At 71.7% G+C, this 55,984-nt stretch carries 49 protein-coding genes and 2 tRNA genes (2 of these 51 only partly in view); 29 read left to right on the forward strand and 22 right to left on the reverse strand.

All coding sequences use genetic code 11. The annotated features are described in order from the left end of the window. Positions 1 to 2,313, reverse strand: the 5' portion of a protein-coding gene (locus ACLBXP_RS13845) for an efflux RND transporter permease subunit (protein WP_447668305.1). 837 nt of this gene lie to the left of the window's left edge; only the first 2,313 of its 3,150 coding nucleotides appear in the window; it begins with the start codon at positions 2,311 to 2,313; the stop codon falls past the left edge of the window. Positions 2,314 to 2,344: 31 nt separating this feature from the next. Then, entirely contained in the window at positions 2,345 to 3,694 is a 1,350-nt protein-coding gene (locus ACLBXP_RS13850; protein WP_447668306.1) for an efflux RND transporter periplasmic adaptor subunit, read from the reverse strand. 431 nt (positions 3,695 to 4,125) lie between these two features. Here ACLBXP_RS13850 and ACLBXP_RS13855 point away from each other — a divergent pair, with 431 nt between their 5' ends. The 3 genes from ACLBXP_RS13855 (at position 4,126) to ACLBXP_RS13865 (ending at position 9,422) form a co-directional block, all read left to right on the forward strand. Then, positions 4,126 to 5,109 (forward strand): CobW family GTP-binding protein, encoded by a 984-nt coding sequence (locus ACLBXP_RS13855; protein ID WP_447668307.1) that lies wholly within the window; start codon positions 4,126 to 4,128, stop codon positions 5,107 to 5,109. Between the two features lie 105 nt (positions 5,110 to 5,214). After that, on the forward strand, positions 5,215 to 6,567 hold the full coding sequence (locus ACLBXP_RS13860) for an O-antigen ligase family protein (RefSeq protein WP_447668308.1): 1,353 nt from the start codon (positions 5,215 to 5,217) through the stop codon (positions 6,565 to 6,567). A gap of 35 nt (positions 6,568 to 6,602) precedes the next feature. Beyond that, complete coding sequence (locus ACLBXP_RS13865) at positions 6,603 to 9,422, forward strand: ATP-binding protein (protein WP_447668376.1); 2,820 nt, start codon at positions 6,603 to 6,605, stop codon at positions 9,420 to 9,422. A gap of 19 nt (positions 9,423 to 9,441) precedes the next feature. Here ACLBXP_RS13865 and ACLBXP_RS13870 read toward each other — a convergent pair whose 3' ends face one another. The 3 genes from ACLBXP_RS13870 to ACLBXP_RS13880 all read right to left on the reverse strand — a co-directional run bounded on the left by ACLBXP_RS13870 (position 9,442) and on the right by ACLBXP_RS13880 (position 11,585). Further along, on the reverse strand, positions 9,442 to 9,762 hold the full coding sequence (locus ACLBXP_RS13870; RefSeq protein ID WP_447668309.1) for a hypothetical protein: 321 nt from the start codon (positions 9,760 to 9,762) through the stop codon (positions 9,442 to 9,444). Positions 9,763 to 9,808: 46 nt separating this feature from the next. Then, positions 9,809 to 10,120, reverse strand: a complete 312-nt coding sequence (locus ACLBXP_RS13875) for an EthD family reductase (protein WP_447668310.1) — start codon at positions 10,118 to 10,120, stop codon at positions 9,809 to 9,811. A gap of 133 nt (positions 10,121 to 10,253) precedes the next feature. Continuing rightward, positions 10,254 to 11,585, reverse strand: a complete 1,332-nt coding sequence (locus ACLBXP_RS13880; protein WP_447668311.1) for an NAD(P)/FAD-dependent oxidoreductase — start codon at positions 11,583 to 11,585, stop codon at positions 10,254 to 10,256. Positions 11,586 to 11,839: 254 nt separating this feature from the next. Between ACLBXP_RS13880 and ACLBXP_RS13885 the strand changes: the two genes are divergently transcribed. Both ACLBXP_RS13885 and ACLBXP_RS13890 read left to right on the forward strand, forming a co-directional pair. Next, positions 11,840 to 11,983, forward strand: coding sequence for a hypothetical protein (locus ACLBXP_RS13885; RefSeq protein ID WP_447668312.1), 144 nt, complete (start codon positions 11,840 to 11,842; stop codon positions 11,981 to 11,983). Then, a complete protein-coding gene (locus ACLBXP_RS13890; protein ID WP_447668377.1) occupies positions 11,980 to 12,411 on the forward strand; it encodes a PIN domain-containing protein in 432 nt (143 codons plus the stop codon). The genes ACLBXP_RS13885 and ACLBXP_RS13890 overlap by 4 nt, the downstream gene beginning before the upstream one ends. 52 nt (positions 12,412 to 12,463) lie before the next feature. Here the strand turns inward: ACLBXP_RS13890 and ACLBXP_RS13895 are convergent, their stop codons facing one another. The 3 genes from ACLBXP_RS13895 to ACLBXP_RS13905 form a co-directional block, all read right to left on the reverse strand. Further along, entirely contained in the window at positions 12,464 to 12,592 is a 129-nt protein-coding gene (locus ACLBXP_RS13895) for a hypothetical protein (RefSeq protein WP_447668313.1), read from the reverse strand. Between the two features lie 5 nt (positions 12,593 to 12,597). Then, positions 12,598 to 13,644, reverse strand: coding sequence for a cytochrome d ubiquinol oxidase subunit II (cydB, locus tag ACLBXP_RS13900; RefSeq protein ID WP_447668314.1), 1,047 nt, complete (start codon positions 13,642 to 13,644; stop codon positions 12,598 to 12,600). Between the two features lie 86 nt (positions 13,645 to 13,730). Next, positions 13,731 to 14,078 (reverse strand): hypothetical protein, encoded by a 348-nt coding sequence (locus tag ACLBXP_RS13905; RefSeq protein WP_447668315.1) that lies wholly within the window; start codon positions 14,076 to 14,078, stop codon positions 13,731 to 13,733. 287 nt (positions 14,079 to 14,365) lie between these two features. Between ACLBXP_RS13905 and ACLBXP_RS13910 the strand changes: the two genes are divergently transcribed. Both ACLBXP_RS13910 and ACLBXP_RS13915 read left to right on the forward strand, forming a co-directional pair. Beyond that, positions 14,366 to 16,324, forward strand: coding sequence for a sensor histidine kinase (locus ACLBXP_RS13910; protein ID WP_447668316.1), 1,959 nt, complete (start codon positions 14,366 to 14,368; stop codon positions 16,322 to 16,324). Between the two features lie 20 nt (positions 16,325 to 16,344). Continuing rightward, on the forward strand, positions 16,345 to 17,025 hold the full coding sequence (locus ACLBXP_RS13915; RefSeq protein WP_447668317.1) for a peptidoglycan-binding protein: 681 nt from the start codon (positions 16,345 to 16,347) through the stop codon (positions 17,023 to 17,025). Positions 17,026 to 17,099: 74 nt separating this feature from the next. Here ACLBXP_RS13915 and ACLBXP_RS13920 read toward each other — a convergent pair whose 3' ends face one another. Then, on the reverse strand, positions 17,100 to 17,954 hold the full coding sequence (locus tag ACLBXP_RS13920) for a LysR substrate-binding domain-containing protein (protein ID WP_447668318.1): 855 nt from the start codon (positions 17,952 to 17,954) through the stop codon (positions 17,100 to 17,102). A gap of 96 nt (positions 17,955 to 18,050) precedes the next feature. On the opposite strand from ACLBXP_RS13920, the gene ACLBXP_RS13925 reads away from it, so the two are divergent. Both ACLBXP_RS13925 and ACLBXP_RS13930 read left to right on the forward strand, forming a co-directional pair. Further along, positions 18,051 to 18,431, forward strand: coding sequence for a tautomerase family protein (locus ACLBXP_RS13925; protein ID WP_447668319.1), 381 nt, complete (start codon positions 18,051 to 18,053; stop codon positions 18,429 to 18,431). A gap of 98 nt (positions 18,432 to 18,529) precedes the next feature. Next, positions 18,530 to 18,871, forward strand: a complete 342-nt coding sequence (locus ACLBXP_RS13930) for a DUF1491 family protein (protein ID WP_447668320.1) — start codon at positions 18,530 to 18,532, stop codon at positions 18,869 to 18,871. Positions 18,872 to 18,890: 19 nt separating this feature from the next. Here ACLBXP_RS13930 and dgcA read toward each other — a convergent pair whose 3' ends face one another. The 4 genes from dgcA to ACLBXP_RS13950 form a co-directional block, all read right to left on the reverse strand. Beyond that, complete coding sequence (gene dgcA, locus ACLBXP_RS13935; RefSeq protein WP_447668321.1) at positions 18,891 to 19,883, reverse strand: N-acetyl-D-Glu racemase DgcA; 993 nt, start codon at positions 19,881 to 19,883, stop codon at positions 18,891 to 18,893. Further along, positions 19,880 to 20,923 carry an N-acetyltransferase DgcN gene (dgcN, locus tag ACLBXP_RS13940; protein ID WP_447668322.1) on the reverse strand — a complete coding sequence of 348 codons (1,044 nt, stop codon included), beginning with the start codon at positions 20,921 to 20,923 and terminating at the stop codon, positions 19,880 to 19,882. Before dgcN ends, dgcA begins: the two co-directional genes overlap by 4 nt. A gap of 170 nt (positions 20,924 to 21,093) precedes the next feature. Beyond that, positions 21,094 to 21,492 carry a TonB family protein gene (locus ACLBXP_RS13945; RefSeq protein ID WP_447668323.1) on the reverse strand — a complete coding sequence of 133 codons (399 nt, stop codon included), beginning with the start codon at positions 21,490 to 21,492 and terminating at the stop codon, positions 21,094 to 21,096. Between the two features lie 61 nt (positions 21,493 to 21,553). After that, the gene (locus tag ACLBXP_RS13950; RefSeq protein ID WP_447668324.1) at positions 21,554 to 21,865 is read right to left on the reverse strand and encodes a hypothetical protein; all 312 of its coding nucleotides are present in this window, start codon (positions 21,863 to 21,865) and stop codon (positions 21,554 to 21,556) included. Between the two features lie 732 nt (positions 21,866 to 22,597). Here ACLBXP_RS13950 and xoxF1 point away from each other — a divergent pair. Both xoxF1 and maiA read left to right on the forward strand, forming a co-directional pair. Beyond that, positions 22,598 to 24,400, forward strand: a complete 1,803-nt coding sequence (xoxF1, locus tag ACLBXP_RS13955) for a lanthanide-dependent methanol dehydrogenase XoxF1 (protein ID WP_447668325.1) — start codon at positions 22,598 to 22,600, stop codon at positions 24,398 to 24,400. A 176-nt stretch (positions 24,401 to 24,576) separates the two neighbouring features. Then, positions 24,577 to 25,221 (forward strand): maleylacetoacetate isomerase, encoded by a 645-nt coding sequence (gene maiA, locus ACLBXP_RS13960; RefSeq protein WP_447668326.1) that lies wholly within the window; start codon positions 24,577 to 24,579, stop codon positions 25,219 to 25,221. A gap of 92 nt (positions 25,222 to 25,313) precedes the next feature. On the opposite strand, the gene ACLBXP_RS13965 is transcribed toward maiA, so the two are convergent. Then, entirely contained in the window at positions 25,314 to 26,798 is a 1,485-nt protein-coding gene (locus ACLBXP_RS13965) for a multicopper oxidase family protein (RefSeq protein WP_447668327.1), read from the reverse strand. 200 nt (positions 26,799 to 26,998) lie between these two features. Between ACLBXP_RS13965 and ACLBXP_RS13970 the strand changes: the two genes are divergently transcribed. The 6 genes from ACLBXP_RS13970 to ACLBXP_RS13995 all read left to right on the forward strand — a co-directional run bounded on the left by ACLBXP_RS13970 (position 26,999) and on the right by ACLBXP_RS13995 (position 33,864). Then, positions 26,999 to 27,083: transfer RNA gene (locus ACLBXP_RS13970), tRNA-Leu, on the forward strand. 168 nt (positions 27,084 to 27,251) lie between these two features. Next, complete coding sequence (gene tig / locus ACLBXP_RS13975) at positions 27,252 to 28,640, forward strand: trigger factor (RefSeq protein WP_447668328.1); 1,389 nt, start codon at positions 27,252 to 27,254, stop codon at positions 28,638 to 28,640. Between the two features lie 130 nt (positions 28,641 to 28,770). Then, entirely contained in the window at positions 28,771 to 29,397 is a 627-nt protein-coding gene (locus tag ACLBXP_RS13980) for an ATP-dependent Clp protease proteolytic subunit (RefSeq protein WP_447668329.1), read from the forward strand. Between the two features lie 221 nt (positions 29,398 to 29,618). Further along, positions 29,619 to 30,890 carry an ATP-dependent Clp protease ATP-binding subunit ClpX gene (gene clpX / locus ACLBXP_RS13985; RefSeq protein ID WP_447668330.1) on the forward strand — a complete coding sequence of 424 codons (1,272 nt, stop codon included), beginning with the start codon at positions 29,619 to 29,621 and terminating at the stop codon, positions 30,888 to 30,890. A gap of 324 nt (positions 30,891 to 31,214) precedes the next feature. Then, positions 31,215 to 33,638, forward strand: a complete 2,424-nt coding sequence (lon, locus tag ACLBXP_RS13990) for an endopeptidase La (RefSeq protein ID WP_447668331.1) — start codon at positions 31,215 to 31,217, stop codon at positions 33,636 to 33,638. Positions 33,639 to 33,788: 150 nt separating this feature from the next. After that, positions 33,789 to 33,864 (forward strand) — tRNA-Val (locus tag ACLBXP_RS13995). 304 nt (positions 33,865 to 34,168) lie between these two features. Here ACLBXP_RS13995 and ACLBXP_RS14000 read toward each other — a convergent pair. Next, entirely contained in the window at positions 34,169 to 34,381 is a 213-nt protein-coding gene (locus ACLBXP_RS14000; protein ID WP_447668332.1) for a hypothetical protein, read from the reverse strand. Positions 34,382 to 34,601: 220 nt separating this feature from the next. Beyond that, entirely contained in the window at positions 34,602 to 35,498 is an 897-nt protein-coding gene (locus tag ACLBXP_RS14005; protein ID WP_447668333.1) for a LysR family transcriptional regulator, read from the reverse strand. Between the two features lie 108 nt (positions 35,499 to 35,606). On the opposite strand from ACLBXP_RS14005, the gene ACLBXP_RS14010 reads away from it, so the two are divergent. From ACLBXP_RS14010 to ACLBXP_RS14030, 5 genes are read left to right on the forward strand one after another with little or no spacing between them, the layout of a single operon-like run. Then, positions 35,607 to 36,371 carry an amino acid ABC transporter ATP-binding protein gene (locus tag ACLBXP_RS14010; RefSeq protein ID WP_447668334.1) on the forward strand — a complete coding sequence of 255 codons (765 nt, stop codon included), beginning with the start codon at positions 35,607 to 35,609 and terminating at the stop codon, positions 36,369 to 36,371. A 32-nt stretch (positions 36,372 to 36,403) separates the two neighbouring features. After that, positions 36,404 to 37,213 carry an ABC transporter substrate-binding protein gene (locus ACLBXP_RS14015; protein WP_447668335.1) on the forward strand — a complete coding sequence of 270 codons (810 nt, stop codon included), beginning with the start codon at positions 36,404 to 36,406 and terminating at the stop codon, positions 37,211 to 37,213. A 10-nt stretch (positions 37,214 to 37,223) separates the two neighbouring features. Continuing rightward, positions 37,224 to 37,889 (forward strand): amino acid ABC transporter permease, encoded by a 666-nt coding sequence (locus ACLBXP_RS14020; protein WP_447668336.1) that lies wholly within the window; start codon positions 37,224 to 37,226, stop codon positions 37,887 to 37,889. After that, the gene (locus ACLBXP_RS14025) at positions 37,876 to 39,138 is read left to right on the forward strand and encodes a M20/M25/M40 family metallo-hydrolase (RefSeq protein ID WP_447668337.1); all 1,263 of its coding nucleotides are present in this window, start codon (positions 37,876 to 37,878) and stop codon (positions 39,136 to 39,138) included. The genes ACLBXP_RS14020 and ACLBXP_RS14025 overlap by 14 nt, the downstream gene beginning before the upstream one ends. After that, positions 39,135 to 40,073 (forward strand): arginase family protein, encoded by a 939-nt coding sequence (locus ACLBXP_RS14030; RefSeq protein WP_447668338.1) that lies wholly within the window; start codon positions 39,135 to 39,137, stop codon positions 40,071 to 40,073. The genes ACLBXP_RS14025 and ACLBXP_RS14030 overlap by 4 nt, the downstream gene beginning before the upstream one ends. Positions 40,074 to 40,441: 368 nt before the next feature. On the opposite strand, the gene ACLBXP_RS14035 is transcribed toward ACLBXP_RS14030, so the two are convergent. From ACLBXP_RS14035 to ACLBXP_RS14045, 3 genes are all read right to left on the reverse strand, one after another. Next, positions 40,442 to 41,203: a helix-turn-helix domain-containing protein gene (locus ACLBXP_RS14035; RefSeq protein ID WP_447668339.1), complete on the reverse strand. Its 762-nt coding sequence runs from the start codon at positions 41,201 to 41,203 to the stop codon at positions 40,442 to 40,444. Positions 41,204 to 41,296: 93 nt separating this feature from the next. Then, positions 41,297 to 41,875: a class GN sortase gene (locus tag ACLBXP_RS14040; RefSeq protein WP_447668340.1), complete on the reverse strand. Its 579-nt coding sequence runs from the start codon at positions 41,873 to 41,875 to the stop codon at positions 41,297 to 41,299. Then, positions 41,872 to 44,034, reverse strand: a complete 2,163-nt coding sequence (locus ACLBXP_RS14045) for a marine proteobacterial sortase target protein (RefSeq protein ID WP_447668341.1) — start codon at positions 44,032 to 44,034, stop codon at positions 41,872 to 41,874. The genes ACLBXP_RS14040 and ACLBXP_RS14045 overlap by 4 nt, the downstream gene beginning before the upstream one ends. Before the next feature lie 251 nt (positions 44,035 to 44,285). Here ACLBXP_RS14045 and ACLBXP_RS14050 point away from each other — a divergent pair, with 251 nt between their 5' ends. From ACLBXP_RS14050 to ACLBXP_RS14060, 3 genes are read left to right on the forward strand one after another with little or no spacing between them, the layout of a single operon-like run. Further along, entirely contained in the window at positions 44,286 to 45,017 is a 732-nt protein-coding gene (locus ACLBXP_RS14050) for an NUDIX hydrolase (RefSeq protein ID WP_447668342.1), read from the forward strand. A 12-nt stretch (positions 45,018 to 45,029) separates the two neighbouring features. After that, on the forward strand, positions 45,030 to 46,016 hold the full coding sequence (locus ACLBXP_RS14055) for an SPFH domain-containing protein (protein WP_447668343.1): 987 nt from the start codon (positions 45,030 to 45,032) through the stop codon (positions 46,014 to 46,016). An 11-nt stretch (positions 46,017 to 46,027) separates the two neighbouring features. Then, a complete protein-coding gene (locus tag ACLBXP_RS14060) occupies positions 46,028 to 46,921 on the forward strand; it encodes a hypothetical protein (protein ID WP_447668344.1) in 894 nt (297 codons plus the stop codon). Between the two features lie 139 nt (positions 46,922 to 47,060). Here ACLBXP_RS14060 and ACLBXP_RS14065 read toward each other — a convergent pair whose 3' ends face one another. From ACLBXP_RS14065 to ACLBXP_RS14075, 3 genes are read right to left on the reverse strand one after another with little or no spacing between them, the layout of a single operon-like run. Next, complete coding sequence (locus ACLBXP_RS14065) at positions 47,061 to 48,227, reverse strand: glutathionylspermidine synthase family protein (protein WP_447668345.1); 1,167 nt, start codon at positions 48,225 to 48,227, stop codon at positions 47,061 to 47,063. After that, complete coding sequence (locus ACLBXP_RS14070; RefSeq protein WP_447668346.1) at positions 48,227 to 48,886, reverse strand: DUF1190 domain-containing protein; 660 nt, start codon at positions 48,884 to 48,886, stop codon at positions 48,227 to 48,229. Before ACLBXP_RS14070 ends, ACLBXP_RS14065 begins: the two co-directional genes overlap by 1 nt. 11 nt (positions 48,887 to 48,897) lie before the next feature. Then, the gene (locus ACLBXP_RS14075; protein ID WP_447668347.1) at positions 48,898 to 49,296 is read right to left on the reverse strand and encodes a DUF350 domain-containing protein; all 399 of its coding nucleotides are present in this window, start codon (positions 49,294 to 49,296) and stop codon (positions 48,898 to 48,900) included. 336 nt (positions 49,297 to 49,632) lie between these two features. Between ACLBXP_RS14075 and ACLBXP_RS14080 the strand changes: the two genes are divergently transcribed. The 4 genes in view from ACLBXP_RS14080 to ACLBXP_RS14095 are tightly spaced (at most 10 nt apart) and all read left to right on the forward strand, a layout consistent with a single transcriptional unit that may run on beyond the window. Then, complete coding sequence (locus ACLBXP_RS14080; protein ID WP_447668348.1) at positions 49,633 to 50,994, forward strand: SWIM zinc finger family protein; 1,362 nt, start codon at positions 49,633 to 49,635, stop codon at positions 50,992 to 50,994. Beyond that, entirely contained in the window at positions 50,994 to 52,553 is a 1,560-nt protein-coding gene (locus ACLBXP_RS14085) for a DUF5691 domain-containing protein (protein ID WP_447668349.1), read from the forward strand. The genes ACLBXP_RS14080 and ACLBXP_RS14085 overlap by 1 nt, the downstream gene beginning before the upstream one ends. Further along, on the forward strand, positions 52,550 to 53,647 hold the full coding sequence (locus ACLBXP_RS14090; RefSeq protein ID WP_447668350.1) for an ATP-binding protein: 1,098 nt from the start codon (positions 52,550 to 52,552) through the stop codon (positions 53,645 to 53,647). Before ACLBXP_RS14085 ends, ACLBXP_RS14090 begins: the two co-directional genes overlap by 4 nt. Positions 53,648 to 53,657: 10 nt before the next feature. Continuing rightward, on the forward strand, positions 53,658 to 55,984 hold the 5' portion of the coding sequence (locus tag ACLBXP_RS14095) for a DUF5682 family protein (protein WP_447668351.1). It continues 4 nt past the right edge of the window; the window shows 2,327 of its 2,331 coding nt (coding positions 1–2,327); it begins with the start codon at positions 53,658 to 53,660; its stop codon lies off the right edge, out of view.

Genomic DNA, 55,984 nt, shown 5'->3' on the forward strand with positions numbered 1-55,984 from the left:
GAGGCGCACGCGCATCGGGAAGTGCCGGTCCGAGCCGTACTCGTAGAGGTCCCCCGCGATCTGGCCGCCGATCGCCGCCTGCAGCGTGGTGTTCACGTCGCCGATGGACAGGCCGAAGCGGGCGGCCTTGCGCCGGTCCACGTCGATGCGCACCGTCGGCTGGCCCAGCGAGGCGAAGACCGAGAGGTCGGTGACGCCCGGCACGGTCGCGAGCACGGCCTTCACGCGCTCGGCGGCCGTGGTGATGGCGCCGAGGTCCGACCCGTAGATCTTGACCGAGTTCTCGCCCTTCACGCCCGAGGCCGCCTCCTGGACGTTGTCCTCGATATATTGCGAGAAGTTGAACTCGATGCCCGGGAAATCCGCCTCCAGGCGCTTCGAGAGGTCCCGGATCAGGGTCTCCTTGTCGAGGCCCTTGCGCCACTGGTCGATGGGCTTCAGGGGCGCCAGGATCTCGACGTTGAAGAAGCCCGTGGCATCGGTGCCGTCCGAGGGGCGGCCCTGGTGCGAGATCACGGTGACGACCTCGGGCACCTCCGTGAAGATCTTGCGCAGGCGCTGCACGTAGGCGTTGCCGGCCTCCAGCGAGATCGAGGCCGGCATGGTCCCGCGCACGTAGAGGTTGCCCTCTTCGAGCTTCGGCAGGAATTCCAGGCCGAGGCCGCGGGCGGCGAGGCCGGCGACCAGCAGGATCGCCAGCGTCACCGCGAGGGAGAGGACGCGGTTGCGCAGGCCGAACCGCAGGATGATCTCGTGGCCGAAGCGCAGGATCTTCACGATGAGGGTGTCGCGCTCCTCCACGTGCTTGGGCAGGATCAGCGCCGAGAGGGCGGGCGAGACCGTGAAGGTGGCGAGCAGGCCGCCCACGAGCGCGTAGGCGTAGGTCTTGGCCATCGGCCCGAAGATGTGCCCCTCGACGCCCGTCATCGTGAAGAGCGGCAGGAACCCGACGATGATGATGGTGGCCGAGAAGAAGATCGCCCGGTTCACCTCGGCGCCCGCGATCGCGATGGTGCCGAGGCGCCCCTCCAACCCGCCCGGCGCCTTCTGGCCCGCCGTGTGCTCTGGCTCGGCGAGGTGCCGGAAGACGTTCTCGACCATGATCACGGTGGCGTCGACGATCAGGCCGAAATCGATGGCGCCGAGCGAGAGGAGGTTCGCGGAATCGCCCCGCACCACGAGGATGATGATCGCGAAGCCGAGGGCGAAGGGGATCGTCGCGGCGACGATGATCGCGCTGCGCAGGGACCCCAGGAACAGCCACTGCACCACGAAGACCAGCACCACGCCGAAGACGAGGTTGTGCATCACGGTGTGAGTGGTGGTGTGGATCAGCCCCGAGCGGTCGTAGATGCGTTCGATCCGGACGCCCGGCGGCAGGATGGTCGAGGCGTTGATGCGCTCGATCTCGGCCTCGACGCGCCGGAGCGTCGGCAGGCTCTGGCCGCCGCGGCTCATCAGCACGATGCCCTCGACGATGTCGCTCTCGCCGTCGTGCCCGACGATGCCGAGGCGCGGCGCGCTGGAGACGCGCACGTCCGCCACGTCGCGCACCACGACGGGGACGCCGTTCACCTGCGTCAGCATCGTGTCCTTGATGTCGTCCATGTCGCGGATCAGGCCGACGCCGCGCACCACGGCCGACTGCTCGCCGACGTTCAGCGTCTGGCCGCCGACGTTGATGCTGGAATTGTTGAGCGCCGTGACGAGCTGGACCAGGGTGAGCCCCTGCGCCTGCAGGCGGTTCAGGTCCACCGCGATCTCGTACTCCTTGGCCTTGCCCCCGAAGGCGGTGACATCGACGACCCCCGGGATCGCCTTGAAGCGGCGCTGCAGCACCCAGTCCTGCAGGGTCTTCATGTCGGTGGAGGAGAAGCCCGGCGGCCCGACGAGCTTGTAGCGCATGATCTCGCCCACCGGGCTCGTCGGCGAGATCTGGGGCGTCGCGCCGTTGGGCAGGGGCGGCAGCTGCGAGAGCCGGTTGAGGACGCGCTGGAGCGCCTCCTGGTACGTGTACTCGTAGTTGAACTGCACCTTCACGTCGGAGAGGCCGAACAGCGAGATGGTGCGCACCACCGTGGCGTTCGGGATGCCGGCGAGCGCCACCTCCAGCGGGATCGTGATGTAGCGCTCGATCTCGTCGGCGGACTGGCCCGGGTTCTGGGTGATCACGTCCACGAGGGGCGGCACCGGATCCGGATAGGCCTCGATGTTGAGCTGCGTGTAGCTGGCGTAGCCGATCGCCAGGGTGACGACGAACATCAGGAACACCAGCACGCGCTGGCGCAGGGCGAAGACGATGAGGGCGTTCATCGCGCGGCCCTCGGGGTCGGGATCGCGAGCATCACGAGGCCTTGTCGCCGCTGGCCGCGCGGTCGATGAACAGGGCGCCGCGGGTGACGATCTCCTCGCCGGCCCCGAGCCCCTCCGTGACCTGGGCGTTGTTGCCGTTGATGAGGCCGATCTTGATCGCTCGGGCCACCACGGCCCCATCCGGCCGCGCCACCCAGACGTGGGCGTCGCGCCCCTCGTAGACGACCGCGTCGAGGGGCACGCTCGGGCTCGGCTCGGCCCGGCCGGTGATGATCGTGTAGGTGGCGAACATCTCCGGCCGCAGCACCCGGTCCGGGTTCTCGACCTCGCTGCGCACCGCGAGGCGGCGCGTGGCCGGGTCGAGGCTCGCGGCGATGTAGCTGACCTTGGCCTTGAACAGGCGGCTCCCGAAGCCCGCGACCCGCGCCTCGACGTCCTGGCCGATGCGGATCTTCGGCACCTCGCTCTCGCGCACGTTGGCGACGAGCCAGACGGTCGAGAGATCGCCGATCACGAAGGGCGGGTCGCCCGAGGCGGAGAGGTACTGCCCGATGCCGACCTTGCGCTGCACGACCGTGCCGGCGATCGGGGCCCGGATCGCCGTCTCGGGGCTCATCATGCCGCTCTTCTCGAAGGCGGCGATCTCGGCGTCGGTCTTGCCGAGGAGCTTCAGGCGGTTGCGCACCGCCTGCAGCGTCGCCTCGGCGGTCTTCAGGTCGCTCTGGGCGGCGATCACGTCGTTCTGGGCGGACTGGTAGTCCTTCAGTGCCACGGCCTTGGCGGCGAACAGCTCCTGCTGGCGGGCCGCGATGGTCTGGTCGAGCTTCAGCAGGGCGGTGGCCTTGCTGATGGTGTTGAGCGCGCTCTGGTAGTCGTTCTGGGCCTGCACCATGTCGCTGGCCTCCATCACGAGGAGGACGTCGCCGGCCTTCACGTCGTCGCCCGCGCGGGCGAGGACCTTCGTCACGCGGCCCGAATAGGGGGAGACCACGGGCACGTTGTCGTCCTCGTTGAGGGCGATGCGCCCCTCCGCCGAGCCCTCGGGCCGGAAGGTCATGGTGGCGACGGGGCGGATGCCGAAACCCGCCCGCTGCTCCTTGGTGGGGCGGAACAGGCGCTCGCCGCCGGCCGCCCGCTCGGCCGCCGCCGGCGCGTCCTCGCCCGAGGGCTCGCCGCCCGAGAACCCGGGCAGCAGCGCCAGGATCCGCTCGGCCGCGTCGCGCACCGGCTGCGGGTAGATCGCGGCCGCGGCCACCAGCGCGATCACCAGCGACAGCACGACCACGATGGGCAGCAGCCCGGAGCGGCGGCGCTCGCGGCGCACGCCCCGCCCGGTGCCGGCTTGGGCCTCGTCGTGCTCCAGGGGATTGCGGGCGTCCATGATCGTCTTCTGGGACTCGGCTCAAGGGTTGGCGGCCGCCGCGAATCGCCGAGGCCGCGGCAGCGCCCTCGGATCACGGACCGGGCGTGTGTCGCTTTTTGATGGCGGCCGGTGCGGTCTCCGCGGAACGTGATCCGCGCTCGCGCGGCCTTTCCATGGTCCCGTCGCGGAACCACCGTCAAGCTTGCCCGCGCGCCCGTCCGGGCACGATTGCGTGCGTGTCGGCATGGCGCAGGTCCCCCCGTTCCCGCTCAGGCCTCGTCGCGCCCCGGCCGGGTGCCCGGGCGAACCGGCCTCCACTATCCGCCCCGTGTGCCGGTTTCGTGAAGGCATGCGCCGGTGCCTGCCGCGCCTTCAATCCGGCGGTGGATGACACAATATCACACCAACGCCTATACGGCTCGCTCCCGCCCTCGAAGTCCGGAACGCTCATGTCCGATACCGCGACGCCCGCCGCCGACAAGATCCCCGTGACCGTGCTGACGGGCTATCTCGGGGCCGGCAAGACCACGCTCCTCAACCGCATCCTCACCGAGAATCACGGACGCCGCTACGCGGTGATCGTCAACGAGTTCGGCGAGATCGGCATCGACAACGACCTCGTCGTGGGCGCCGACGAGGAAGTGTTCGAGATGAACAACGGCTGCGTCTGCTGCACCGTGCGGGGCGACCTCATCCGCATCATGGACGGGCTGGTGAAGCGGCGCGGCAAGTTCGACGCGATCATCGTGGAGACGACGGGCCTCGCCGACCCGGCGCCCGTGGCCCAGACCTTCTTCGTCGACCAGGACGTCGGCGAGGCCGCCCGCCTCGACGCCGTGGTGACGGTGGCCGACGCCAAGTGGCTCTCCGACCGCCTGAGGGATGCCCCCGAGGCCAAGAACCAGATCGCCTTCGCGGACGTGATCCTGCTCAACAAGGCCGACCTCGTGGAGGCCGCAGACCTCGACCGCGTGGAGGGGGAGATCCGCGCCATCAACCCCTACGCCAAGCTCCACCGCACGCAGAACTGCGCGGTTCCCCTCGAGGCGGTGCTGGAGCGCAACGCGTTCGACCTCGGCCGCATCCTCGACGTGGAGCCCGAGTTCCTGGAGGAGGGGCACCATCACCACCACGATCCCGACCTGCAGTCGGTCTCCGTGAAGTGCGAGGGGCCGGTGAACCCCGAGACCTTCATGCCCTGGATCTCGAACCTGACGCAGGTCCAGGGGCCGGACATCCTGCGCTGCAAGGGCATCATCGCCTTCCCGGACGAGCCGAAGCGCTTCGTCTTCCAGGGCGTCCACATGATCCTCGACGGCGACCTGCAGGGGGACTGGCGGGCGGACGAGCCGCGCGTCTCCCGCGTCGTCTTCATCGGCCGCAACCTCGACGCGGAGAAGATCCGCGCGGAGTTCCTGGCCTGCCGGGCCTGAGCCGGAGACGGGCCGACGCCGGTCCGTCAGCCGAATCTCAACCTTTCGGCGCGATGACTGCGCGATAGCGGGCCGGCGTACCGGGCCCGCGGAGTTCGCGTTCCCATGGGCTCGACCATCGCCATCGGGTCGGCGTTCGGCGCCGGTCCCGCCCCGAACCGGTCGGCGTCCGGCCTCGCGCCGGGGCCCGTCGCCATCGATCCCCGGACCCGGGCGCGGGCCCGCCGCCTCGCCGAGGGCGTCGCCCGGGCGATGCTCGCGGCCTTCATCTTCTTTGCCTGCTTCGCCTTCTCGGACACCTCGCCCTACGACCTCGTGGCGATCCCCACGATCCTGGTCTGGCTGTGTCTCGGGATCCGCCTCCACCGGGGCGCGGTGCCCCTCGTCGCGCTGCTCCTCCTCTACCTCACGGGCATCGTCGTCGGGCTGATCCCGTTCCTCGACGAGGAGTTCCCGCGCACCTGGACGATCCAGCTGTTCTACCTCGCGCTGACCGGCATCTTCTTCGCGATGCTGTTCGCGGACGACACCCGGTCGCGGATGGAGCTGGCGCTCAAGGCCTACACGGCGAGCTGCGTGTTCTCGGCCACCCTCGGCATCGTCGGCTACCTCGACCTGATCGGCATCGAGGACCTGTTCTACAAGTACGGCCGGGCCTCGGGCACCTTCCAGGATCCGAACGTGTTCGGCTCCTTCCTGACGCTCGGCGCCCTCTACCTGATGCACGGCCTCCTCACCGGCACGGCCCGCCGCCCCCTCGTGGCGCTGACGGCGCTGATCGTCGTGCTCGCCGGCATCTTCCTGTCCTTCTCCCGCGGCTCCTGGGCCGGCAGCGTCGTCGCGACCGCCGTCATGGTGGTCTCGGTCTACGCCGCGAGCGGGTCCGCGCGGCTGCGCCGGCGCATCGTCGGCCTCACCCTGCTGACGGTGGTCCTCGGGATTATCGCGGTGATCGGGCTCCTCTCCGTCGACCACGTCGCGAAGATGTTCGAGACCCGGGCGGCGGTGACGCAGGACTACGACGAGGGCGAGACCGGCCGGTTCGGCAACCAGATCCGCGGCATCGCCATGCTGCTGGAGCATCCCCTCGGCCTCGGCCCGATGCACTGGCGCCTCACCTTCGGGCTGGAGCCGCACAACTCCTACCTCGGCAGCTTCGCCAACGGCGGCTGGCTCGGGGGCGTCGTGTTCCTCGGGCTCGCGGTCGCCACCGCCTTCGTCGGGTTCCGGCTGCTCGTGCAGGATTCGCCGGTGCGGGCCCACGCCCAGGTGGTGTGGTCGGCGCTGCTGATGTTCTTCCTGCAGGCCCTGCAGATCGACATCGAGAAGTGGCGCCACGTCTACATGATGCTCGGCATGGTCTGGGCGCTCGAGGCCGCGCGGCTGCGCTGGCTCGCCGAGGGCCGGCAGGGTATGGCGAAGCTTCAGCAACGCGCCGACGGGGATGGGTCGCCGTGAGCACGACACCGGAGGAGGCCGAGCGCCTCGAAGCCCTGCGCGACGTCGCCATCCTGGACACGCCGCCGGACGACCAGTTCGACGCCGTCTGCCGCACGGCGCGCCGCCTGTTCGGCGTCGCGAGCGCCTACGTGGCCTTCGTGGACGCGGATCGGCAGTGGCTGAAGACGCCCTGCGACGCGATTCCCTCGGAGATGCCGCGCTCCGAGACCTTCTGCGACCACACCATCCGCAGCGACGCGATTCTGGTCGTGCCCGACGCCGCGCAGGACGAGCGCTTCCGCCGGCTCGACCTCGTGCGCCGCGGGCGGATCGGCTTCTACGCCGGCGTGCCCCTGCTCCTGCGGCCGGGTATCCGCGTCGGCACCCTCTGCCTGACCGATCCGGTGCCGCGGGACTTCTCGGCCGCCGATGCCGAGGCCCTGCGCGACCTCGCCACCGTGGTGACGGCGCAGCTCAAGCTGCACCAGACCAACGTGCTGCGGGCCCGCGAGGTCGAGGCCCGCATCGCCCACGAGGCGCTGATCGAGGTTCAGGCCGAGGAGATCCGCCGCAGCGGCGCCCGCTACCGCGGCCTCGCCGACACCCTGCCGCTCCTCGTCTGGACCATGCGGCCCGCGGACGGGGAGGCGACCTACCGCAACCCCTGCTTCCGCAGCTACTACGGCGCGATCGGCGCCTCGCGGGCCGAGCGCATCGCCTGCAACCACCCGGAGGATGCGCACGCCATGGCCGCGGCCTGGGCGGGGGCGCTCACGAGCGGCCGGGGCTACACCGCGCAGTGCCGCCTGCGCCGCCACGACGGCGCCTATCGCTGGCACAAGCTGTCGATGACGCCGGTCCACCACCCCAACGATCCCGAGACGGTGATCGAGTGGCTCGGCACCGCCCTCGACATCGACGAGATCGTCACCGCCCGCATCGCCGTCGAGGAGGCGCAGGACCTCCTCCGCATTGCCCTCGAGGCGGCCGATGCCGGCACCTGGGACTGGGACATGCGCACCGGCCTCACGGTGCAGTCGCCCGAGAGCGTGCGCATCTTCGGGCTGCCGGAGACCGGCGCCGCCCAGACCCTCACCACCGCTGCCTGGACGGCGCTGCTGCACCCGGACGACGCGCCGGGGGTGTGGGAGGCGGTGCGGCTCGCGATCGACAGCCGCAGCACCTACGCGGCCGAGTTCCGGGTCGGCGAGCGCTGGGTCTACGCCCGCGGCCGCACGCTCTACGGCAGCGACGGGCGACCCGTCCGCATGGCCGGGCTCCACCTCGACGTGACGGAGCGCAAGGCGGCCGAGGCGGCGCTGCGGGCGCTCACCGCGGAGGCCCAGGCCGCCCGCGCCGAGGCCGAGCGAGCGAGCGAGGCCAAGAGCGAGTTCCTGGCCACCATGAGCCACGAGATCCGCACGCCCCTCAACAGCATCCTGGGCTACGCCGACCTTCTCCTCGACGAGCCCCGGCTCACCGGGGAGGACCGGCGGCGCCTGGAGCTGATCCAGGGCTCCGGCACCGCGCTCCTCACCGTCGTCAACGACATCCTCGACTTCTCGAAGATCGAGGCCGGCCAGCTCGACCTCGACCCCACCCACTTCCCGCTGCTCGCTATCATCGACAACACGGTCTCGATCGTGCGCGGGGGCGCCCTCAAGAGCGGGCTCGCCATCGAGGCGCGCCTCGATCCCGACCTGCCCGCCCACGTGGTCGGCGACGCCGCCCGCCTGCGGCAGGTGCTCTTGAACCTCCTCAACAACGCCGTGAAGTTCACGCCCGCCGGCTCCGTCACCCTGCACGTCCGCCGGGTCGGGACGGGCCCCGAGGGCGAGGCGATGCGCTTCGAGGTGACGGATACCGGCATCGGCATCGCGCCCGCCGAGCAGGCGCGGCTGTTCAAGCGCTTCAGCCAGGTCGACAGCTCGATCAGCCGGCGCTTCGGCGGCACCGGCCTCGGCCTCGTGATCTCCCGCCACCTCGTCACCCTGATGGGCGGCGAGATCGGCGTCGAGAGCCGCGAGGGGGCGGGCTCGACCTTCTGGTTCACCCTGACGCTACCCCGCAGCGCGGGCCCGGCCGTGCCGGACGAGGCGGTCCCCGCGCGCACCTCCGCCGGAGATCCGCGGGCGGACGGGCGCCCGCTGCGGCTCCTCCTCGTGGAGGACGTGCCCCTCAACCAGGAACTCGCCTGCGCGGTGCTGGAGGCCCACGGCTTCGCGGTGGCGGTGGCGGGCGACGGCGCGGAGGCGGTGGCCGCCGTCAGCCGCGCGGCCGCCGAGGGCGCGCCCTACGACCTCGTGCTGATGGACGTGCAGATGCCCCGCATGGACGGGCTGGCCGCCACGCGGCTGATCCGTGCCCTGCCGGCCCCGGCCTCGCAGGTGCCCATCGTGGCGATGACCGCGAACGTCCTGCCGAGCCAGGTCGCGGACCTGCGCGCCGCCGGCATGGACGACCACGTCGGCAAGCCGTTCCGGCGGGCCGACCTCCTCGCCACCATCGGCCGCTGGACGAGCACGCAGCGGGCGGCCCGCGCGGAGCCCGCCGCGCAGATCCTCGACCGGTCGGCTCTCGCTGCCGTGGAGCAGACCCTCGGGGCCGAGCGCGTGCGGGCCCTCCTCGGCCTCCTCGTCAGCGAGCTGCAGGAGCGCCTGCGCCCCGACGAGCCCGACCGGAAGCAGTTCGCCCACGATGCCCACGCCATGGTCTCGGCCGCCGGCATGCTGGGCTTCGTCGGCCTGTCCGACCTCTGCCGCGAGATCGAGGCGGCGGCGGCGAGCGGCGCCGACCTCGTTCCCCTGGTCCGCCGCCTGGAGGACCTGCGCACCGGCACCCTCGGGGCGATCCGGGCCCTGCAGGCGGCCTGACGCGGGTGACCCGCCCGCGTCAGGCCGGCTCCGCGGCCTCGGGCGCTTCCTCCGGCTCCGGGTCGGCCGTCCAGGCGGTCGCGAAGGCGGCGAGCTGCCGGGCGTCCCGGAAGGCCAGGACCGTGACGGAGCGCTCCGCCGGCACCCCGCCCGGGTAGGGGGCGAGCAGCACCGTCTCCCGCGAGAGCCTGGCCTCCGGCGCCTTCTCGGCGAGCCAGGCCTGCGCCTCCGGCGTCAGCGTCTCGGGGTCGGCGAGGGCCCGCGAATCCGACCGCAGCGCGATGATGCAGGTGCCGAGCGCCGGGTTGCGCTCCTGGATGCTCTTGATGAGGTCGATCACGGGGGCCTGCCGGGTTGTGCGGGGCGGGATGCGGGCGGGCGCCCGCTCAGCGCGCCTCGGGCAGCTCGTTGATCTGCACGCTCGCCTGGGCGTCCGTGAACTTCGGGATGTCGGAGAAGATCTCCTCGCCGTGGGCCTGGGCGGCCGCCCGGAACGCCTCGGCCGAGTCCCAGGTCAGCAGCGCCATCACCTGGACGGGGGCGGTGCCGCCGTCCGGTGTCCCTGCGCCGCGCAGGACCTTGGCCTCGTGCAGGCCCATCGGTGTCCAGCGCTCGCGCACCAGCGGCATGTGGTGTCCGAGGTAGTAGTCCATGTCGAACTTCTGTCCGGCCGGGTACATCACGCTGACGAGGATCATGGGGCGCTTCCTTCCGTCCGGTCCGCTCGGCGCGGGCCCGGGATGCGGGGGGAACTAGGCAGGCATCGGCGCGCCGGCCACCGCCGCCCCGACAAAAACCGTCCCGGCCCGCCCGCGGGGCCGGGCGGGCTACTCAGTGCAGCTTGACCCGGGAGACCGTGCGGCGGGTGAGCGCCCGGGCGACCGCGTCGAGGGCCGTCTTGAAGGTGCCGTGCAGCGCCATCTCGTGCATCTTGTAGAGGGAGCGGTACATCATCTGGGCGAACAGCCCGGCGATGAACATGTTCTTCCCCTGGATGAAGCCCATCAGGTTGCCGACGGTCGTGTACTCGCCGAGGGAGACCAGGGAGCCGAAGTCGCGGTAGCGGAACGGCTTCAGGGGCTTGCCGGCCATCTTGGCGGGGATCGCCTTGATCAGGTAGCTCGCCTGCTGGTGCGCCGCCTGGGCGCGGGGCGGGATCGGCGTGTCGGAGCCGGGCTCCACGAGGTAGGCGCAGTCGCCGAGCGCGAACACGTCCGGGTCCCGGGTGGTCTGGAGGGTCGGCGTCACCACGAGCTGGTTGGTGCGCGTCGTCTCGAGGCCGCCGATGTCCTTGAGGAAGGGCGGCGCCTTCACGCCGGCCGCCCAGACCACGAGCTCCGAGGGGATGAAGCCGCCGTCCGCGAGCGCCACCCCGTCCGGCCGGACCTCGGTCACGCGGGCCTGCACGCGCACGTCGACGCCGATGCGGGCGAGCAGCACCATCACCTCGGCGGAGAGGCGCTGGGGCACCGCCGGCAGGATGCGGTCGGCGGCCTCGACCAGGGTGATGCGCAGGTCCTTCGCGGGGTCGATCCGGTCCATGCCGGTGGAGACTACCTCGCGGATGGTCCGGTGCAGCTCGGCGGCGAGCTCCGTGCCGGTGGCGCCCGCCCCGATCACCGTGACGTGGAGCTGCCCCGGCCGCACGGGCCCGGGCTGGGTGTGGGCGCGCAGCACCGCGTTGACGAGGCGCTGGTGGAACCGCACCGCCTGGTCCTGCGTGTCGAGGGCGATGGCGTTCTCCTTCACACCGGGCGTGCCGAAATCGTTCGTGGTGGAGCCCACCGCCATCACCAGCGTGTCGTAGGGGACGCTGCGCAGCGGCGTGACCTCGCGCCCCTCGGCATCGTGGCTCGCGGCGAGCTGGATGGTGCGCGCCTGCCGGTCGAGGCCGGTCATCTCCCCGATCCGGTAGCGGAAATTGTGCGCGTGGGCGTGGTGCAGGTAGTCGACCGCGTGGTGGCCGACATCGAGGCTGCCGGCCGCCACCTCGTGCAGCAGCGGCTTCCAGATGTGGGTGCGCGCCCGGTCGACCAGGGTGACGTGGGCCGTCTTCGACCGCCCGAGCTTGTTGCCGAGCTTCGTCGCCAGCTGCAGCCCGGCCGCGCCGCCCCCGACCACCACGATGCGATGCAGGCCCTGCTCGTTCTCGCCCGGTACCATTCCGCCTCAGCCTCCCTCGCGACCCGACCGGCCGCCCGCCTCACATATCGCGCGGCATGCCTTCCGCCCATCCGGGCTGCGTCCCCGGGACGATATGGCAACGCTGCGCACGCACAAGAGCGGGTGTGTTGCCAGTCCCGGTTCCGCGTCCAGGGCCGCGCACCCGCGTGCGGCAGCACTTGCTCGGCACAGCGCACGATGGCGTTGAGGCCGAGCGCTCTCCCGTAATGTTACTGGGCATGCCGAGGGCCGCCATGACCGACCCCCAGCGCCGCGCCATTCGTAATGATCGCGCCCGTCTCGGAGCCCGCGGGCTCGCAGGCTTCGAGGTGCTCGGGCGAGAGACCGACCGCGACCTGACACGGCCGCACAACGAGGGCCGTCCGGTCGACCTCTGATTCGCTTCCTGCTCGACACCAACATCATCAGCAACGTCGCCAGGGCGATGCCCTCCGACGTGCTGCTTGCCTGGATGGCCGAACGGAACGACGAGGACCGCTACGTCGCCTCGCTCACGGTCGCCGAGATCCGGCGGGGCGTTCTGGAAAATCCGGCCGGGCGGCGGCGCGACGCGCTCGAGGCGTGGTTCTCCGGCCCCGAGGGCCCCCAGACCCTCTTCGCCGGCCGCATCCTGCCGTTCGACGAGCGGGCCGGCCTCGCCTCGGCCAGGCTGATGGCGGACGGGACGGCGCGGGGCCGCCCCCGCGGCGCCCTGGACACGATCATCGCCGCCGTCGCGGTAGCCAACGATTGCGTGGTGGTCACCGACAACGAGGGGCACTTCGAGGGCGTCCGCCTCGTCAACCCTCTGCGGGCCGCTCCCTGATCGGCCGAGGCCGCCGCGTCCGCGTCGCCCGGGTGTTCCCGGCGGCCGCGCCCTACCCGCCGCGCGCGATCACGCGGATCGCGTAGACGAGGCCCGTGAAGACGAGCAGGCTGAGCCCGTAGAACAGCACGAACCACAGGAGCCTGCCGCCGCGGCCGCCCGGCGGCTCCCGCCCCGGCATCCCGCTCAATGGCCGTAGCCCCCGGCCTCGATGTCCTCGGCCACCTTCCCGCGGAAGACCCAGTAGGCGTAGGCCGTGTAGGCGAGCGTCAGCGGCATCACCACCGAGTAGCCGATCAGCGCGAACTGCAGGGCGCTCACGGCGTTGGCGGCCTGCCAGATCGTCAGCTTCGGGGGCACCACGTAGGGGAACAGGCTGATCGCGAGGCCGAGGAAGCCGAGCAGGAACAGCCCGATGGTGAGCAGGAAGGGCGCCACCGTCCGGCCCTCGTCGAGGGTGCGCAGGATGCGCCAGCAGACGAAGCCGGTCACCAGCGGCACCGGCGCCACGTAGAGCGCGTTCGGCCACGCGAACCAGCGCCACTGGATGTCGCGCCCGAGGAAGGGCACCCACAGGCTGACGATCGCCATCGACAGGAGGGTGCCGAACAGGAACTGCCGGCTCTTGCGCCGCGCCCAGACCTCGAGCTCGCCCGAGGTCTTCATCACGCACCAGGTCGCGCCGAGGAGGCCGTAGCCGCAGATCAGGCCGATGCCGGTCATGACGCTGAACGGGGTGAGCCAGTCGAGCGTGCCACCCGTGTAGCCCCGCCCCTCGATCTCGAAGCCCTGCACGAAGGCGCCGAGCACCACGCCCTGCGCGAAGGTCGCGACGAGGGAGCCGTAGTGGAAGGCGTAGTCCCACACCGCCCGGCTGCGGTCGGCCTTGAAGCGGAACTCGAAGGCGACGCCCCGGAAGATCAGCGCGATCAGCATCAGCATGATCGGCAGGTAGAGGGCCGGCAGCAGGATCGCGTAGGCGACGCTGAACACCGCGAACAGGCCGCCGCCGCCGAGGATCAGCCAGGTCTCGTTGCCGTCCCAGATCGGTGCGACCGAGGTCATCATGCGGTCGCGCCAGTTGCCCCGCTCGGCCGCCGTGAACAGGATGCCGACCCCGAGGTCGAACCCGTCGATCACCACGTACATCGCGACCGCGAGGGCGAGCAGCCCCGACCAGACCAGCGGCAGCCAGAAGGCCGCGCCCTCGTACTCCATGCCGAACCCGAACATGCCGGACGCCCCTCCCTCACCCGGGGGCACCCTAGCCGTGGCGCAACCGCCAAGCCAATATCCTGGGATGGGATCCGGTGCGGGTCTCAGCGTGCCTCGACGCCGCGCCAGGCGGGGCGGCGATCGGCCTCCCACAGGGTGTCGCGCGAGGGGGGCGGATCGGCGACGGAGGGCGGCTCGGAGGCGACGCGGCGGGTGAGGGCCGCGAGGCCCTCGCGGGCGAGGCGGCCGCGGGTCTCCGGCGGCAGGACTTCGAGGGCTGGGAGCGCCTCCAGGGCCGGCAGCGCCGCCTGGGCGGCGGGCACGACCGCGCCGAGGGACGGCAGGCGGGCGGCGAGATCGGTCGCCTCCGGCGTCGCGCCGGGGCCGCCGCGCAGGAGCGCCAGGTAGGAGAGCGCCCCGATCACCAGCGCGGCGCGAAGCAGGAAGGTCATGACGTGCGGATCCCGGCCCGGTCGATGCCCGGATCCTGGGCGGCCCCCGTGAACCGGCCGTCAACGGCGCCTACGCACGCGGCGTGAAGTTGCCCGCATGGTGAACGGGCCGGGTAGGGGCCCTCGCGGATCGCGGTTACCTTGCGGAAAGCATGGCGGGCGAGGCCGGGCGCCCCGCAACATTCGCTTAAGCCGCCTCTGCGACCGTCGAGCTCAAGTCTTGGTCAGCCCCCGAGGGGTGCGCGACGGCGGAGGTCCCGGTATCCGGGGCCGCGGTCGCGCTGCGGATGCCCGTCTTGCGTAACTTCGCCGCCCTGTCCGCCCTGATCGATGCCCGCCTGGCGGGCCTCGTCCACGAGTCGGTCGTCGACGAGCCCGGAATCCGGTTCCGGCACGAGCGCTTCCTGGTGTCCCGCCTCGCCGCCGGCGCCGTGATGATGGCCGCGCTGCCGCCCTACCTGCTCTGGCGCGGCGTGCCCTCGGGCATCGAGACGGTGGCGATCGCCAGCCTGTTCCTCCCCGTGGTCGCCGCGGTGCTCCTCTCTCGCACCGGCTCGCTCTGGGTCGCCCACGCACTCTCCTCCGCGGGCCTCACCGGCCTCGTCGTCTGCCTCTCGGGCATGACCGGCGGCACCCATTCGGCGGCCGGCTTCTGGCTCGTGGCGGTGCCCCTCGAGGCGGTGGTCTCCGGCTCCCGGCGGGCGACGCTCGTGGCGGCCCTCATCGCCATGGCGGGGGCCGTCGCGGTCGCCTGCGGGGGCTCCTGGCTCGCCGCGCCGGCGGCGGTGGCGCTCTCGGCCGAGATCGCGATGCCGGTCTTCGCCGTCACGGCGATCGGCCACGTTGCCGCCCAGGCGTTGGAGCACCTGCGCAACGAGGGCCGCTGGCGTGCCCAGATGCGCGACACCGAGGCGCGCGACCGCATGCTGCTCTCGGCAATCGACGACCTCGTGACCTGGCACGACGGTAACGGACGGGTGCTGGAGGCGAGCGCCTCGGCCGCCAAGTTCGTGGGCGCCGAGGCGGCCCGCCTGCGCGGCCACGGCCTGCTCGACCGGGTGCACGTCGCCGACCGTCCCGCCTTCCTGAAGGCGATCAGCGACGTGGCCGCGAGTGGGCGCCCCGCCACCGTGCCGTTCCGCCTGCACATCGACGCCCGGCAGGCCGGGGGCGCCCGGGTGATCCATGCCGAGATGCGCGCCCACCGCATCGCCGACCCGGTCGGAGGTGCTGCCGCCTCCACGGTCGTCGCCGTGACCCGCGACGTCACCGAGCATCGCCGCCACGCGGAGGAGCTGGAGCGCGCCCGCGCCGAGGCCGAGCGCGCCGACGAGGTGAAGAGCCGCTTCCTCGCCAACGTCAGCCACGAGCTGCGCACGCCGCTGAACGCCATCATCGGCTTCTCGGAGCTGCTGGCCGGCGAGGGCGCGGTGACGCTCGGGCCGGAGCGCTCGCGGGAATATGCCGGCATCATCGGCGCCTCGGGCCACCACCTGCTCGGCGTCGTCAACACGCTCCTCGACATGAGCCGCATCCAGAGCGGCAACTTCGACTACGCCCCCGAGACGATCGACGCGGCGGCCCTGGTGCGCACCTGCTGCGACCTGATGCAGCTCAAGGCCGACGAGGCCGGGATCGCCCTCGTCCGCAGCGTCGGCGACGGGCCCGTGGAGATCACGGCCGATCCGCGCGCCTGCCGGCAGGTGCTGATCAACCTGATCTCGAACGCCGTGAAGTTCACCCCGCGCGGCGGCCGGGTCGAGGTCTCCCTGCGCCACTCGGCGCGCGGCCTCGACGTCACCGTGACGGATTCGGGCGTCGGCATCCGGCCCGAGGACCTGCCGCGCCTCGGCACGCCGTTCTTCCAGGCCGGCACCGGCGGCTACAAGCGCGCCCACGAGGGCACAGGGCTCGGGCTCTCGGTGGTGCAGGGTCTGGTCGGCCTGCACGGCGGCACCATCGCCATCGAGAGCGCGGTGGAGGCCGGCACCACCATAACGGTGACGCTGCCCCTCGATTGCCGCCGCGGCAGCGCGCAGGCCGCGCCCGCGCCGATCACCACCGCCATCCGCGGCGCCGGTCGCGGACCGGGCACGATGCCGGCGGCGCTTCAGGCGGCCGGACAGGCGTCGGCGCCGGTGGTGCGCCTGCCCCTCGGCCTGTTCGAGCCGGAGCCCGCCTCCGTCGAGGGCGTGCGCGAAGGGGTGCGCGGCGTCGAGGCCGTCCCGATGCGGCGCGCCGGATGAGGGTCGAGCGAGGGGACAGCATGCGGGACCATCGCGAGATCATCGTGGCCGGCGAGGCGCGCAGCGCCCGGCCGAGCCAGTCCGCTGGCCAGCCCCCGCGTCGGCGGGCGCCGAGCGCCCGGCAGGAGGCCGGCGAGCTTCGGGCGGCGCTGGGGTACCTCGCCCGCGGCGCGGCCCGGCACTGCCGGGCGAACCCCCTCGGGGTCCTCGGCGCGACCGCGGCGACGGGGGCTGCGGCCCTCGTCTGCCTCAATGCCCTGGGCTTCCAGGTGGGCCGCCACCCGGCCCCCATCCTGCCCAAGATCGCGACCCGCCAGGAGGCGCCCCGCACGCCGGCCCGTACCGTGACCGCCGACAAGCCGTCCCCGGAGAAGGCCAACGAGGCGCCGCGGGAGGCCGAGGTTCCCCGGGGCGCCCGGGCCGCCGAGGCTCCGCCGCGGCGCGACGCCATCGGCGACCTGATCCGCGCCGACGAGACCACCGCCTCGGTGACGCCGAAGCCGGCGCCCGCCGTCCTCCAGGCCCAGCGCGCCCTGGTCAAGCTCGGCTACGGTCCGCTCAAGCCCGACGGCCTGATGGGCACGGGCACCCGGGCGGCCATCGAGAAGTTCGAGCGCGACCGCAAGCTCCCCGTGAAGGGCGAGCCCAGCGGCCGGACCCTGCGCGAGCTCGCCGCCCGCGCCGGCCTGCCGCCGGGCTGAAGCGAGAGCGCCCTCCGCACGGCGCGTCCCCCGACGGTTCGTCCGGGGGCCGGACAGCCCCGATTTCGCTCGCCTCAGCCCCGAACGGCGCTGCGGTAGGCTGCCGAGAGGGCGGTCAGCGCGTCGCGCGGACGGCCACCCCCGATCCGCGAGTGCAGGAGGACGGGGAGACGCGGCAGGTCGGGTAGGCCGAGCGCCGGCCCGACATCGACGGCGCCGAGCGGCAACATGCGCGGCGGCAGGGCCGCGACGCCGAGACCCGCGGTCACGGCCGCCGCGACGGCCGCGACCCCGCCGCCGACGAAGACCTCCCGCCAGGGAACGCCGGCCGCGTCGAGGTGCTGCCCGGCCATCGCGCGCACGCCGCAGGGCTCAGCCAGCGTAGCGAGGGGCAGGGGCTCGCCGGCCCGGTGCCGCCAGGCTGGCGCCGCGAACCACCCGAACCGCTCCTCCGCGACGACCTCGCCGTCGCCGCGCCCGTCGTGCTGGCGGACGATCACCGTGTCGAGTTCCCGCCGGTCGAAGCTCTGGAGCAGGTCCCGGGAGGACCCGATCCGGATCTCGATCAGCAGGTGCGGATCCCGCGCGTTCATCCGCGCGATCAGCGCGGGCAGTTCGGGCCCCGCGACATGGTCGCTGATGCCGATGGTCAGGCGCTCCCGGGCCTCGCCGAACACCGCGAGCGCCCGGTCATGGGTCCGCAGGAGTTCGCGGGCGTGCTCCAGGAAGGCCGCGCCCTGCGCGGAGAGCCGGACGTGGCGGGGCGTCCGCTCGATGAGCCGGCGGCCGAGCCGCTCCTCCAGCCGCTTCAGCTTGAGGCTGACCGCGGCCTGCGTCGTCCCCATCGCCTCGGCCGCCCGCGTGAAGCTCTCGAACTCGGCGATGCGGACGAAGGCCAGGACGGCATCGAGGTCGAGTACGCCGCTCATGATTTTCAAACGTTATGACTGAAATCGGTTCGGATAGCATATCAATATGACGGGGCGAGCCGCAACATGGCACTGCACCGACGAGGAGAATGCTCGATGCCGCTCACCCACATCGCCATGCGTGCCGGAAAGCCGGCCGCCTATCGCCAGGCCATTTTCGACAGCCTGTATCAGGCCATGCGGGAGTCCTTCACCGTGCCCGAGGACGATCAGTTCATGTCCATCACCGAGCATGACGGCGCGAGCTTCCGCTACGGTGCGTCCTATCTCGGGATCCGGCGCAGCGACGATCTCCTGCTCATCCAGCTGACCGTGAGCAACACGCGTCCCCCGGAGCAGAAGAAGGCCCTGTTCCGGCGCATCACGGAACGGCTCGCCGAGAGCCCCGGCGTCCGCCCGGAGGACGTGTTCATCAACCTCGTCGAGGTCGAGACGGTGAACTGGTCCTTCGGCCACGGCCTCGCTCAGTACGCGTGACGCGGGTCGGCGCGATCCCTGCCCGGGGTTGCCCGACCTGCTGACGTGCTAGAGAGCGCCCCGCACCGCGTCTTCGCGGGGCGAGAGGAACCGCACCCATGGCCCGCCTGCGCTCGGACTTCTTCGTGTCGGCGCACCTGCGCCGGCTCGACGTGGAGGGCATCCCGGCCGTGCTGCGGCGGCGGGGCGCGGCGGAGGCTGGGGCGGTGTTCGCCAAGGTCGATCGGCTCGACGGGACGGCCGACCTCTACGGCCCGGCGCCGCAGGCCCTGTTCGGGGCGGAGGATTCCGGCGAGCGCCGCTTCGCGCCGCTCCTCACGGGGGGCACGCCCCTCGACGTCGAGGAGCGGATCGCCAAGGAGGCCCGCTTCGACTCGGATCTCTGGCTCATCGAGATCGACGACCGGGCGGGCCGCCACTTCCTGGATTTGGCTGAGTAGATGGCTGGCCGAGCAGCGCTCAGCCCCACAGATCCGCGTCGGGCGGGTGGATGGTGCTGCCCGCGAAGCGCAGGGCGGGCTCCCGGTCGCGGGCGAGCAGCAGCGGGCCGTCGAGGTCCACGTAGTCGGCGTGGTGGGCGAGCAGCATGGCGGGCGCCATGGCGAGCGAGGTGCCGACCATGCAGCCGACCATCAGGGCGAGCCCCCGCGCCCGCGCCTCGTGGGCGAGCATCACGGCCTCGGTGAGGCCGCCGGTCTTGTCGAGCTTGATGTTGATGGCGTCGTAGCGGTCGCTGAGCGCGTCGAGGCCCGAGCGGTCGTGCAGGCTCTCGTCGGCGCAGAGCGGGATCGGCCGCGCGATCTCGGCGAGCAGGGCGTCCTCGCCCGCCGGCAGGGGCTGCTCGATCAGCCCGACGCCCGCCGCGACGCAGGCCGCGAGGTTGGCCTCCAGGGTCTCTCGGCGCCAGGCCTCGTTGGCGTCGACGATGAGGCGGGCTGCCGGCGCCCCCCGGCGCACCGCGGCGATGCGCTCGGGATCGCCGGCGCCGCCGAGCTTCACCTTCAGGAGGGGCCGGTCCGCGGCCGCGCGGGCCGCCGCCTCCATGCTCTCGGGGCTGCCGAGGCTCAGCGTGTAGGCGGTCACCGCAGGGGCGGGGGCGGTGAGGCCTGCGAGCTCCCAGGCCGGGCGCCCGACGAGCTTCGCCTCGAGGTCGAACAGGGCGCAGTCGAGGGCATTGCGGGCGGCGCCCGCGGGCAGGCGCTCCAGGAGCTCGGCCCGGGTGAGGCCCGCCGCCACCGCCTCCGCCTGGGCCTCGATCAGCGCCGCCACGCTCTCCGGGCTCTCGCCGTAGCGGGCATAGGGCACGCACTCGCCGCGGCCGAGGGCGGGGCGCTCGGTGTCGTCTGCGACCGTGGCCGTCACCACCACGGCCTCGGTGCGGCTGCCCCGGGCGATCGTGAAGGCGCCCGCGATCGGGAAGCGCTCGACGGCGACGGTGAGGCGGCGGCTCACGCGCCGGCTCCGGCGGGGGCCGTCCGGCGCGTGGCGGGGAACGCGGCGACGATCCGGTCGACGAGGCCCTCCACGCCGAACCGCACCGGGTCGGTGGCCGGCAGGTCGTGCTCGGCGGCAAGGTCCGCGAGGAGCGCCCGCGCCTCGGCCTCGCCGAGGGCCTGCGTGTTCACCGCGATGCCCACGGGGCGGATGTCGGGGTTCGTCAGGCGCCCGAGCTGCACCGTGAGGTCGATCACCGCGCGGATCGAGGGCAGCGGGTGCTGCACGCCCCGCATGGTGGTGCGGGTCGGCTCGTGGCAGACCACGAAGGCATCGGCCTGCGCCCCGTGCAGCAGCCCGAGGCTGACGCCCGCGAAGGACGGGTGGTAGAGCGAGCCCTGGCCCTCGATGAGATCCCAGTGGCCGGGCTCCGCGGCGGGCGAGATCCACTCCACCGCCCCCGAGATGAAGTCCGCCACCACGGCGTCGATCGCCGCGCCGCGACCCGAGATGAACACCCCGGTCTGGCCCGTGGCGCGGAAGTCCGCGTCGAGCCCACGCTCGCGCATGCCGCGCTCCAGGGCCAGCACCGTGTACTTCTTGCCGACGGAGCAGTCGGTGCCGACGGTGAGGAGGCGCAGCCCCGGGCGGCGGGTGCCCTTGCCGGTCGGGAAGGTCTCGGTGGTGTGACGCACGTCGTGGAGCGCCCGGCCGCTCGCCCGCGCGGCCTCGGCGATCGCCGGGATCGAGCCGAGGCGCACGTGCAGGCCGCTCGCCACGTCGAGACCCGCCTCCAGCGCCGCCACGATCTCGGCGATCCAGTGCTCGGGCAGCACGCCGCCCGCGTTGACCACGCCGATCACCAGGGTGCGGCAGCCCTTCTCCACCGCCTCGGCCAGGGTGAGGTCGGGGATGCCGAGATCGGCCGCGCAGCCGGGCAGGCGCATCTGGCCGACACACCAGTCCGGCCGCCAGTCCGCGATGCCGTAGGCGGTCTTGGCCGCGAGCCGGTCGGGCACGTCGCCGAGGAACATCAGGTAGGGCGTGGCGATCTGCATCGGGAACCTTTCGGCCGGCGGGCGCATCGGCCCGTCTATGCGCCATCACGCCGCGGAACGCCAACGCCTGACATGGGGCCGCCCGGCCCCGAGCCGGAGTTCCCGCTACGAAGCGGTCCCGGCCTGCGAGGGCGGGGCTTCCCGGGATCCGATGGTCGTGGAGTGAGGCTCTACTGGAAGGTGATCGGTACGTTCACGACCATCGTGTCCTTCCCCGGCGGCAGTGGCGGCGGCTTCAGCGGCTGCGCGGCGCGAACGGCGCGGAGCGCGGCGGCATCGAGACCGGCCAGTCCGCTGCCCTGTGCGACCATCACCTGGCTGATCCGTCCCTCACGATCGACCGCGAACCGAATGAGCGTCGTCAGGGGCGCGGCGGGATGGCCGTAGCCCGCTGGCGGGCGGTAGGACCTGCGGATCTCGCGGGAGGCCTGCGCTGCCCAGTCCGGCAGGCTCTCGGCCTGCGCCGGCCCAACCGCGGACGGGAGTGCGATCGGACCCCCGGCGAGCGAGGATACGAGGAAGCTGACGGCGCGCATCGTGCCCGAGCCCATCATCGCGGCCCCGGGCACCACAGGTCTACCCGCGTCACGCGACGCATGGTCCACCCCGTAGCTTGCCGGAGCGGTCGGGTTACCGCGTGAGCGAGTTGGCGGACCAGTAGCAGATGTTTCGCGCGTCCGTGCGGGCGAAGCAGGTGAACCCGTCGCTCTCGGCCTCGGCACTGACGGTCTCGCCGGTCTGCCAGAGGCGGCATTCGCCGGCGCGGACCAGTCTCTTGAGGCGGTCCTGATGGCCTTCGGTGTCCGCCGCCCCTGGGTTCAGCAACTGCTCCGCGGCGAGCAGCGACTTGCAGCCGTATGAGGTCAGCCTGACCTCCGCGGCGCGCGGCGCGCCGGTCGCCACGCAGCTCAGCGCCGCACAGCCGAGCATGAACTTCGTCATCGGATGTCGCTCCTGGATCGCGGCCCACGCCCGTCGCGCGGACGTCGTCACGCCGCGGATCCGACCCTGCTCCGGGGCGGATCAACTGTGTGAGGCAGGTCAAGACCGGGATATTTCGGCAATCTGTCCGCTCAAAGTCTTCCCGGATGTTTTTGCCGAATTGTCCTGGTCATTGACACATCTTTCCCGAACTGCAAGCTGACGCCCGATATGCTTTAGAAGGCTTGGATTTCAGGAGCTTTCGCTGTCGAACGCACCGCGCGTTCCAGGCTGATGAGGGAGCAAAAGCCGGAGCAGATCACAAAGAAAAACGGCGAAGTCGCGAGACTTCGCCGTGATCTTAGAGGCTCCCGAGCGGTAACAACGAAAAGCCGTTTGGATCCAGTCACAAGCCCATCCAAGCTATCCAACTAATCTCAGGTGTCAATGATGTAATAAGCGCCAAGACAGAAATTAAGAAAATCATAATATATCAGGATGTGTAGGACGGAAGTCTATGCAATCCATTAGATATGCATATTTATTATCTGAAATCATAATATGATTTTTGTTTCACTTATTTTTTTATTATTGCCTTTCAGAAGGGTCCTCGGTAGGGATGGTGATTGCGGCCTTGCAGCTGGATGATCTCTGGTCGTCTCAAGCAAGACTGCTGGCAGCACTTGCCCCAAGGCAGGCGCGGTCTCCGGCTAGGACCGGCAACAAAAGCGAAGCATTGCTGTGGAGGAGTCCATGAGAGCAGTCCATCTTCTCGCGCTCGGCGCGAGCGTGGCGGTTGCCACCCCGGCGCTGGCCAATGAGAGCGTCCTGAAAGGCATCGCCAACCCGGCGGACCAGGTGCTTCAGACGGTTGACTACGCCAACACCCGTTACTCGAAGCTCGACCAGATCAACGCTTCCAACGTCAAGAACCTCCAGGTCGCCTGGACCTTCTCGACGGGCGTGCTGCGCGGCCACGAGGGCTCGCCCCTCGTCGTCGGCAACATGATGTACGTCCACACCCCCTTCCCGAACATCGTCTACGCGCTCGACCTCGACCACGAGGCCAAGATCGTCTGGAAGTACGAGCCCAAGCAGGATCCGTCCGTGATCCCGGTGATGTGCTGCGACACGGTCAACCGTGGCCTGGCCTACGCCGACGGCGCCATCCTGCTGCACCAGGCCGACACCACCCTCGTCTCGCTCGACGCCAAGTCGGGCAAGGTGAACTGGTCGGTCGTTAACGGCGACCCGAAGAAAGGCGAGACCAACACCGCCACCGTCCTGCCGGTCAAGGACAAGGTCATCGTCGGCATCTCCGGCGGCGAGTTCGGCGTGCAGTGCCACGTCACCGCCTACGACCTGAAGTCCGGCAAGAAGGTCTGGCGCGGCTACTCGGTCGGTCCGGACGATCAGATTTTGGTCGATCCCGAGAAGACCACTTCTCTCGGCAAGCCTGTCGGCAAGGACTCCTCGCTGAAGACCTGGGAAGGCGATCAGTGGAAGACCGGCGGCGGCTGCACCTGGGGCTGGTTCTCCTACGATCCCAAGCTCGACCTGATGTACTACGGCTCGGGCAACCCCTCGACCTGGAACCCCAAGCAGCGTCCGGGTGACAACCGTTGGTCGATGACGATCTGGGGACGTAACCCGGATACCGGCATGGCCAAGTGGGTCTACCAGATGACGCCCCACGACGAGTGGGACTTCGACGGCGTCAACGAGATGATCCTCTCGGATCAGAAGGTCGGCGGCAAGGAGCGTCCGCTGCTCACCCACTTCGACCGCAACGGCTTCGGCTACACCCTCGATCGCGCCACCGGCGAGCTGCTCGTCGCCGAGAAGTACGATCCGGTCGTGAACTGGGCCACCAAGGTCGAGATGGACAAGGGTTCGAAGGAGTACGGCCGTCCGCTGGTCGTGTCGAAGTACTCGACCGAGCAGAACGGCGAGGACGTGAACTCGAAGGGCATCTGCCCGGCCGCGCTGGGCTCCAAGGACCAGCAGCCGGCGGCCTACTCGCCGAAGACGCAGCTGTTCTACGTGCCGACCAACCACGTCTGCATGGACTACGAGCCCTTCAAGGTGTCCTACACCCCGGGCCAGCCCTACGTGGGCGCGACCCTGTCGATGTACCCGGCCCCGAACTCGCACGGCGGCATGGGCAACTTCATCGCCTGGGATGGCGTGAACGGGAAGATCAAATGGTCGAACCCGGAGCAGTTCTCGGTGTGGTCGGGCGCGCTCGCCACGGCGGGTGACGTGGTCTTCTACGGCACGCTGGAGGGCTACCTGAAGGCGGTCGACTCGAAGACCGGCAAGGAGCTGTACAAGTTCAAGACGCCGTCGGGCATCATCGGCAACGTGATGACCTACCAGCACAAGGGCAAGCAGTACGTTGGCATCCTGTCGGGTGTCGGTGGCTGGGCGGGCATCGGCCTGGCGGCCGGTCTCACCGACCCGAATGCCGGTCTCGGCGCGGTGGGCGGCTACGCGGCCCTGTCGAACTACACCAACCTCGGTGGTCAGCTGACCGTCTTCACGCTGCCGAACTAATCGGCCGCAGGTCCGACCTCGAAACCGGGTGCCGGCGCGGATTTCCGCGCCGGCACTTTTTTCGTCGTGGCCCGCACGGATCCGCCGACCTCGGTCGATCCCAGGGTGGCACCGCCCCTTGCGCCGGGGCGGCGCATCGGCTGTGGTCCGCGCCGACGAGGCAGGACACACGCTCCATGAAGATGTACGGCAACTGGCGCTCGGCCGCCGCCTTCCGGGTGCGCATCGCGCTCAACCTGAAGGGCATCCCCTGCGAGGAGACCTTCATCGATCTCGACGCGGGCGACCAGCACAAGCCGGAGTTCCGGGCCATCAACCCGCAGGGCGCGGTGCCGGCCCTGTTCGACGGCGACGGGCCGCCCCTGACCCAGTCCCTCGCGATCCTCGACTACCTCGAGGAGACCCACCCCGCCGTTCCGCTCCTGCCGACCGAGCCGCGCGCCCGGGCCCGCGCCCGCTCGCTCGCGCAGGTCGTGGCCTGCGACACGCACCCGCTCTACGTGCCGCGCGTGCGCACCTACCTGATGGAGGCCTACGACCTGCCCCGGGAGCGCATGCTGGGCTTCGTGCGCCACGTCTTCACCACGGGCCTCGAAACCCTGGAGACGCGCCTCTCCGGCGAGCCCGGCACCGGCCGCTACTGCCAGGGCGACGCGCTGAGCCACGCCGACCTCTGCCTCGTCAGCCTTTGGGTCGGCACCGGCATCTTCGGGGTCGAGACGGCGGCCTACCCGACGGTGCGGCGCATCGCCGAGGACTGCCTCGCGCAGGACGCCTTCGCGCGGGCTCACCCGCTGCGCCAGCCCGGGGCGCCGGCCTGAGGCCGGCTGCCGCGCCCGCGCCGTCGACGGGCAAGCATCCTCCCGGGTGCCGCGCTGCCCGTGGAGGGCGATCGCTCCTCCGGGATGGCCTCTCAGGTCACGTCGAAGGAGGTCCAGAGCCCGGTGTCGAAGCGCTCCAGCACGGTGGCGCTGATCAGCCAGCGGCCCGGGTTGTCGGCCAGGAACGCGATGCGGGCGGTGCGGCCCTCGAGGAGCTGGAAGGTGTCGAGCCAGTAGGGCTCCCAGCCATCGTCGAGGGGGTGGAGCAGCCGGAAGACGTGCCCGTGCAGGTGGAGCGCCTGGGGGAAGGCGGTCTCGTTGCGCAGCGCCAGCACGACCACCGAGCCGCGCTTCACCGAGAAGGACGGGGCCGCGCCCGCCGCACCGCTCACGCCGTTGACGAGCCAGATCTTGCCCGGGTCTCCCGAATAGGTCGGCTCGGCCTCGGGCTTGGCCTTGTCGACCGCGGCGCCCCCCGCGATCACGATGTCGCGGCGGATCGCGTTCTGCAGCTTCACCTCGGCGGGCAGCAGCTTGTTGTCGCCGATCGGGCCGATCGGGGGCCGCTTCTCCGTGACGGGCTCGCCCTTGGTGGTGACGGTGGCGAGGGTCAGCCCCTGGCCGATCAGCGCCTGGATCGAACCCTGCGCGCCGGGCTCCGCCGGCAGGTCGACGAGCAGGTCGTAGCGGGTGCCGGGCGGGAAGGGGAGGGTGGCGCGGAGCGGCTCGAAGGTGTCGGTGGGTTGGCCGTCGACCGCCGCCACGTAGACCTTCACGCCCTCGAAGCGCAGGCGCGTGCCCCGGGCGTTGCAGGCGTTGCCGAGGCGGATGCGGACCCGGCTGCCCGGGCGCGCCGCGAAGGTCTCCGGCGTCGGCCGGCCGTTGACGGTCACGAGGTTGCCGAGGCGTCCGCCGGCCGCCGCGAAGGCCGTCTGGCCGAAGGACAGCAGGGTGGCATCCTCCTGCAGGCGCCAGTCCTGCATCAGGAGGGTGACGTCCGCGTCGACGGCCGGCGGCGTCTTCTCCTCGACGATCAGGAAGCCCGCAAGGCCCCGGCCGGAGGGCTCGCTCGACCCGCCGACCACGAGGGGCCGGGCGAGGTAGGTGCCGGCATCCGGCGGCACGAAGCTGTAGGTGAAGTCGCCCCCCGGCGGGATCGGCGGCTGCGTCACCCCGCCGACCCCGTCCATGGCGTTCTGGTTGCGCACGCCGTGCCAGTGCAGCGACAGGGGCTTGTCGGTGCGGTTCTCGACCCGCAGCCGGACCGTCTCGCCGAGCCGCACCCGGATCACCGGCGGACGCCCGCCCTCGGGGCCGAGGGACCAGACCGGCGTCTCGGCGGCGGGCTCGGGGCGCAGCCGGATCTTCGCGGGGGCGGCCGCCAGCGGCTTCGCCTCGGGGGCCGGCGCCGGAGCCGGAGGGGGAGGGGGCGCCGCCGCGGGCTTCTGCGCCGGCTGCGCCGAGCCTGCGCGCGGGATCAGGCCGGTGACTGCCAGGCCGCCCAGCAGCGCGCGGCTCAGGAGCGTGCGGCGCGACGGACGGGCGCGGGGCGGACGCGGGGGGCGGGCAGGCGGCATGACACCTCGTACGGCGGGGTCGTCGGGCTTCGGGCGCACGCTTGTAGCGGCGGGGGGCCGGACGCGCCACCGTCGGGCTCCTTGCCGGGTCCTTGCCGGGAGGCTCGCCGCGGCTCCGCAAGTTTTTTGCTGCGGGCCGGCACCCGCGTGCTATAGACCCGCCCTCCGGCGGGCGGTTCGCGCGCCGGGTGTTGGCGCTCGCGGGCGTGGCGGAACTGGTAGACGCGCTGGATTTAGGTTCCAGTGTCGCAAGACGTGGGGGTTCGAGCCCCTCCGCCCGCACCAGGCCGCCGTCGGGAACGGATTGGCTCCTCCCTCCAGGAACGAGGCCGGCCCAACCCAGCCGCTTTGAGTCGGCCGATCACCCGGCGCCCCGTGCCGCCGCGCGCCCGCGCTCGCGGGTCGCGGACGGGATCCGACGACACAGACACTTCGAAGAGCGGAAAGACGACGATGCAGGTGACCGAGACACGTTCCGAGGGGCTGAAGCGCGAGTTTCAGGTTCTCCTTGCCGCCAAGGAACTCGAGGATCGCCTGACCACCGAGCTGTCCGGCATGAAGGACAAGGTGCAGCTCAAGGGCTTCCGGCCCGGCAAGGTGCCGGTCGCGCACCTGCGCAAGGTCTATGGCCGCTCGATCATGGCCGACGTCGTGCAGAACGCCGTCAACGAGGCCAACCAGAAGATCGTGACCGACAACGGCCTCAAGCTCGCCCTCGAGCCGCAGATCGAGTTCCCCGAGGACAAGTCCGCCGTCGAGCAGGCCCTCGACGCCAAGGCCGACCTCTCCTTCAAGGTGGCGCTCGAGGTGCTGCCGAGCTTCGAGCTCGCCGACCTCTCGGACGTCGAGCTGAAGAAGCTCGTCGCCAAGCCCTCCGAGGCCGAGGTCCAGGAGGCGCTCGACCGCATGGCCGGCCAGAGCCGTCCGTTCAGCGAGCGCGAGGCGGGCGCCGCCGCCGAGACCGGCGACCGCGTCACCATCGACTTCGTGGGCCGGATCGACGGCACCGAGTTCGAGGGCGGCAAGGGCGAGGGCATCGACCTGGAGCTCGGCTCGGGCACCTTCATCCCGGGCTTCGAGGAGCAGCTCGTCGGCGCCAAGGTCGGCGAGAGCCGCCTCGTCAAGGCGACCTTCCCGGAGGCCTACGGCGCCGAGGCCCTGGCCGGGAAAGCGGCCGAGTTCGACGTCACGGTGACGAAGATCCAGGCGCCCGGCGAGGCCACCATCGACGACGACTTCGCCAAGGGCCTCGGGCTCGAGAGCCTCGACAAGCTCAAGGAGGCCGTCGAGAAGGCCATCGGCTCCGACTACGAGGCCGCCTCCCGGCGCAAGCTCAAGAAGGAGCTGCTCGACGCGCTCGACGGCAAGTACGCCTTCGACCTGCCCCCCTCCCTCGTCGCCCAGGAGTTCGCCTCCGTGTGGGCGCAGGTCGAGCAGGACCTGAAGACCCGCGGCAAGACCTTCGAGGACGAGGACACCACCGAGGAGAAGGCCACGGCCGAGTACCGCAAGATCGCCGAGCGTCGCGTCCGCCTCGGCTTGGTGCTTGCGCAGGTCGGCGAGAGCGCCGATATCAAGGTCTCCGACGAGGAGGTGAACCAGGCCCTCATCGCCCGGGTCCGGCAGTTCCCGGGCCAGGAGCAGCAGGTCTGGGACTTCTACCGGAAGAATGCACAGGCGCTCGCCGAGCTTCGCGCGCCGCTGTTCGAGGAGAAGGTGGTTGACCACGTCCTCGCGCAGGTCAAACTTGTCGAGGAGCCCGTCTCGAAGGAGGCGCTCTTCGCCGATGAGGACGCCGAAGCCGACGCCGCCGAAGAGAAGCCGGCCGACAAGGCCGACTGAGCCCGCCGGGTCCCGTTCCGGGGCGGCGGGCGCGGGTTAGGCGGCGTTAACCGTCGCCGTCGTTCGCTGTTTCGCCCGGTCCTCGCGTGATTCGCGCGGTGGCCGGGCCCCTTGGAGCCTGGGGCACGCCATGAGAGATCCGGTCGACTACTACAACAGCGCGCTCGTCCCCATGGTGGTCGAGCAATCGAGCCGCGGCGAGCGCGCCTTCGACATCTACTCCCGGCTGCTGCGCGAGCGGATCATCTTCCTCACCGGCCCGGTCGAGGATTACGGCGCCTCGCTCATCGTCGCCCAGCTCCTCTTCCTCGAGGCCGAGAATCCCAAGAAGGAGATCTCCTTCTACATCAACTCGCCCGGCGGCGTGGTGACGTCCGGCCTCTCGATCTACGACACCATGCAGTTCATCCGCTGCCCGGTGACAACGCTCTGCGTCGGCCAGGCCGCCTCGATGGGCTCGCTGCTCCTCACGGCCGGCGAGCCGGGCCACCGCTTCGCCCTGCCGAACGCCCGCATCATGGTCCACCAGCCCTCCGGCGGCTTCCAGGGCCAGGCCACCGACATCCTGATCCACGCCCGCGAGATCGAGGCCCTGAAGCGGCGCCTCAACGAGATCTACGTGAAGCACACCGGCCGCGACTACGAGACCATTCACCAGGCCCTCGAGCGCGACAACTTCATGACCGCGGACGCCGCCAAGGAGTTCGGCCTCATCGACGAGGTCATCCAGAAGCGCCCCGAGCCCGCGGCGGCCTAAGCCTCTCGTGCGTCCCTCAGCGCCGCCCATGCGCCCTTTGCGGGAGCGCGGGCGTCGCCCTGCCGCCTTGATCCCGCCGCGGCAGCGTGTTTGCATCGGGAATCCGGCCCTCGGCCCCGTCACATGCGCGCAGGTGACTGTTTCTTTAAGCGGATGCCCTTAACTGTGAGCGATGCGCCTGCGCCCCTGGCCGGCACGGTGCGCACGAATCGGAGACCGATATGAGCAAGACTGGCGGCAACGACTCGAAGAGCACGCTGTACTGCTCGTTTTGCGGCAAGAGCCAGCACGAGGTCCGCAAGCTGATCGCGGGCCCGACGGTGTTCATCTGCGACGAGTGCGTCGAGCTGTGCATGGACATCATCCGCGAGGAGTCGAAGTCCTCGCTCGTGAAGTCGCGCGACGGCGTGCCGACCCCGAAGGAGATCCGCCGGGTCCTCGACGACTACGTCATCGGCCAGGACTTCGCCAAGAAGGTCCTCTCGGTCGCCGTGCACAACCACTACAAGCGCCTCGCCCACGCGACGAAGCACAACGACGTCGAGCTGGCCAAGTCGAACATCATGCTGATCGGGCCGACCGGCTCCGGCAAGACGCTGCTCGCGCAGACCCTCGCGCGCATCCTCGACGTGCCCTTCACCATGGCTGACGCGACGACGCTCACGGAGGCCGGCTACGTCGGCGAGGACGTCGAGAACATCATCCTCAAGCTGCTCCAGGCCTCCGACTACAACGTCGAGCGGGCGCAGCGCGGCATCGTCTACATCGACGAGATCGACAAGATCTCCCGCAAGTCGGACAACCCCTCGATCACCCGCGACGTCTCGGGCGAGGGCGTGCAGCAGGCGCTCCTGAAGATCATGGAGGGCACCGTCGCCAGCGTTCCTCCGCAGGGCGGCCGCAAGCACCCGCAGCAGGAGTTCCTGCAGGTCGACACCACCAACATCCTGTTCATCTGCGGCGGCGCCTTCGCGGGGCTGGAGCGGATCATCTCCCAGCGCGGCAAGGGCACCTCGATCGGCTTCGGCGCCAGCGTGCAGGCCCCCGACGACCGCCGCACCGGCGAGATCTTCCGCTCGGTCGAGCCGGAGGACCTCCTGAAGTTCGGCCTCATCCCCGAGTTCGTCGGCCGCCTGCCGGTGCTGGCGACGCTGGAGGATCTCGACGAGGCGGCCCTCAAGAAGATCCTGCAGGAGCCCAAGAACGCGCTCGTCAAGCAGTACCAGCGCCTGTTCGAGATGGAGAACGTGGACCTGACCTTCCAGGAGGAGGCGTTGAGCCTCGTCGCCCGCAAGGCGATCGAGCGCAAGACCGGCGCCCGCGGCCTGCGCTCCATCCTGGAGACGATCCTCCTCGACACGATGTACGACCTGCCGGGTCTCGATTCGGTCGAGCAGGTGGTGATCGGGCCCGAGGTGGTGGAGGGCAAGGCGCGCCCGCTCTTCATCCACGGCGACCGCAACAAGGAAGCCCCGGCGAGCGTCAGCGCCTGAGGCTTTGGTCCGCGGCGCGCCCGGCGCGCCGCGGCACCGGTCGCCCGAGCCCGATTTCAAGGGGCTAAGTGACTGGCAGGCCCTGTGAAACGCGCACAGGCCCCGTGTTTTCGAGTCCGGGTGCGCCGCTTGAAACGGCCGCTCCCGGGGACCACTTCAGGGTCAGCGCAGTGGCCGCGCGCTCCTCTCAGAGGTGCGGTGCCGCGCCACCAGCCGCAAAGTCCCTACGACATCCGACCCTCGCGGCCCGGTCGGCCCCTGGCAGCCTGCTTGCTTCGTTCCCGGAGGAGAGGCGGCCCGGCGTCCATCATGAGGAAGTCAGCCATGACTCAGTCGAAATCGCGCCAGCCGGTCGTCCCGGGTTCGACGGGCGCCTACGCCGTCCTGCCGCTGCGCGACATCGTCGTCTTTCCGCACATGATCGTGCCCCTCTTCGTCGGCCGCGAGAAGTCGATCCGCGCCCTTGAGGAAGCCGTGCGCAGCGACCGCCACATCCTGCTCGCGACGCAGATCAACGCGGGCGACGACGACCCGGCCACCGACGCGATCTACACCATCGGCACCCTCGCCTCGGTGCTGCAGCTCCTGAAGCTGCCCGACGGCACCGTGAAGGTGCTGGTCGAGGGCGCGGGCCGCGCCAAGATCTCCGCCTTCACCCGCTCGGAGGACTACTACGAGGCCGAGGCCCAGGCCCTCGCCGACGACCTCGGCGACCGCGTCGAGGCCGAGGCGCTGGCGCGCTCGGTGGTGTCCGAGTTCGAGAACTACGTGAAGCTCAACAAGAAGATCTCTCCCGAGGTGATCTCGGCCGTGACGCAGATCGACGAGCCCTCGAAGCTCGCCGACACGATCGGCTCGCACCTCGCCGTCAAGATCGCCGACAAGCAGGCGATCCTCGAGATCCCGACGGTGGCCCAGCGCCTCGAGCGCGTGCTGTCGCTGATGGAGAGCGAGATCTCCGTGCTCCAGGTGGAGAAGCGCATCCGGACCCGCGTGAAGCGGCAGATGGAGAAGACCCAGCGCGAGTACTACCTCAACGAGCAGATGAAGGCGATCCAGAAGGAGCTCGGCGACGAGGACGGCCGCGACGAGCTGGCCGAGCTCGAGGAGAAAATCGAGAAGACCAAGCTCTCGAAGGAGGCCCGCGAGAAGGCCACCGCCGAGCTGAAGAAGCTGCGCCAGATGTCGCCGATGTCGGCCGAGGCCACGGTGGTGCGCAACTACCTCGACTGGATGCTGGGCATCCCGTGGGGCAAGCGCTCGAAGATCAAGAAGGACCTGCTCGGCGCCCAGGTGCTCCTCGACGAGGATCATTTCGGCCTGGAGAAGGTCAAGGAGCGGATCGTCGAGTACCTCGCCGTGCAGCAGCGGGCGAACAAGCTCACCGGCCCGATCCTCTGCCTCGTCGGCCCTCCGGGTGTCGGCAAGACGTCGCTCGGCAAGTCGATCGCCAAGGCGACCGGCCGTGAGTTCGTGCGCATGTCGCTCGGCGGCGTGCGGGACGAGGCCGAGATCCGCGGGCACCGCCGGACCTATATCGGCTCGATGCCCGGCAAGATCGTGCAGTCGATGCGCAAGGCCAAGACCTCGAACCCGCTCATCCTGCTCGACGAGATCGACAAGATGGGCATGGATTTCCGCGGCGATCCCTCCGCGGCGCTCCTCGAGGTTCTGGATCCGGAGCAGAACAGCACCTTCAACGACCACTATCTCGAGGTCGACTACGACCTGTCGAACGTGATGTTCGTCACCACGGCGAACACCCTCAACATCCCCGGGCCGCTGATGGATCGCATGGAGCTGATCCGGATCGCGGGCTACACCGAGGAGGAGAAGGTCGAGATCGCGCGCAAGCACCTGATCCCGAACGCTCTGAAGAAGCACGGGCTCGACGCCAAGGAGTGGTCGATCACCGACGAGGGCCTGCTCATGCTGGTGCGCCGCTACACGCGGGAAGCCGGCGTGCGCAACCTGGAGCGCGAGATCTCCAACCTCATCCGCAAGGCCGTGAAGGAGATCCTGATCACCAAGGTCAAGGTCATCGCGGTCGACACCGAAACCCTGCCGGTCTTCCTCGGCCCGCCGAAGTTCCGCTACGGCGAGATCGACGCGGACGATCAGGTCGGCGTGGTGACGGGCCTGGCCTGGACCGAGGTCGGCGGCGAGCTCCTGACGATCGAGGGTGTCATGATGCCCGGCAAGGGCAAGATGACCGTCACGGGCAACCTGAAGGACGTGATGAAGGAGTCGATCTCGGCGGCGGCGAGCTACGTCCGCTCCCGGGCCCTCGACTTCGGCATAGAGCCCCCGCTCTTCGAGCGCCGGGACATCCACGTCCACGTTCCCGAGGGGGCGACCCCGAAGGACGGTCCGTCCGCCGGCATCGCCATGGCGACCGCCATCATCTCGACGCTCACCGGCATCCCGGTGCGCCGCGAGGTGGCCATGACCGGCGAGGTGACCCTGCGGGGCCGCGTCCTGCCGATCGGCGGCCTCAAGGAGAAGCTGCTCGCCGCGCTCCGCGGCGGTATCAAGACGGTCATGATCCCCGAGGAGAACGCCAAGGACATCGCCGAGGTGCCCGACAGCGTGAAGAACGGGCTGGAGATCATCCCGGTCTCCCGCATGGATCAGGTCCTCACCCACGCCCTGGTGCGCCAGCCCGAGGCGATCGAGTGGGACGAGCCCCTGCCGTCGAAGACGCCGGCCCGCCCGGACGAGGACGGCGCCAGCCTCGTCGCCCACTGACGTCGCCTGCCCGAACCCGAACGCCCGAACCCGAACGCCTCCGCGGCCCCCGCCGCGGGGGCGTTCGCCTGTCCGGTCCTCGCCGAAGGCGCACGCCGAACCTTGGCGGCCCTTGCGTGCGGGCAGCCTCTTGCTTAACCCATGCGGCGCGGGCGGTTAGCTCAGTTGGTAGAGCGTCTCCTTTACACGGAGAGGGTCGGGGGTTCGAGTCCCTCACCGCCCACCATCTTTTGCCAGCGTCATCGATGGTTTGGCCGAATTTGTACTTGGCGGAGGCTGCAACCTTTTTGCCGTGCCGGCACGTTGGTGAAGCGGCGCTCCGAATTTTCTTGAATTTGCGTCGCGCGACAATGACTGCCCAGCCGTCCAATGCCTGCGAGGCCGAGCGCGTTCGTCTCGGATGCGAGCTGATTGCTTGGCGAACGGTGAGCGGCAAGGCCTCGCGGACTGCGCCGGAGTGACGCCGCCGGTGACGCCTCTGACAATGGGGTGCTACGCCAGGGGCGATTCCGACAGCTGCGGCGAACGCTTCAATTGGGAAGCCGCTCGTCCGTGAGAGCGGACCAAGTTACCGCAGCAGCAACGAAGGCCGCGTGGCGCAATTCTCCCACCGTGACCTTGTCCCTCGTGTCGGCCGCCGTCAGAACGTGTCTCAGATTGGAATCCATCGCGTCGAAACCGGCCACGAGGCGCAGCGCCGGGATCCCGTATGCTGTGAAGTTGGCATGGTCCGAGTTGGCCATTGGCGGCAGGAAGGTCCTGACGGGCACGCCGGCCGCGTGGGTGGTCCGCTCCCCGTCGCCGCCTCGCCGAGGCGCCGGACGAGGTCGCGCGCCGCAGCCTCGGATGGCGTGCCCGCAAGGCGCCCGCCGCAATCGCAGAGGGCGGCGAACTCTTCCGGCAGGTGCCGGTCAGCCCAGATCCCGGCCGCAATGGAGGCGGGCAGGGTCCCTGACAGCGTCATCAGCTTTGCTCCGTCAGGTAGGGACGAACATGCTGGTCGATGGCCGCCGCGAAGGCCTCGGCGAGGCGGGAAAAGCCGCTCTGCGCTGGCTTCAGAACGGCTACCTCGTAGGTGATGCGCGGGGCGAACGGGCGGATGGCGATGTCGGGCGCCGCATGGCAGGCGGCACTGATCGGATCGACGATGGCGATCCCGGCCCCTGCGGCCGCGAGGTTCAGCGCGGTCGCGAAGAACTCGCACCGGATCACGATCCGCAAGTCGGCACCGTCCGCGGCGAAGGCCTGCGCGATCGCCGGGGAAGTCCCGTGCGAGGGCAGCAGCCCAATCATGGGCGCCGCGTCGAGGAGCGCGGGCGTCAACGTCTCATGCGCGGCCAGGGAATGATCGGCCCTGAGTGCCGCCACCGCGGCGAATCGGTAGCGGCGGACAACGCTGTCCTTCTTGTCGAACGGCGGCTCAGCGATGCCTAAATCGTAGGCACGGGCCGCCACGAGATCCCGGACTTCGCGTGAGGAGCGGGTCAGGAGATTGAGAGAGACATCGGGCCGCGTCCGCTGGAATTCCGCGACGATGCGGGGCAGCCAGGCGATCCCGGGGCTCGGGTTGGTGGCGATCGTCAGGGAGCCCCGGGCGGCGGCCGCGATGGCAGCGGCGGCATCATCGAGTTGCGCAACCCCGGCCAGGGCCCGGACGGCCTCTTCATAGAGAAGCGCCGCCTCCGCCGTCGGCACGACCTGCCGCCCATCGCGGTGAAACAGTGAGAAGCCGACCGCCCGTTCGAGCCGCGCGAGCCCAGCGCTGACCGCCGGCTGCGTGACGCCGAGGGCGCGGGCCGCCGCCGTGAGGCTCCCGTGCTCAATGATGGCGGTGAAGAGCTCAATCTGTCGCAGATCCATAACTGTGATTTATCCAGCATCACCAATCACGAGTTCAAGCCTCAAATTTGGGCGTGACATCGTCAGCGGAATCGCGTCAGATTAGCGCATCACAAACGGTGATGGATCATGGCAGCTGCGGCGCAACGGATTCTGGTGGGAGAGGGGATCGGCAAGACCTTCGGGTCGCACCGGGTCCTCGATGCCGTGGATCTGACGCTGCATGAGCGGGAGGTGGTCTGCGTCATCGGGCCGAGCGGCTCGGGCAAGACCACGCTGCTGCGCTGCCTCGCCCTCCTGGCGGAACCGGACCGGGGTCGCGTGCTCATGCACGATCAGGTCGTCGCGGGCGGCAAGGCGGATCGGTCGGTCGCGCGGGCCGCCCGATCCGTGCGATCCGACATCGGGATGGTGTTCCAGCACTTCAATCTGTGGTCACACATGAGTGTCCTGGCCAACATCATCGAGGCGCCGATGCGGGTCCGGGGACTGACGCGCGACGAGGCCGTGGCCCGCGCGGAGGCACTCCTCGCCAAGGTCGGCCTGTCCGACAAGCGCGACGCCTATCCGGGCCGGCTCTCCGGCGGCCAGCAGCAGCGCGTCGCCATCGCCCGCGCCCTGGCCATGCGGCCGGCGGTGCTCCTGTTTGACGAGCCGACCAGCGCTCTCGACCCGGAGCTGCGGCGCGAAGTGCTGACGGTGATGCGCGATCTCGCTGGCGAGGGCATGACCATGATGGTCGTGACCCACGAGATGGGCTTCGCCGAGAGGGTCGGCAGCCGTGTCGTTTTCATGGATGGCGGCCGGATCGTCGAGGAGGGCGCGCCGAAGGCCTTCTTCGCCGCGCCCTCTACGGACCGCGCGCGCCGCTTCCTGGCGCAGTTCGAGGACTGACCGACACCCGCATTCACACGGAGGGTTGCACCATGACGCGTCGTTTTATCGGGCTCCTCGCGGCGTTCCTCGGTGGAATCGCCCTGCTCGGCACAGCGGTCCCCTCGGCCGCGCAGCAGACGCAGTCGCATCTCTATGAAATCACCAAGTCCGGTCGACTGCGGGTGTGTACCTGGCCGCTCTACTACTCGATCGCGTTCCGCAATCCCGCCACCGGGGAGCTGGAGGGGATCGACGCAGACCTGATGAAGGAAATGGCCAAGGACATGGGGGTGAAGCTCGAAGTCGTCGAGACGGCCTTCGGCACCTTCATCGCGGATCTTCAGGCCAACAAATGCGACATCGGGATGTTCGGCGTCGGCGCAACGATGAAGCGCGCGCAGGCCGTCGAGTTCTCGAAGCCCTATCTCGTGACCAACGTCTACGCGGTGGTGAAGGAAGGCGGCCCGATCAAGCAGTGGAACGATATCGACAAGAAGGGCATCACCGCGGCCGTCACGCTCGGCTCCTACATCGAGCCGTTCACGAGGAGTTACCTCAAGAACGCCGCCGTCAACGCCGTCGCGCCTCCGGCCACCAGCCAAGCCGAGCTGATGTCGAACCGAGCCGACGTCATCATGAGCGACTTCCCCACGGTCCTGCGCATGAAGAAGGAGTTCCCCGGCGTCACCTACCTGATGCCGCCGGAGAAGCTCGCCGTGACGCCCTACGCCTACGTGGTCGCGCCAGGTGACCAGATCTGGCTGAACTACGTCAACCTGTTCGTGGACACCATCAAGCTCGATGGGCGGCTCGCGAAGTTCGCCGAGAAGAACGGGCTCGGCCCGATCGTCGCGCCGTAGGCCGCCTGCGATGGGTACCTATCAGTTCCGCTGGGACGTGATCTCCGCAAACCTCCCCTTCCTGCTGTCGGGTGTCCAAACGACCCTGATCATCTCCGGGCTGACCCTCGTTTTTGCGACCGCCGGCGGTCTCCTCGTCGCAGTGATGTCGGGCTCGCGCTTCTGGCCCCTCCGCGCGCTCGCCCTCGCCTACGGCGAGGTCGTCCGGAACACGCCGATCCTCGTCCAGCTCCTGTGGGCCTACTACGTCCTGCCGATCCTGCTCGGGATCCGCCTCGACGCCTTCTCCGCCGCGATCCTGGGCCTTTCGATCTATTCCTCGGCCTTCATCGCCGAAGTCTTCCGGGCAGGCATCCAGGCCGTTCCGGTCGGGCAGCGGGAGGCGGCGCAGGTCCTCGGGCTCACCCCGGTGCAGAGTTTCGTGCGGATCGTCCTGCCGCAGGCGGTCCGTTTCATCCTGCCGCCGCTCGCGGCCAATTTCGTGCAGCTCATCAAATTCTCTTCGCTCGCGGCGGTGATCTCCGTCGGCGAGATCACGCGGCGGGGTATGGAACTCTCCTCGTCGACTTTCCGGCCGCTGGAGATCTTCACCTTCATCGCAGTGATCTACTTCGCGATCTGCTGGCCGCTGACCCAGTCGATCCGCATCTGGGAGCGCCGCCTTGCCGCGCGATGACGCCACCGCCGCCCGACGCGCCCTCGCCGCCGACCGCGGCTCCGAGGTCGCCGCCATTGCGCGGCGGCTCATGGCGGCGGAATCCCCGAACCCGCCCGGCGACACCCGCACGGTCGCCGACGTCGCCGCAGCCTGCATCCGGGAGGCGGTACCCTCGGCCGAGGTCACCCTTCACGCGAGTGCGGAGGCGATCGTCAACGTCGTCGCCCGTGTCCAGGGCAGAGGGCCTGGGCGGCGCGTCGTCCTCAACGGCCATCTCGACACCTATCCCGTCGGTGAGCTTGAGACCTGGAGCGTCGATCCGGCCGGGGCGACCGTCGATGGGCGCCTGTACGGGCGTGGCGCCGCAGACATGAAGGGCGGGATCGCCGCCTCCATCGTCGCCCTTGCGGGGCTCGCTTCCGTCGCGGAGGCTTGGCCCGGCGAGGTCGTTCTGACGCTGGCGGGGGACGAGGAGAGTATGGGCCCCCTGGGAACCCGATGGCTGCTCGACACCGTACCGCATGCGACGGGCGACGCGGTGATCATCGGCGATGCCGGCTCGCCTCACGTTCTGCGCTTCGGCGAGAAGGGCTTTGTCTGGATCGAGGTCGAGGCAACGGGGCAGCCCGCTCACGGCGCCCATGTCCACCTCGGGGACAATGCGATTGATCGGCTGCGCGACGCGCTGGACCGGCTCTGCGCGGCGCTGGCGGCGGTGCCGGTCGCCGCGCCCCACGCCGTGACCGAGGCGATCGCCCGCTCGCGCGCCATCTCCGAGCCCCTGGCCGGGGCCGGCGAGGCGGAGACCTTGAGCCGGATCACGGTCAATCTCGGCCGGATCGAGGGTGGCACCTCGCCGAACCTCGTCCCGGCCCGCGCTCGGGCCGCGCTGGATATCCGGTTGCCCGTCGGCGTAGCGGCAGAGGCGGTCGAATCCGCGATCGGCGGCGCCCTCGACGATCCGAACCTGTCGGTCCGCGTGCTGCGGAACTTCGCGCCGAACCACACCGACCCGGACCATCCTCTCGTGCGCCTGTGCGCGGCCGCCGCGGAGGAGGTCCTCGGCGCCCCGGTCGCGGTGAACATGCGGGTTGGCGGGTCGGACGCACGCTGGTTCCGGATGCGCGGCATCCCGACCGTCGTCTACGGGCCGACCCCTCACGCCATGGGTGGGCCGGACGAGTATGCCGAGATCGCCGAACTCGGCCAGGTGGCCCGCGTCCACGCGCTCACGGCCTTCGACTTCCTGAGGGGTCCTCAGCCTTGACCGACCCGCTGTTCGCGCCGCCCGAGACCTTCATGGGCTTGCCCGCCGGACGTCCCGGTCCTGGATGCCGGGCCGCGATCCTGGGCGTGCCGTTCGACTGCGGGACCCACGCCTTCAGGGTGGGGGCGCGGCAGGGACCAACAGCCGTGCGCCGCCAATCAGGCCTTCTACGCCGGTTCCACCCGTCGCTGGCGGATGTCGACATCCTGAGCCTGCTCGGCGCGGTCGATTGCGGAAACGTGGCGCTGACGCCCGGACGCATCTGCGACGCGCTGCCCCGGATCGAGGCGGCCGCGGGCGCGATCCTTGAAGCCGGCGCGGTGCCAGTCGGTATCGGCGGAGATGGCTCGGTGTCGCTGGCACTGATGCGGGCGGCGGGCCGCCGCTATCCGGGTCTCGTCGCGCTCCACATCGACAGCCACACGGACGCCTACCCATACGAGCCGGACGATCGCTACAACGCTGCGACGCAATTCACGAACGCCGCCGAGGAAGGCTGGGTCGACGCGTCTCGGTCCTGGCATGTGGGCGTGCGCGGATTCACCTATTGCGGAGGCGTCCTCGATCACGCGGCCCATCTCGGTTTTCGCGTCGTCACCGCCGAGACGCTGTTGCGACGGGGCTTCGCGCAGACCATGGCCGAGTTCCGCAGTGTCGTAGGCGATCGGCCCGTCTATCTTTGCTGGGACATGGATGTCTTCGATCCGTCCGTCGCCCCCGGGGTCTGCACGCCGACATGGGGCGGCCTGACGGCACGGGAGGGAATCGAGCTGCTTCGCAGCCTGAGCGGCCTGAACATCGTCGCGATGGATTTCAACACGGTGAGTCCTCCGCAGGATGTCAACGACATGGCCGCGCATCTGTGTGCGCACATGATCATGGAGGCTCTGATCCTGCTGGCACGACAGCACAACCTGATCCCCGACATGACATGAGCGTCGCCGGTCAGAACGAGTGGTCTCGAGATCACGCCCGGACCTCATCGGCCGATGTAAGTCACGACAGCGGCCGTTGGGTGGGGGTGACGCGGTTCCTCGACGAATCGGCACCACCTGCCCGACGCGGACATGGCGTGGGTCACCGCCGAGCGTGAACGAGGTACGGCTCGGCCCGTGCCGCCTGCAGCTTGCTGATGCGCCGGTTGCGTCCACACCGTGATTCCGTAAGGGGACCCTCATCCGATCGGGCGCGTACCCCTCCCGACCGCATCAACCGCTCGGCTCGCTGCTCCGGCCGAGTGACGGCAGGCCAGCCCCACCTCGGACCGACGCTGCCGATGACGACAGCGCAGGTCCTCCCCGGGCTAGCGGGTGCCCGTGAAGAACGCGGCGTAGCCTTCCTCATGAACCCGGTCGAGGTGCGCGCGATAGCGAACATATCCCGACTCTTCCGGTCCGATGCGCCCGTAGCCGAGTTCCGCGCCGATCCGCTCCGGCAGCAGCGCCAGCGGCGCGGCCGTCGGCGTGAGCTGCGTGCCGCGGCCCGCGTGCAGCGTGGTGAGCACCCCGTACATCTCGCCCTGGATGCTGGGGCGGCAGAGCACGGCGAGGCGGTGCTGACCGTGCCAGTTGGTCACCAGATAGATCATGCCCGATTGGCTCGGCACGGCCACGCTGCCGGATTGCGCGAACGGGGCATCGAGGCGCTCGGCTTCACGGAACACCAGCCGCGAGCTGCCTGCGTCCCAGGCGATCTCGGTGCGGTAGGCGAAAATCGCACCTGCGGCGCCGAAAGACGGGCGAAGGGTCAGGTAGCGGCCCTCCAACCACGAGACGCCCTCCCGCGCGTAGGCCCCGAGCTCGTCGGGCGCGTGACGCGGTGGATCCGGGGTCGACACGGCCCGTCCCGCCTCCTGGCGCAGAGGCTGGCCCAACGCCTCCTCCAGCCGGATCGTGGTCGCCAGGGTGAAGGGTCGGCGCCCGGCAAGCGCCTTCTCGAGCGTCGAGATGCTGATCCGCGCCTGATCGGCGAGCGCTTGTCGTGAGATGCGCTGGCGGGCCAGCGCCTCACGCACAATCCGAGCGATGGCGCGGCTCTGCGCCTCGGGCAGTTCGGTCTCGTTCACGGGGCACGGCTCGCGGCGGCTCGACCAGCACAGATCCGCACGAAACCGCACAATCGGGCAAGTGCCGGATCCTGTCGGCCGATCCGGAGCACATCAGGGCGGCGCCGCCTCCGCCTCGACGATCAACCGCAACGGTCCGGGCCGCAGCGCGTCCAGGGGCCAGCACGTCACGAGGGCGAGGTGCCGCCCGGGGGCCTGCGGGTCGATCCCCGAGGCGTCCCACGGCGCGACCCGCGTGCCGGTGACGCGGAAGCGGACCGTCCGCCCGTCGCGGCGCGTCACCGCGACGGGATCGCCGGGTGCGAGGCGGCCCAGCACCCCGAACTGCGTGTCGCGGTGCGCGGCGAAGATCGCAGTGCCCGGCGCGCCGGCCTCCGGCGTCCCCTCCAGCTGACCCGGACCGAAGGCCAGGGCCTGGCCGCTCGCGCCCCGCAGCACCACGAAGCTCCGGCCGGCGACCGTGAGCCGGGCGACCGGCGCCGTGTCAGCCCAGGGCCAGGGCCTGACCGGTCGCCCCTCGGCCAGGGTGCGCGCGAAGGCGCGCTCCAAGAGCACCTGCGCCAGGGCGCCCTTGACGGGGATCCAGGCTGCCTGCGCCGCGATCCCCAGGCCCGCGAGGGTGAGGAGGGCCGCGAGGGCCCTCCTCGCGGGGGCGCCGCGACGGCGGCTCATCGCACGGCCCCGGTGCGGCGCCCGAGGCGCTGCAGAGCGGCACCCAGGAGGGCGAGCAGCAGGCCGAGGACGAGCTGCGACAGGAAGCCGGCGCCGGTCTGCGGCAGGTCGATCCCCGCCCCGCCGGCGCCGATCGGCACGATCCGTGCGCCCGTTCCGTGCGCCGGGCCGGGCCGATCCGTCCCGAACACCTGGGCGAAGTCCCAGCCCGCCGGCAGGTTCAGGGGCAGGTCGGCGGCGACGAGCGGTGCGCCCGCCGGCCGGCGCGGGGTGGCGTCGACCGCCACGAGGCTGGTCAGGCGCGTGATCAGGCGGTGCTCCAGGGCGAGGGCGAGGATCGCCGCATCGGCCTCGGCGCCGCTCAGGCGCCCGGTGATGCGCATCGTCTCGGTCTCGCCGATCCGCGAGCGCGCCCACACCTTCGCGATGCCGACGCCCTGCGTCGCCCCGGCGAGGGGCAGCGTGCGGGTCCAGGTCCGGCCGGCGACCCGGCCCGAGACGGTCACGCTCCCTTCGTCCGCGTGCGGGAGCAGGGCGGCGAAGACCAGCGGCTCGCCACGATAGAGGTCCGGCAGCGCGCCCGGCGTCACGGCAACGCCCGGGGTCGAGAAGCTTGCGGCGAGGTCCGTCACGGCCGGCGCCTCCAGCTTGGCGTAGAGGGCTCGGGTGCGCTCGCCGACCTGGCCGAGGTCGCGGATCTCGGTGAAGCTGCCGCGGCCGATCTCGGCGGCGTGGCGCATCAGGTGGCCGTTGGGGGCCGAGCCGATGCCGACCATGAACAGGCGCGAGCGCCCGAGCCCCGCGTGGATCGCCGCGAAGATCTGGTCCTCGTTCCCGACCGCGCCGTCGGTGAGGAACACCACCTGCCGCACCCGCCCGTCCTCCGGGCGGGGGTCCGCCAGGGCTGCCTTGAGCGGTGCCAGCATCTCCGTGCCGCCCCGCGCCTCCAGGGCGGAGACGAAGGCCTCGGCGCCCCGCAGGGCCTCGGGCGTCGCCCGGACGGGCTCGGGATGCAGTGCGTCCCAGGTGTCGTCGAAGCGGATCACGTTGAACCGGTCCTGCGGGGTCAGGCGGGCGAGACCCGCGAGGAGCCCGGCCTTGGCCTGCCGCATCGAGGCGCCGGCCATCGAGCCGGAATTGTCGATGACGAAGGTGACGTCCCGCGCCGGCCGGGGGGCCGTGTCGGCCTCGGCCTCGGGCGGGCTCAGCGTCGCGAGGAGGTAGGTCCGGCCGGCGACCGTCTCCCGGAACAGGCCAAGGTCCGGCGCCCGGCTGGGGACGGGCTCCCAGGTCAGTTCGAGGTCGCGGTCGGCCGGAACCACGCCTTCGGCCAGGGTGACGGTGCGCAGCTCCGGGCCGGCCTCGGTCACGTGGATCGCGTGGGTCGCGCTGCGCACGGCGCCGAGGGCGAAGCCCGCCCGGAGCCGCACGGTGACGGCGACCGGGTTGACCGGCAGGGCGGTCGCCGGGTCGAGCACCGGCGGGCTGATCCGCGCACGGTCCGGCACAGGATCGTGCGCCGCGCCGTCGAGCGACGCCGGCCCCACCGGTGACGGGGCCGGATGGTACCGCGGCGCGACCACCAGGGGCAGGCGCAGCGTCCGGGTGCTGCCCGAGACGGGGACGGTCTGCTGATAGGTGATCTGCACGAGCACCGTCTCGCCGGGGCCGATATTGGCCACCGCGTTGGTGAAGACGTTGGGCCGCTCCTGCTCGGTCAGGGCCGCCGCTTGCCCGGCCGCCTTCGCGGCCTCGTAGGCGCGCTTGGCCGCGGCCCGCTCGCGGATGTCGGCGACGATCACGCGCGCGCCGACGACGAGCTTCATCCCGTCGACCGCCGCGTCCTCGGGCAGGGGATACACGTAGGTGCCCTCGACCCAGTCGGCGGTGGTGTTGCGGAAGGCCTGGGTGACGACCGCGCGGGCGGTCGGGCCGCTGACGTCGACGTCGATGTCCGTGGCGAGCCGGACGGCCTCGACCGGTGCGGTTCCGGCGGGCCCGCGCAGCGTCAGGCCGCCCCGCGTCGCACCCGGTGCCGGGCCCGGCATCGCCTGGGCCGAGGCGAGCATGACGAAGAGTGCCAGCAGGATGAGGAAGACCGGCGACGGCGCGGCGGCGCGCGGCTGCCCGATCGGGAAGCGTGGAGCGGGGAACGGCATCGGAGAACCTCCTGCGCCGGCGGATCGGGGCCGGCTCACCGCCAAGGCTCTCCCGCGGCCCGAGGCACCGCCACGAGAAGCTTCGCCCTTTTTCGAGCGCGGGCCGCACGCGCCGGACGCCTTCGGGCGGATCCGTGCGGAAGCGGTGCGGTCCTGTGCGCGCGACGGGCGCCGCGCGGCGGACCCGGCGGCGCCTTGACTTATGCGCAACTTGCGTCTTAGTTATACTCAGATTGAGCAGAAAGCGGCGGATGACCGAGCCCGAGTTCCTGGAACGCTACGATCCGGCGGCCTACGAGCGGCCGGCCCTGGCCGTCGACCTCGTCCTGCTGGGCCTGCTCGGCGACAGGCTGGGCGTCCTCCTGAAGCAGCGGGACCGGCACCCGCAGGCGGGGCTCTGGGCGCTCCCCGGCGGGTTCGTGGGCATCGCCGAGACGCTCGATGCCGCGGCGGCGCGCATCCTGCGCGACAAGGCCGGGATCGCCGGGGCGCGGCTGGAGCAGCTCTACACGTTCGGCGCCGTGGACCGCGATCCGCGCATGCGGATCGTCACGGTGGCCTACCTCGCGCTCCTGCCGGAGGCGCCCTTCGCGGAGGCCCGCGCCGGCGCGGCGGGACTGACGGCTGCGACGCTCGCGGTGCCCTGGGCGGGCGAGGCCGGCGGCCCGGTCTCGGCGGTGTCGGAGGGCGGCGCGCCCCTCGGCCTCGCCTTCGACCACGCCGACATCCTCGCGCTCGCGGTGAAGCGCCTGCGGGGCAAGCTCGACTACACGGACGTCGCCTTCGCGCTCCTGCCCGAGCACTTCACCCTCCGGCAGCTCCAGGACGTGCACGCGGCGATCCTCGGCGCCCCCCTCAACAAGTCCGCCTTCCGCCGCCGCATGCGCGACCGGGGCTGGATCGCGCCGACCGGTGCGCGGGAGGCCGGCACGGCGTTCCGTCCGGCCGAGCTCTTCCGTTTCGACAGATCACGCGAGTCCTGAGGAGAGACCATCATGGCAACGGTCCGCAACATCGGTGTGATCGCCCAGCTCCGGAGCGAGGCGAGCAGCCACGTCATCCGCTTCCGCAACGGCCGCATCCGGCAGAGCGGGCGGGGGCTGGTGTTCTGGTTCAGGCCCGAGACCGCGAGCATCAGCGAGGTGCCGGTGGACGACCGCGAGATGACCCTGTTCGTCCGCGGCCGCAGCCGGGACTTCCAGACCGTGGTGGTGCAGGGGACAATCGGCTGGCACGTCGTGGACCCCGAACTGCTGGCGAGCCGGGTCGATTTCTCGATCAACCTCGGCACCGGCCGCCTGCAGGGCGAGCCGATCGAGCGCATCGAGGCGCGCCTCAGCGGCATCGCCGGCCAGGCGGCGCTCCAGTACCTCGGGGCGAGCCCGATCGGCGCCCTCCTCGACGCAGGGCCGGAGCCGCTGCGCGCCGTCCTGGAACGGGTCCTGTCCGCCGCTCCCGCCCTCACCGAGATCGGCGTCGCGGCCGTGTCGGTGCGGCTGACCAACCTGGCGCCCACGAGCGAGCTCGAGCGCGCCCTGCAGACGCCGACCTTCGAGGCCCTGCAGCAGAAGGCCGACGAGGCGACCTTCGCCCGGCGCGCCCTGGCGGTGGAGAAGGAGCGCGCCATCGCGGAGAACGAGCTCGCGACCCGCACCGAGCTCGCCCGGCGCGAGACCGTCCTGATCGCCCAGGAGGGGGAGAACGCCCGCGACCGCGCCGCCGGCCTCGCCGAGGCGCGGGGCGTGGAGGCGGCCGCCGAGGCCGAGCGCATCCGGCTGGTCGAAGGGGCCCGGGCCGAGGCCGAGCAGCGCCGCGCGGCGGTCTACCGCGACATGCCGCCGGCCGTCCTCCTCGGGCTGGCCGCGCGCGAGCTCGCCGGCAAGCTGGAGACGATCGAGCACGTCAACGTCACCCCCGACCTGCTCGCCGCCGTCCTGGGCGAGGTCCGCGGCGCCTTCCCGGCGCGGGTCGCGCCCCGCTGAGGAGACCGCCCGTGACGAGCGCGACGCCCCGCGTGGTCTTCGTGATCCGCGACACCGACTACGAGCTGCTCATCGCCCGCCACGCGACCCGCGGGCAGGTGCGGTTCTTCCTGGAGAGCCGCGGGCAGGCGATCGCCGAGGTCGAGGACCGCCACGCCCGGTTCCACGCGGTGCTCGCCGAGGCGCGCGCGGCCGTACCCCTGGACTGGCGGCAGGCGCTGGTGCGGCGCCCCGACCTCGACCGGTTCCTGTTCGCCCCCGAGGACGTCGTCGTGGCGGTGGGGCAGGACGGGCTCGTGGCGAACGTCGCGAAGTACCTGGACGGGCAGCCGGTGGTCGGCGTCAACCCGGCGCCGGATCTCTACGACGGCGTCCTCGCGCGCGCCCGGGTCGAGCGCCTGCGCGCGCTCCTGCCCGCCAGCGTCGCCGGTGCCGCGCCGCTGCAGCGGCGCACCATGGTGCAGGCCCTGTTCGACGGCGGCGAGCGCCTGCTTGCCCTGAACGAGATCTTCGTCGGCCACCGCAGCCACCAATCCGCGCGCTACCGGATCGACGACGGGACCCGGGCCGAGGACCAGTCGTCGAGCGGGCTGATCGTGGCCTCCGGCACCGGCCTGACCGGGTGGGCGCGCTCGATCAGCGACGCGACGCACCTCACCCTGGAGGTCGGCGTCGAGGAGGCGGCGTTCGGTTACTGGGTGCGCGAACCGTTCCGGAGCGTCGCCACCGGCACGGAGCTGCGCGCGGGCAAGTTCTCCGGCGCACCCCTCACCGTGGTGTCGCGGATGAACGAGGGCGGCGTGGTGTTCTCGGACGGGATCGAGCAGGATTTCGTCGCCTTCGACTGGGGACGCCGCGTCGCGGTCACGCCGGCGGCCCGGACGCTCAACCTCGTGGTCCCGTAGCGCGGCGCCGATCGGCCGGAGCCGCCCTCGCAGGCGCTCACCGGTGCCTGCCCGGCTCGTCCGAAGCCGCGGCCGCCGCTGTCGCCTCTCGCCACGGAGCACACCGGCGCGCGGCCTTCACACGTCCTGCAAGCTGCGCTCACCCCGTGATGAGATGGGGCACGAACCGCGCCCGGTCGGTCGTGATGCGGCGCCGTTCCTCGCGCACGCAGAGGCCTGCGGGTTCCGCGCCGACGACCCAGCTCCCGACCAGGGCATGATGCCCCGCGAAGGCTGGCAGCTCCGCGAGCGCCTGGCGCACATGGCCCTCGCCGCCGTAGGGACCCTCGTCGCGTTCGAGGACGGCACCCTCGCGCACGAGGAGCACGTTCGCGCCCTCGCGCGAGTACAGCGGCTTCTTCGCGAAGGAGGTCCCGAGGGCGGCCTTCGCGGGATCGTCCTCGAAATAGGTCGGCAGCAGGTTCGGGTGGCCCGGCGCCATGGCCCAGAGATGCGCCAGCATCCCCTTGCTGGAGAGGACCGCCTTCCACGGCGGCTCGATGAAGCGGGTCGGAGAGGGACCGATCGCGGGGCCGAAGGCATCGGCGAACATCCATTCCCAGGGGTAGAGCTTGAACACGGCGTCGAGGGGCCGGCCGTCAGCGTCGAGGAAGCGGCCGTCGTCACCCAGGCCGACCGCCTCCATCGCCACGAAGGGCGCGCGCAGCCCGGCCTGGACCGCGCAATCCTGAAGGTAGGCGACCGTGCCGCGATCCTCCGGCGCGTCGGGAAAGCAGGCGAACGCGACGGTATCGGGCAGGCCCATGTCTCCGAAGCGGGCGATCAGCCGTTCATGCAGCGCGTTGAACTGGTCGGCGTCGGCCGGCAGGCGCCCATGCGCGAGGCCGTCCTCGAGCCAGAGCCACTGGAACACCGCGCTCTCGTAGAGGGCGGTCGGTGTGTCGGCGTTGTATTCGAGGAGCTTGGCCGGTCCGGTGCCGGCCCCGCCGTAGCAGAGGTCCAACCGCCCGTAGAGGGAGGGGTCGTGCCGTCGGAAGCTGTCGGCGATCGCGTTCCAGGCATGCTCGGGGATGGCCAGCGAAGTCAGGATGCCGGCATCGCGTACGGCCCGCTCCGCGAAGGCGAGGCAGAGCGCGTGCAACTCGCGGGTCGGCGCCTCGATGTCGTCCTCGATCTCGGCCAGACTGAAGGCATAATAGGCGCGCTCCTCCCAGTACGGCCCGTCCGCGAAGGTGTGGAAGGTGAAGCCCGCCTCGGCCGCGCGCGCCGGCCAGTCGGGCCGCTCCGGGATGGGCACGCGGCGCATCAGCCGCCCCCGGACCCGCTCGCATGACCGCCCAGGGCGGAGACGGCGCGCCCCGTTCCGCCAAAGCCGCCGCGAGCGACCGTCCGCGGCGTGCTCGTCGTGGTCCGGGCCACCGCGGAGGAGACGCGGGCGACGGACCCGCCGCCCGTGGTGAACACGCGGCCGCCCGCGCCCGTGCAATAGCCGCTGGCGAAACCGGCGGAGCTGCCGGCGACGGACTGGCGCTCCTCCTCCGGAGCATGCCGGTAGAGCGGCTGGGGCGGCAGGCCCTGCGCCGCGGTGCGACCGATCATGTATCCGGACATCAGCGGCACGAAGCTCGCCGGACCGCCCGGCGGATCGCCCGTCCCGACGGTGCAGCCGCCCGGTCCGTGGTGGCGCTCGCAATCCGCATTCGTCGGGTAGCGCGGCGCGCTGGCGGCGTAGCTGTCGAGGGCGGTACGGTACTCCGAGACGCACTCGTCGGCCGGCCGCACGCCCCCCGCGATGCAGGCGCCGTCGGTATCGTAGACCAGGGCGTCCTCCTCGCGCTGCGAGGGGTCGCGCCGCGCGAGGAGGAGCGCTGCGGCGCCGGCGCCGGCGATCAGCACCAGGGAGATGGTCGCCGAACGCTTGGTGCGCCGGGCCGGCCCGGTCTCGCCCGCGGGGAGGGTTGGCATCGCGGCGCCCTTCAGTAGGCCATCGCGGCGGCGTTCACGATGCCGACCGCGAAGGAGGCCGCGCCGAGCAGGACGGCCGGGGCCATCCGGCCGTCGGCGATCCGCCGCGAGAGGTCCGGTATCGCGAGGCGCACCAGCCAGTAGACGAGGATCTGGACGATGAGGGCGATGAGCCCCCAGACCACGCAGTCGAGGAGCGACTGCGCATTGAAGATCGCCGCCGCGAGCGGCATCGCGAAGCCGGCAAGGCTGAACCCGAGCGCCACCGCGGCCGCCGTCACGTCCTGGCGGATGAGCGCGAGTTCGTTGTGCGCCGTCGCGAAGGTGTAGGTCACGAGGTAGAGCCCGATCAGGCCGAGCGCCGTCACGAGGTAGAGGAGGAAATCGGGCAGTCCCGAGATGGAATTCACCGCGTCGCATCCCGAGCGGGGCGGCCCGCGCATGCTGGCGTGTCGATCCGGTCAACCATGCGATCTGATGGATTCGCGCCTCACGGTTCTTCGGGGGCCGGAAAAGCAGAAGGACTGTATCGGTAGCATGTGCCGGCGGCGCGCCACAAGCACGCCGGCAAAACGACCCCTAATCCCTATCGTTAGGCAGCCGGAAACCCCCGCACTATTCTCCTTGGAATCAATCCAGGGTTTCATTGATCTTTCGCATTGCTCAAGGTCCCGCTTGCCGTCGAGCCGGGATCGTGCAGATTGTCGCGCCCGACGATGCCTGACGTGAGTCGATCCGCCGATCGCATGAGCCTGACCGTCGACCAGATCCTCGCACTCGCCCCCGACGCGTCGAGCCGCAAGGCCGGCCAGGATCAGGCGAAGCCTCCGAAGTGGAGCGGGCTCGGCCGGGCGGGGGAGGTGATCTTCGGCGAGGTCAAGGGCAGCGGCGCCGCGCCCTACCGCACGGTCGCCGACCCTGCGATGGCGGCCTCGAAATGCACCTGCCCGAGCCGCAAGTTCCCCTGCAAGCACGCGCTGGGGCTGATGCTGATCGATGCCGCGTCCCCGCTCCAGGCGGCCGCCGCACCGGACTGGGTGACCGCCTGGGTGAGCGCGCGCGAGACCCGCGCAGCCGCCTCGGAACGCCGGGCCCGTGAGCCGGACCGGCCCGTGGACCCCGAGGCTCAGGCGAAGCGCCGGCAGGCGCGCGCCGACCGCGTCGCGGCGGCGCTGGACGAGCTCGATCTCTGGCTCTCGGACCTGATGCGCCGGGGGCTCGCGGCGGCGCGCGGCGAGCCCTACGCCGTGTTCGACCGGATGGCCGGCCGCCTCGTGGACGGGCAGGTGCCGGGCCTCGCGCGACGGGTGCGCGCCCTGCCGGGGCTCGCGGCCGCGGGCGCCGTGCCGGGCGGGCCGCGGCCGGAGGCGGCGCTGGCGCTGGCGGTCGGGCAGATCGCCCTTCTCGCGCGCGCCGCGCGCCGCCTCGCCTGCCTGGAGCCCGGGCAGGCCGCCTGCGTGCGCGCCGCGCTCGGCCTTCCGGTCGCGGCGGAGAGCCTGGCGGCCCAGCCGAGCCACGTCGAAGACTGGGCGGTGCTCGCGCACGCGGTCGAGGAGGAGGACCGGCTCCTCGCCCGCTCGGTCTGGCTCGCCGGCCGGCGCACCGGCGCCCTCGCCCAGGTGATCGACTTCGCGCCGGCCGGCGCGCCGCTGCCCGCCGCCCCGGTGGCTGGCCAGGACTTCTCGGGCGCGCTCGCCTTCCATCCCGGTGATCCGGCCCTGCGGGCCATCCTGCGCGATGGCCGGCCTCGCCCGGCCGCGGCGGCCGCGCTGCCGGGGGCCGGCACGGTCGGCGCCGCGCGCGACGCCTTCGCGGCGGTGCTCGCGCGGGCGCCCTGGACGGAGCGCTGGCCCCTGCGCCTCGCGGGCGTGCGCCTCGGGCGGCTCGCCGACACCGCAACCTTCGCGGCGGGCGACGCCACCGGCTGCCTGGCCCTGCGCGCCAGCCCGCACCTGCCCGCCCTCGTCGCCGTCGCCGCCGGACGCCCGGTGGACATGTTCGGACAGTACGACGGCACCGGGCTCGCGCCCCTGGCCCTCGTCGCGGACGGGCGGCTCTACACCGTGCCGCCGCAGGAGCCGCGGCCGATCCTCGTGCGGGCGGCCTGATGGAGGGCGGGGCCGCGCCGGTCCTGGAGTGGGAGGCGGCCCTGGCCGCCGCGCTCCTGGGCGCCGACCGCGCGCCCGCCGCCGCATCGCAGGGCCCGTTGCCCGACCTTGACCCGGTCGGCGAGCCGGGCGGCGCCCTCCTCGCGCAGGTGGTGGTGCAGGGCCTCCTGCATCGGGCCGGGACCGGGATCGGCCCCGAGGCGCTGCGGCCCGCGCCGGAGCGGCCGGTGGACGGCCCCGAATGCCCGCCGGCCGCGGCACGACGCCTTCACGCCCTCCTGGCCGCCGGCGCCTCGGCCGAGCCCCGGCGCCGGGAATGGTTCGAGCTTGCGGCGGAGGCCGGCGTGCGGGCACCGCCCTGGCTCCACGCGGAGCTTGCCGGGATCCGCGGCGAGGCGGCGCTGATCCGGTCCGTCGCCGGCCCGGAGCTCGATTGGCTCGCCCGGGCCTGCGGCGCTGAGGTGCCGAAGCCGGACGCCGCCGCGGACCCCGCCCCCGACAGCTACGAAGCCCTCGTCGCCTTCCGCCGCCGGGACCCGGCCGGCGCCCGAGAGGCCCTCGCCTCCGGCTTCAAGGCCGAGCGGGCGAAGCTGCGCGCCCAGCTCCTGCCCGCCCTCGAAGAGGGCCTCGGCGCGGCGGACGAGCCGTTCCTCGATGCCTGCCTCGACGATCGCGCCGTCGAGGTGCGCGCCTGCGCGCAGCGGTTGCTCAGGCGCCTGCCGGACTCGCGGCTCGTCGGGCGCATGGCCGAGCGGGCGCGGGCGGCCCTCGCCGTCGAGAGCCGGCGCCACCTCCTCATCCGCACGCGGCACGCGCTCGTCGTCACACTGCCGGAGGAATCGCCGGAACTCGCCCGCGACGGGGTCGAGCCCCGCGCCTACGAGCGCGACGCCGGCGGCCGGCGGGCCGGGCTGCTCCGCGGCATCCTGGCGGCGGCACCGCTCGGCGCCTACGCCGGCCACCCGCCGCGGCTCTGGATCGAGCTCGCCCTGCAGAGCGAATGGGCGCTCCCCCTCCTCGAAGGCTTCCACGCCTGCGCGCGCAACTCGCGCGACCCGGACTGGGTGCGCGCCATGGCCGAGGTGCTGCGCGAAGCCTGCGACGGGCGCCTGCCGGGCGTGACGCCCACGGACGCGCTGTCCGACCTGTGGGCGCGCAGCGTGGCCCTGCTGCCCGCCGCAGCGTGGGAAAACGCCGCCGCATCCCTGCTGCGCAGCCACGGGCCCGTCGCGCTCCCGCTGCTCGCCAAGGGGCCGCCGCGCTTCTCCCCCGCCTTCACCGAGGGCCTCCTGGACTGGCTCGCCGCGGCGACCCGCGGCACCGGCGCGGCCCACGAGGCCCTGTCGCGCGCCTGGGTCATCGGGCGCCTCGGCAACGTCGCGGCCCCGACCGAGCGGGCCGCCGCGACGGCCGCGGCGATCCTCGCCCGGCTGCCGGAAGGAGCCGACGCCCGCCTGCGCGGCCAGCTCGCCGGACTGGCCGAGACCCTGGAGCTGCGCGCCGCCATGCGGCGCGAGTTCGCCGACCCGATCGCGGAAGGGAGAGCACCTCCGACATGACGCAGACGCAACAGGGTGAGGCGCAGCTGCGCCGGGCCGCCGAGGACGCCTTCGCGGAGGAGATCGCGGCGCTGAAGGCCGTGGACGACCGTCCGCGCCCGCCGAACTGGCTGCTCTCGCCGCAGGCGGTCGTCACCTACCTGCTCGGCGGGCGCCTCCGCTCTGGGTTCGAGGTGACGCCGAAGTACATCGGCGACCGGCGCCTGATGGAGGTGGCGGTGGCGACGCTGGCCACCGACCGGGCGCTCCTGCTCCTCGGCGTCCCCGGCACGGCCAAGAGCTGGGTCAGCGAGCATCTGTCCGCCGCGATCTGCGGCACGTCGCGGCTCATCGTGCAGGGCACGGCCGGCACGAGCGAGGAGGCGATCCGCTACGGCTGGAACTACGCGCTGCTGCTCGCCAAAGGGCCGAGCCGCGAGGCGGTCGTGGCGTCGCCCATCATGCGCGCCATGGAGGAGGGGCGGATCGCCCGCGTCGAGGAGCTCACCCGCATCCCGTCCGAGACGCAGGACAGCTTCATCACCGTGCTCTCGGAGAAGACCCTGCCGATCCCCGAGCTCAACGCGGAGGTGGCGGCCCGGAAGGGCTTCAACCTCATCGCGACGGCCAACAACCGCGACCGCGGCGTCAACGAACTGTCCAGCGCGCTGAAGCGCCGCTTCAACACGGTGGTGCTGCCGCCGCCCGCCACCATCGAGGCGGAGATCGCCATCGTCGAGACCCGGGTGGCCTCGCTCGGCCGCGCCTTCGAGATCCCGGCCGAGCCGCCGGGCGCCGACGAGATCCGCCGCGTCGTCACGATCTTCCGCGAGCTGCGCGACGGCGTCACCGAGGACGGCAAGTCCAAGGTGAAGCAGCCTTCCGGCACGCTCTCGACGGCCGAGGCGATCAGCGTCGTCGGCAACGGCCTGGCGCTCGCCGCCCATTTCGGCGACGGCCGTCTCTCGGCGGGCGACCTCGTGTCCGGCATCGCGGGCGCCGTGGTGAAGGACCCCGTGCAGGACGCGATCGTCTGGCGCGAGTACCTGGAGACCGTGGTCAAGGAGCGCGAGGGCTGGCGCGACTTCTACCGCGCCGCCCGCGAGAGCGCGTGAGCGGGGCCCGATGCCCGACATCCGCCTCTTCGGCATCCGCCACCACGGGCCGGGCTCGGCGCGAACCCTCGCGGCCGCCCTCGAGGCCTTCGCGCCGGACTGCCTGCTGATCGAGGGGCCGCCGGACGCGGACGACCTGATCCCGCTCGCCGCCGATACCGGCATGGCGCCGCCGGTGGCGCTCCTCGTCTACCGCCCAGACCGGCCCCGCGACTGCGCGTTCTTCCCCTTCGCGGGCTTTTCCCCCGAGTGGGTCGCCCTGCGCCACGGGATCGCCGCGGGTGCGGCGGTGCGCTTCATGGACCTGCCGCACGCGATCCAGCTCGCGGACGGGTTCGGCGGCCCGGCCGAGGCGCCGCCGGGGGATGCGCCGGGCGGCGCCGTCGCCTCGGCGCAGGCGGCCCCGGCCGCGCTGCGGCGCGACCCGCTCGGCGAACTCGCGCAGGCCGCCGGCTTCCCCGACGGCGAGCGCTGGTGGGACGCCTTCGTGGAAAGCCGTGCGGGGACGGACGGGGACGTGTTCGGCGCCATCGCCGAGGCCATGGCGGCCCTGCGCGCGGCGACCGGGCCGGATCCGGGCGAGGCCCCCTCGCCAGGCGCGGCGCGCGAGGAGGCAAGGGAGGTGGCAAGAGAGGAGGCGCGCGAGGCGCACATGCGGGGCGCGATCCGCCGCGCCGGGCGGGAGGGCTTCGCGCGCATCGCGGTCGTGTGCGGCGCCTGGCACGTGCCCGCCCTGGCGCGCCACGACGCGCGCGGCCAGTCCGCCGCGGATGCGGCGACTCTGAAGGGGCTGCCGAAGGCCAAGGTCGCGAGCGCGTGGGCGCCGTGGTCCTACGAGCGCCTCGCCACCGCGAGTGGCTACCGCGCGGGCGTGCTCTCGCCCGAGTGGTACGACACGCTCTGGAACCACGGGGAGCAGGTCGCCGCCCGCTGGCTCGCGCGGGCCGCCGCGCTCCTGCGCGCGGAGGACCTCGACGCCTCGCCGGCCTCGGTGATCGAGGCCGCGCGCCTCGCCGAGGCGCTCGCGGGCCTGCGCGGACGGAGCCGCCCCTCGCTGGAGGACCTCGACGAGGCCACGCAGGCGACCCTCTGCTTCGCCGACCCCGCCCCGATGGCGCTGATCCGGCGCAGGCTCGTCATTGGCGAACGCCTCGGCGCCACCCCGCCGGACAGCCCCGGCACCCCCGTCGAGGTGGATTTCGCGAGCACCTGCAAGCGCCTGCGCCTGAAGCCCGGGACGGATGCGGGCGAGATCGTCCTCGACCTGCGCAAGGAGAACGACCTCGCCCGCAGCCACTTCCTCAACCGGCTCGCACTGATCGGCGTGCCCTGGGGCACCCGGCGCGCGGCGCGCGGGCGCGGCACCTTCAAGGAGGCGTGGTCCCTCGGCTGGCAGCCCGAATGGGTGGTCGACCTCGTCGCCGCCTCCGCGGACGGCGGCACGGTGGCCGAGGCCGCTGCCGCACAGGTGAGCCGCCGGGCCGCGGAGGCGACCCGGGTCGCCGACCTCGCGGAGCTCATCAGCACCCTGCTCGACGCCGACCTGGCGGACGCCACGGCGGCGGTGATCCGGGCGATCGAGGACCGCGCCGCGGTCTCGGCGGACGTGTTCGACCTGATGGAGGCACTGCCGCCGCTCGCCGAGCTCGCCCGCTACGGGTCCGTGCGCAGCGCCGACACCGCGCCCGTGCGCGCGGCCCTGCGCGGCCTGGTGCCGCGCGCCGCCGCGGGGCTCGTCGCCGCCTGCCAGAGCCTCGACGACGACGCGGCGGCCGCCGCTAAGGCGCGCATCGCCGCCGTCACCGGCGCGCTCGCCCTCCTCGACGAGGCCGATCTCACGGCCCTCTGGCGGGAGGCGCTCGGAACGCTCGCCGACCAGGAGCACGTCCACGGCCGCGTCGTCGGCCGGGCCGTGCGCCTGCTCTTCGACGCGCGGGTGCTCGAGCCCGCGCAGGCCGGCGAGCGCCTCGGCCGCGCCCTGTCGCGGGCGGCCGGCGCCGGCGCGGCCGCCGCCTGGATCGAGGGCTTCCTCGAGGACAGCGGGACGGTGCTGCTCCACGGGCAGGGCCTCCTCGCCGTCCTCGACGCCTGGCTCCGCGACCTGGATGACGGGCACTTCACGGAACTCCTTCCCCTCGTGCGCCGCACGTTCTCGACGATCCCGCCCGCCGAGCGCCGCGCGATCGGGGCCGCCCTGGGCAATCCGAGGCGCGGGGACGCGCGGGACGCGCCGCCCGGCCACTTCCACGACGCGGAGCGGGCCGCGGCGGTGCTGCCGATCCTGCACCTGCTCTTCGCGCCCGTGATCCCCGAGACCGAGACGCCGGAGGATGCGCC

This window comes from Methylobacterium sp. A54F, assembly GCF_053346035.1.

Bases quoted from the DNA above. Each gene is read 5' to 3' on its own strand.
- ACLBXP_RS14080 (WP_447668348.1), top strand. From the start codon at position 49,633: ATGAGCCTGACCGTCGACCAGATCCTCGCACTCGCCCCCGACGCGTCG.
- ACLBXP_RS13920 (WP_447668318.1), bottom strand. From the start codon at position 17,954: ATGAGCGGCGTACTCGACCTCGATGCCGTCCTGGCCTTCGTCCGCATC.
- cydB (WP_447668314.1), bottom strand. From the start codon at position 13,644: ATGTTCGGGTTCGGCATGGAGTACGAGGGCGCGGCCTTCTGGCTGCCG.
- ACLBXP_RS14050 (WP_447668342.1), top strand. From the start codon at position 44,286: ATGACCGAGCCCGAGTTCCTGGAACGCTACGATCCGGCGGCCTACGAG.
- ACLBXP_RS14000 (WP_447668332.1), bottom strand. From the start codon at position 34,381: ATGGCCAACTCGGACCATGCCAACTTCACAGCATACGGGATCCCGGCG.
- ACLBXP_RS14045 (WP_447668341.1), bottom strand. From the start codon at position 44,034: ATGCCGTTCCCCGCTCCACGCTTCCCGATCGGGCAGCCGCGCGCCGCC.
- ACLBXP_RS13875 (WP_447668310.1), bottom strand. From the start codon at position 10,120: ATGATCCTCGTCAGCGTGATGTACCCGGCCGGACAGAAGTTCGACATG.
- maiA (WP_447668326.1), top strand. From the start codon at position 24,577: ATGAAGATGTACGGCAACTGGCGCTCGGCCGCCGCCTTCCGGGTGCGC.
- ACLBXP_RS14055 (WP_447668343.1), top strand. From the start codon at position 45,030: ATGGCAACGGTCCGCAACATCGGTGTGATCGCCCAGCTCCGGAGCGAG.
- ACLBXP_RS13880 (WP_447668311.1), bottom strand. From the start codon at position 11,585: ATGGTACCGGGCGAGAACGAGCAGGGCCTGCATCGCATCGTGGTGGTC.
- ACLBXP_RS14010 (WP_447668334.1), top strand. From the start codon at position 35,607: ATGGCAGCTGCGGCGCAACGGATTCTGGTGGGAGAGGGGATCGGCAAG.
- ACLBXP_RS13915 (WP_447668317.1), top strand. From the start codon at position 16,345: ATGCGGGACCATCGCGAGATCATCGTGGCCGGCGAGGCGCGCAGCGCC.
- lon (WP_447668331.1), top strand. From the start codon at position 31,215: ATGACTCAGTCGAAATCGCGCCAGCCGGTCGTCCCGGGTTCGACGGGC.
- ACLBXP_RS14015 (WP_447668335.1), top strand. From the start codon at position 36,404: ATGACGCGTCGTTTTATCGGGCTCCTCGCGGCGTTCCTCGGTGGAATC.
- ACLBXP_RS14085 (WP_447668349.1), top strand. From the start codon at position 50,994: ATGGAGGGCGGGGCCGCGCCGGTCCTGGAGTGGGAGGCGGCCCTGGCC.
- ACLBXP_RS14005 (WP_447668333.1), bottom strand. From the start codon at position 35,498: ATGGATCTGCGACAGATTGAGCTCTTCACCGCCATCATTGAGCACGGG.
- clpX (WP_447668330.1), top strand. From the start codon at position 29,619: ATGAGCAAGACTGGCGGCAACGACTCGAAGAGCACGCTGTACTGCTCG.
- ACLBXP_RS13885 (WP_447668312.1), top strand. From the start codon at position 11,840: ATGACCGACCCCCAGCGCCGCGCCATTCGTAATGATCGCGCCCGTCTC.
- ACLBXP_RS13910 (WP_447668316.1), top strand. From the start codon at position 14,366: ATGCCCGTCTTGCGTAACTTCGCCGCCCTGTCCGCCCTGATCGATGCC.
- ACLBXP_RS14070 (WP_447668346.1), bottom strand. From the start codon at position 48,886: ATGCCAACCCTCCCCGCGGGCGAGACCGGGCCGGCCCGGCGCACCAAG.
- xoxF1 (WP_447668325.1), top strand. From the start codon at position 22,598: ATGAGAGCAGTCCATCTTCTCGCGCTCGGCGCGAGCGTGGCGGTTGCC.
- ACLBXP_RS13925 (WP_447668319.1), top strand. From the start codon at position 18,051: ATGCCGCTCACCCACATCGCCATGCGTGCCGGAAAGCCGGCCGCCTAT.
- ACLBXP_RS13950 (WP_447668324.1), bottom strand. From the start codon at position 21,865: ATGACGAAGTTCATGCTCGGCTGTGCGGCGCTGAGCTGCGTGGCGACC.
- ACLBXP_RS14040 (WP_447668340.1), bottom strand. From the start codon at position 41,875: ATGAGCCGCCGTCGCGGCGCCCCCGCGAGGAGGGCCCTCGCGGCCCTC.
- ACLBXP_RS13895 (WP_447668313.1), bottom strand. From the start codon at position 12,592: ATGCCGGGGCGGGAGCCGCCGGGCGGCCGCGGCGGCAGGCTCCTGTGG.
- ACLBXP_RS14090 (WP_447668350.1), top strand. From the start codon at position 52,550: ATGACGCAGACGCAACAGGGTGAGGCGCAGCTGCGCCGGGCCGCCGAG.
- ACLBXP_RS13980 (WP_447668329.1), top strand. From the start codon at position 28,771: ATGAGAGATCCGGTCGACTACTACAACAGCGCGCTCGTCCCCATGGTG.
- ACLBXP_RS13850 (WP_447668306.1), bottom strand. From the start codon at position 3,694: ATGGACGCCCGCAATCCCCTGGAGCACGACGAGGCCCAAGCCGGCACC.
- ACLBXP_RS13965 (WP_447668327.1), bottom strand. From the start codon at position 26,798: ATGCCGCCTGCCCGCCCCCCGCGTCCGCCCCGCGCCCGTCCGTCGCGC.
- tig (WP_447668328.1), top strand. From the start codon at position 27,252: ATGCAGGTGACCGAGACACGTTCCGAGGGGCTGAAGCGCGAGTTTCAG.
- dgcN (WP_447668322.1), bottom strand. From the start codon at position 20,923: ATGCAGATCGCCACGCCCTACCTGATGTTCCTCGGCGACGTGCCCGAC.
- ACLBXP_RS13860 (WP_447668308.1), top strand. From the start codon at position 5,215: ATGGGCTCGACCATCGCCATCGGGTCGGCGTTCGGCGCCGGTCCCGCC.
- ACLBXP_RS14065 (WP_447668345.1), bottom strand. From the start codon at position 48,227: ATGCGCCGCGTGCCCATCCCGGAGCGGCCCGACTGGCCGGCGCGCGCG.
- ACLBXP_RS13930 (WP_447668320.1), top strand. From the start codon at position 18,530: ATGGCCCGCCTGCGCTCGGACTTCTTCGTGTCGGCGCACCTGCGCCGG.
- ACLBXP_RS13905 (WP_447668315.1), bottom strand. From the start codon at position 14,078: ATGACCTTCCTGCTTCGCGCCGCGCTGGTGATCGGGGCGCTCTCCTAC.
- ACLBXP_RS13855 (WP_447668307.1), top strand. From the start codon at position 4,126: ATGTCCGATACCGCGACGCCCGCCGCCGACAAGATCCCCGTGACCGTG.
- ACLBXP_RS14020 (WP_447668336.1), top strand. From the start codon at position 37,224: ATGGGTACCTATCAGTTCCGCTGGGACGTGATCTCCGCAAACCTCCCC.